This window comes from Roseobacter litoralis Och 149 (assembly GCF_000154785.2).
GTDB classification, from domain to species: domain Bacteria; phylum Pseudomonadota; class Alphaproteobacteria; order Rhodobacterales; family Rhodobacteraceae; genus Roseobacter; species Roseobacter litoralis.
This window is the reverse complement of the sequence record NC_015730.1, coordinates 4,439,184-4,496,854: the sequence shown is the minus strand read 5'-3', so window position 1 is coordinate 4,496,854 and position 57,671 is coordinate 4,439,184. Positions and strand designations below refer to the sequence as shown.

Annotated in this window: 52 protein-coding genes and 7 pseudogenes (2 of these 59 cut by a window edge); 25 read left to right on the top strand and 34 right to left on the bottom strand. The window is 55.4% G+C overall.

Going from position 1 to position 57,671, the window contains the following annotated elements; genetic code table 11:
- Positions 1–290 carry the end of a glycine C-acetyltransferase gene (locus RLO149_RS21585; protein WP_013964204.1) on the top strand. The gene continues 898 nt to the left of window position 1, outside the view, so 290 of the gene's 1,188 nt are visible here — the last part of the coding sequence; its start codon lies beyond the left edge, outside the window; the stop codon is at positions 288–290.
- Positions 287–1,330: an L-threonine 3-dehydrogenase gene (gene tdh / locus RLO149_RS21580; protein WP_013964203.1), complete on the top strand. Its 1,044-nt coding sequence runs from the start codon at positions 287–289 to the stop codon at positions 1,328–1,330. Before RLO149_RS21585 ends, tdh begins: the two co-directional genes overlap by 4 nt.
- Positions 1,331–1,401: 71 nt before the next feature.
- Here the strand turns inward: tdh and serA are convergent, their stop codons facing one another.
- Positions 1,402–2,997 (bottom strand): phosphoglycerate dehydrogenase, encoded by a 1,596-nt coding sequence (serA, locus tag RLO149_RS21575; protein ID WP_013964202.1) that lies wholly within the window; start codon positions 2,995–2,997, stop codon positions 1,402–1,404.
- Between the two features lie 40 nt (positions 2,998–3,037).
- Complete coding sequence (locus RLO149_RS21570; RefSeq protein ID WP_013964201.1) at positions 3,038–4,201, bottom strand: phosphoserine transaminase; 1,164 nt, start codon at positions 4,199–4,201, stop codon at positions 3,038–3,040.
- Positions 4,202–4,466: 265 nt separating this feature from the next.
- Here RLO149_RS21570 and RLO149_RS24275 point away from each other — a divergent pair, with 265 nt between their 5' ends.
- From RLO149_RS24275 to RLO149_RS24265, 4 genes are read left to right on the top strand one after another with little or no spacing between them, the layout of a single operon-like run.
- Complete coding sequence (locus RLO149_RS24275) at positions 4,467–5,288, top strand: helix-turn-helix domain-containing protein (RefSeq protein ID WP_013964200.1); 822 nt, start codon at positions 4,467–4,469, stop codon at positions 5,286–5,288.
- Positions 5,285–5,536 carry a hypothetical protein gene (locus tag RLO149_RS23930; protein WP_162470490.1) on the top strand — a complete coding sequence of 84 codons (252 nt, stop codon included), beginning with the start codon at positions 5,285–5,287 and terminating at the stop codon, positions 5,534–5,536. The genes RLO149_RS24275 and RLO149_RS23930 overlap by 4 nt, the downstream gene beginning before the upstream one ends.
- Positions 5,537–5,589: 53 nt before the next feature.
- Entirely contained in the window at positions 5,590–5,757 is a 168-nt protein-coding gene (locus RLO149_RS24270; protein WP_245538097.1) for a plasmid mobilization relaxosome protein MobC, read from the top strand.
- Positions 5,751–6,083, top strand: coding sequence for a hypothetical protein (locus RLO149_RS24265; protein WP_245538096.1), 333 nt, complete (start codon positions 5,751–5,753; stop codon positions 6,081–6,083). The genes RLO149_RS24270 and RLO149_RS24265 overlap by 7 nt, the downstream gene beginning before the upstream one ends.
- A gap of 66 nt (positions 6,084–6,149) precedes the next feature.
- Here the strand turns inward: RLO149_RS24265 and RLO149_RS24585 are convergent, their stop codons facing one another.
- Positions 6,150–6,503 carry a hypothetical protein gene (locus RLO149_RS24585; protein WP_245538095.1) on the bottom strand — a complete coding sequence of 118 codons (354 nt, stop codon included), beginning with the start codon at positions 6,501–6,503 and terminating at the stop codon, positions 6,150–6,152.
- On the opposite strand from RLO149_RS24585, the gene RLO149_RS24255 reads away from it, so the two are divergent.
- Together RLO149_RS24255 and RLO149_RS24250 are read left to right on the top strand one after the other, a co-directional pair.
- A complete protein-coding gene (locus RLO149_RS24255; RefSeq protein ID WP_245538094.1) occupies positions 6,502–6,930 on the top strand; it encodes a hypothetical protein in 429 nt (142 codons plus the stop codon). The two genes, RLO149_RS24585 and RLO149_RS24255, sit on opposite strands and share 2 nt — an antisense overlap.
- Complete coding sequence (locus RLO149_RS24250) at positions 6,931–7,107, top strand: hypothetical protein (protein ID WP_245538093.1); 177 nt, start codon at positions 6,931–6,933, stop codon at positions 7,105–7,107.
- A gap of 593 nt (positions 7,108–7,700) precedes the next feature.
- Here RLO149_RS24250 and istB read toward each other — a convergent pair.
- The 15 genes and pseudogenes from istB to RLO149_RS21470 all read right to left on the bottom strand — a co-directional run bounded on the left by istB (position 7,701) and on the right by RLO149_RS21470 (position 25,050).
- Positions 7,701–8,586: pseudogene (istB, locus tag RLO149_RS21545) on the bottom strand (IS21-like element helper ATPase IstB).
- Positions 8,576–9,813 (bottom strand): annotated as a pseudogene (gene istA / locus RLO149_RS21540) (IS21 family transposase); the annotation flags it as partial. The pseudogenes istB and istA, both read right to left, overlap by 11 nt.
- Before the next feature lie 576 nt (positions 9,814–10,389).
- Positions 10,390–12,177, bottom strand: a complete 1,788-nt coding sequence (locus RLO149_RS21535; protein ID WP_013964197.1) for a glycosyltransferase — start codon at positions 12,175–12,177, stop codon at positions 10,390–10,392.
- Positions 12,178–12,214: 37 nt separating this feature from the next.
- Entirely contained in the window at positions 12,215–13,453 is a 1,239-nt protein-coding gene (gene wecC, locus RLO149_RS21530; protein ID WP_013964196.1) for a UDP-N-acetyl-D-mannosamine dehydrogenase, read from the bottom strand.
- Positions 13,446–14,567 (bottom strand): non-hydrolyzing UDP-N-acetylglucosamine 2-epimerase, encoded by a 1,122-nt coding sequence (gene wecB, locus RLO149_RS21525; protein WP_013964195.1) that lies wholly within the window; start codon positions 14,565–14,567, stop codon positions 13,446–13,448. The genes wecC and wecB overlap by 8 nt, the downstream gene beginning before the upstream one ends.
- A 159-nt stretch (positions 14,568–14,726) precedes the next feature.
- A complete protein-coding gene (locus tag RLO149_RS21520; protein WP_148264419.1) occupies positions 14,727–15,185 on the bottom strand; it encodes a class I SAM-dependent methyltransferase in 459 nt (152 codons plus the stop codon).
- A 307-nt stretch (positions 15,186–15,492) separates the two neighbouring features.
- Positions 15,493–15,743 (bottom strand): annotated as a pseudogene (locus tag RLO149_RS21510) (transposase); the annotation flags it as partial.
- Between the two features lie 178 nt (positions 15,744–15,921).
- A complete protein-coding gene (locus tag RLO149_RS21505) occupies positions 15,922–16,719 on the bottom strand; it encodes a class I SAM-dependent methyltransferase (protein WP_013964191.1) in 798 nt (265 codons plus the stop codon).
- Between the two features lie 4 nt (positions 16,720–16,723).
- On the bottom strand, positions 16,724–17,851 hold the full coding sequence (locus tag RLO149_RS21500; RefSeq protein WP_013964190.1) for a DegT/DnrJ/EryC1/StrS family aminotransferase: 1,128 nt from the start codon (positions 17,849–17,851) through the stop codon (positions 16,724–16,726).
- A gap of 12 nt (positions 17,852–17,863) precedes the next feature.
- Positions 17,864–18,646, bottom strand: coding sequence for a formyl transferase (locus tag RLO149_RS21495; RefSeq protein WP_013964189.1), 783 nt, complete (start codon positions 18,644–18,646; stop codon positions 17,864–17,866).
- Positions 18,646–19,890, bottom strand: coding sequence for a class I SAM-dependent methyltransferase (locus tag RLO149_RS21490; RefSeq protein WP_044025482.1), 1,245 nt, complete (start codon positions 19,888–19,890; stop codon positions 18,646–18,648). Before RLO149_RS21490 ends, RLO149_RS21495 begins: the two co-directional genes overlap by 1 nt.
- Positions 19,884–20,651: a glycosyltransferase gene (locus RLO149_RS21485; RefSeq protein ID WP_013964187.1), complete on the bottom strand. Its 768-nt coding sequence runs from the start codon at positions 20,649–20,651 to the stop codon at positions 19,884–19,886. Before RLO149_RS21485 ends, RLO149_RS21490 begins: the two co-directional genes overlap by 7 nt.
- A 34-nt stretch (positions 20,652–20,685) precedes the next feature.
- Positions 20,686–22,680, bottom strand: coding sequence for a hypothetical protein (locus RLO149_RS21480; RefSeq protein ID WP_013964186.1), 1,995 nt, complete (start codon positions 22,678–22,680; stop codon positions 20,686–20,688).
- A gap of 171 nt (positions 22,681–22,851) precedes the next feature.
- A complete protein-coding gene (gmd, locus tag RLO149_RS21475; RefSeq protein ID WP_013964185.1) occupies positions 22,852–23,922 on the bottom strand; it encodes a GDP-mannose 4,6-dehydratase in 1,071 nt (356 codons plus the stop codon).
- Between the two features lie 195 nt (positions 23,923–24,117).
- Positions 24,118–25,050 carry a lysylphosphatidylglycerol synthase transmembrane domain-containing protein gene (locus RLO149_RS21470; protein ID WP_044025481.1) on the bottom strand — a complete coding sequence of 311 codons (933 nt, stop codon included), beginning with the start codon at positions 25,048–25,050 and terminating at the stop codon, positions 24,118–24,120.
- Between the two features lie 396 nt (positions 25,051–25,446).
- On the opposite strand from RLO149_RS21470, the gene RLO149_RS21465 reads away from it, so the two are divergent.
- Positions 25,447–26,403: an NAD(P)-binding domain-containing protein gene (locus RLO149_RS21465; RefSeq protein ID WP_044025480.1), complete on the top strand. Its 957-nt coding sequence runs from the start codon at positions 25,447–25,449 to the stop codon at positions 26,401–26,403.
- A gap of 165 nt (positions 26,404–26,568) precedes the next feature.
- Here the strand turns inward: RLO149_RS21465 and RLO149_RS21460 are convergent, their stop codons facing one another.
- Both RLO149_RS21460 and RLO149_RS21455 read right to left on the bottom strand, forming a co-directional pair.
- A complete protein-coding gene (locus tag RLO149_RS21460; RefSeq protein WP_013964182.1) occupies positions 26,569–27,726 on the bottom strand; it encodes an aminotransferase class I/II-fold pyridoxal phosphate-dependent enzyme in 1,158 nt (385 codons plus the stop codon).
- Between the two features lie 2 nt (positions 27,727–27,728).
- On the bottom strand, positions 27,729–28,961 hold the full coding sequence (locus RLO149_RS21455) for a polysaccharide biosynthesis protein (RefSeq protein ID WP_013964181.1): 1,233 nt from the start codon (positions 28,959–28,961) through the stop codon (positions 27,729–27,731).
- Between the two features lie 143 nt (positions 28,962–29,104).
- On the opposite strand from RLO149_RS21455, the gene neuC reads away from it, so the two are divergent.
- The 5 genes from neuC to RLO149_RS21430 are packed head-to-tail and all read left to right on the top strand — an operon-like array spanning position 29,105 to position 34,176.
- The gene (gene neuC / locus RLO149_RS21450) at positions 29,105–30,271 is read left to right on the top strand and encodes a UDP-N-acetylglucosamine 2-epimerase (protein WP_083825495.1); all 1,167 of its coding nucleotides are present in this window, start codon (positions 29,105–29,107) and stop codon (positions 30,269–30,271) included.
- Between the two features lie 12 nt (positions 30,272–30,283).
- Positions 30,284–31,369: an N-acetylneuraminate synthase family protein gene (locus RLO149_RS21445; RefSeq protein ID WP_013964179.1), complete on the top strand. Its 1,086-nt coding sequence runs from the start codon at positions 30,284–30,286 to the stop codon at positions 31,367–31,369.
- Entirely contained in the window at positions 31,362–32,102 is a 741-nt protein-coding gene (locus RLO149_RS21440; protein WP_013964178.1) for an acylneuraminate cytidylyltransferase family protein, read from the top strand. The genes RLO149_RS21445 and RLO149_RS21440 overlap by 8 nt, the downstream gene beginning before the upstream one ends.
- A gap of 1 nt (position 32,103) precedes the next feature.
- Positions 32,104–33,147: a nucleotidyltransferase family protein gene (locus RLO149_RS23995; protein ID WP_013964177.1), complete on the top strand. Its 1,044-nt coding sequence runs from the start codon at positions 32,104–32,106 to the stop codon at positions 33,145–33,147.
- Between the two features lie 9 nt (positions 33,148–33,156).
- Positions 33,157–34,176, top strand: a complete 1,020-nt coding sequence (locus RLO149_RS21430; protein ID WP_013964176.1) for a Gfo/Idh/MocA family protein — start codon at positions 33,157–33,159, stop codon at positions 34,174–34,176.
- A 302-nt stretch (positions 34,177–34,478) separates the two neighbouring features.
- Here RLO149_RS21430 and RLO149_RS24580 read toward each other — a convergent pair.
- The 3 genes and pseudogenes from RLO149_RS24580 to RLO149_RS24040 all read right to left on the bottom strand — a co-directional run.
- A pseudogene (locus RLO149_RS24580) lies at positions 34,479–34,921 on the bottom strand (transposase); the annotation flags it as partial.
- Between the two features lie 411 nt (positions 34,922–35,332).
- The gene (locus RLO149_RS24575) at positions 35,333–35,545 is read right to left on the bottom strand and encodes a hypothetical protein (protein ID WP_425357854.1); all 213 of its coding nucleotides are present in this window, start codon (positions 35,543–35,545) and stop codon (positions 35,333–35,335) included.
- A 733-nt stretch (positions 35,546–36,278) separates the two neighbouring features.
- Positions 36,279–37,361: a hypothetical protein gene (locus RLO149_RS24040; RefSeq protein ID WP_148264417.1), complete on the bottom strand. Its 1,083-nt coding sequence runs from the start codon at positions 37,359–37,361 to the stop codon at positions 36,279–36,281.
- Between the two features lie 1,159 nt (positions 37,362–38,520).
- On the opposite strand from RLO149_RS24040, the gene RLO149_RS21415 reads away from it, so the two are divergent.
- Positions 38,521–39,159, top strand: a complete 639-nt coding sequence (locus tag RLO149_RS21415; protein WP_013964174.1) for an acetyltransferase — start codon at positions 38,521–38,523, stop codon at positions 39,157–39,159.
- A 14-nt stretch (positions 39,160–39,173) separates the two neighbouring features.
- Here the strand turns inward: RLO149_RS21415 and RLO149_RS21410 are convergent, their stop codons facing one another.
- Both RLO149_RS21410 and RLO149_RS21405 read right to left on the bottom strand, forming a co-directional pair.
- Complete coding sequence (locus RLO149_RS21410) at positions 39,174–40,613, bottom strand: hypothetical protein (protein ID WP_013964173.1); 1,440 nt, start codon at positions 40,611–40,613, stop codon at positions 39,174–39,176.
- A gap of 867 nt (positions 40,614–41,480) precedes the next feature.
- Positions 41,481–41,825, bottom strand: coding sequence for a UDP binding domain-containing protein (locus RLO149_RS21405; RefSeq protein ID WP_013964171.1), 345 nt, complete (start codon positions 41,823–41,825; stop codon positions 41,481–41,483).
- Positions 41,826–41,860: 35 nt separating this feature from the next.
- Between RLO149_RS21405 and RLO149_RS21400 the strand changes: the two genes are divergently transcribed.
- Positions 41,861–42,571 (top strand): IS6 family transposase, encoded by a 711-nt coding sequence (locus RLO149_RS21400; protein WP_013964162.1) that lies wholly within the window; start codon positions 41,861–41,863, stop codon positions 42,569–42,571.
- Positions 42,572–43,004: 433 nt separating this feature from the next.
- Here RLO149_RS21400 and RLO149_RS21395 read toward each other — a convergent pair.
- A pseudogene (locus RLO149_RS21395) lies at positions 43,005–44,178 on the bottom strand (IS3 family transposase).
- Positions 44,179–44,420: 242 nt separating this feature from the next.
- Here RLO149_RS21395 and RLO149_RS21385 point away from each other — a divergent pair.
- From RLO149_RS21385 to RLO149_RS24570, 3 genes and pseudogenes are all read left to right on the top strand, one after another.
- Positions 44,421–44,705, top strand: a complete 285-nt coding sequence (locus tag RLO149_RS21385) for a hypothetical protein (protein ID WP_013964169.1) — start codon at positions 44,421–44,423, stop codon at positions 44,703–44,705.
- A gap of 100 nt (positions 44,706–44,805) precedes the next feature.
- Positions 44,806–44,985, top strand: a pseudogene (locus RLO149_RS23480) (IS110 family transposase); the annotation flags it as partial.
- 110 nt (positions 44,986–45,095) lie between these two features.
- Positions 45,096–45,291, top strand: a pseudogene (locus RLO149_RS24570) (IS66 family transposase); the annotation flags it as partial.
- 47 nt (positions 45,292–45,338) lie between these two features.
- On the opposite strand, the gene RLO149_RS21375 reads toward RLO149_RS24570, so the two are convergent.
- Genes RLO149_RS21375 through RLO149_RS21355 form a run of 5 tightly spaced genes read right to left on the bottom strand, consistent with a single transcriptional unit; the run spans position 45,339 to position 49,794 of the window.
- On the bottom strand, positions 45,339–46,067 hold the full coding sequence (locus RLO149_RS21375) for an MBL fold metallo-hydrolase (protein WP_013964168.1): 729 nt from the start codon (positions 46,065–46,067) through the stop codon (positions 45,339–45,341).
- Between the two features lie 2 nt (positions 46,068–46,069).
- Positions 46,070–47,110 carry an ABC transporter ATP-binding protein gene (locus RLO149_RS24565; RefSeq protein ID WP_044025478.1) on the bottom strand — a complete coding sequence of 347 codons (1,041 nt, stop codon included), beginning with the start codon at positions 47,108–47,110 and terminating at the stop codon, positions 46,070–46,072.
- Positions 47,107–47,880 carry an ABC transporter permease gene (locus RLO149_RS21365; RefSeq protein WP_013964166.1) on the bottom strand — a complete coding sequence of 258 codons (774 nt, stop codon included), beginning with the start codon at positions 47,878–47,880 and terminating at the stop codon, positions 47,107–47,109. Before RLO149_RS21365 ends, RLO149_RS24565 begins: the two co-directional genes overlap by 4 nt.
- Complete coding sequence (locus tag RLO149_RS21360) at positions 47,877–48,728, bottom strand: ABC transporter permease (protein WP_013964165.1); 852 nt, start codon at positions 48,726–48,728, stop codon at positions 47,877–47,879. The genes RLO149_RS21365 and RLO149_RS21360 overlap by 4 nt, the downstream gene beginning before the upstream one ends.
- A gap of 10 nt (positions 48,729–48,738) precedes the next feature.
- The gene (locus RLO149_RS21355) at positions 48,739–49,794 is read right to left on the bottom strand and encodes an extracellular solute-binding protein (protein WP_013964164.1); all 1,056 of its coding nucleotides are present in this window, start codon (positions 49,792–49,794) and stop codon (positions 48,739–48,741) included.
- 129 nt (positions 49,795–49,923) lie between these two features.
- On the opposite strand from RLO149_RS21355, the gene RLO149_RS21350 reads away from it, so the two are divergent.
- On the top strand, positions 49,924–50,562 hold the full coding sequence (locus RLO149_RS21350; protein ID WP_013964163.1) for a TetR/AcrR family transcriptional regulator: 639 nt from the start codon (positions 49,924–49,926) through the stop codon (positions 50,560–50,562).
- A gap of 499 nt (positions 50,563–51,061) precedes the next feature.
- On the opposite strand, the gene RLO149_RS21345 is transcribed toward RLO149_RS21350, so the two are convergent.
- Positions 51,062–51,772, bottom strand: coding sequence for an IS6 family transposase (locus RLO149_RS21345; protein WP_013964162.1), 711 nt, complete (start codon positions 51,770–51,772; stop codon positions 51,062–51,064).
- Between the two features lie 35 nt (positions 51,773–51,807).
- Here RLO149_RS21345 and RLO149_RS21340 point away from each other — a divergent pair, with 35 nt between their 5' ends.
- Together RLO149_RS21340 and serB are read left to right on the top strand one after the other, a co-directional pair.
- A complete protein-coding gene (locus RLO149_RS21340; protein ID WP_052304820.1) occupies positions 51,808–52,206 on the top strand; it encodes a tyrosine-type recombinase/integrase in 399 nt (132 codons plus the stop codon).
- 390 nt (positions 52,207–52,596) lie between these two features.
- Positions 52,597–53,472: a phosphoserine phosphatase SerB gene (gene serB / locus RLO149_RS21335; protein ID WP_013964161.1), complete on the top strand. Its 876-nt coding sequence runs from the start codon at positions 52,597–52,599 to the stop codon at positions 53,470–53,472.
- A 7-nt stretch (positions 53,473–53,479) separates the two neighbouring features.
- Here the strand turns inward: serB and RLO149_RS21330 are convergent, their stop codons facing one another.
- Positions 53,480–54,460 (bottom strand): asparaginase, encoded by a 981-nt coding sequence (locus RLO149_RS21330; protein WP_013964160.1) that lies wholly within the window; start codon positions 54,458–54,460, stop codon positions 53,480–53,482.
- A gap of 174 nt (positions 54,461–54,634) precedes the next feature.
- On the opposite strand from RLO149_RS21330, the gene RLO149_RS21325 reads away from it, so the two are divergent.
- The 3 genes from RLO149_RS21325 (at position 54,635) to RLO149_RS21315 (ending at position 57,204) form a co-directional block, all read left to right on the top strand.
- On the top strand, positions 54,635–55,165 hold the full coding sequence (locus tag RLO149_RS21325; RefSeq protein ID WP_013964159.1) for an invasion associated locus B family protein: 531 nt from the start codon (positions 54,635–54,637) through the stop codon (positions 55,163–55,165).
- A gap of 108 nt (positions 55,166–55,273) precedes the next feature.
- Positions 55,274–56,458 (top strand): dual-specificity RNA methyltransferase RlmN, encoded by a 1,185-nt coding sequence (gene rlmN / locus RLO149_RS21320; RefSeq protein WP_013964158.1) that lies wholly within the window; start codon positions 55,274–55,276, stop codon positions 56,456–56,458.
- Positions 56,458–57,204: a DsbA family protein gene (locus RLO149_RS21315; protein ID WP_013964157.1), complete on the top strand. Its 747-nt coding sequence runs from the start codon at positions 56,458–56,460 to the stop codon at positions 57,202–57,204. Before rlmN ends, RLO149_RS21315 begins: the two co-directional genes overlap by 1 nt.
- Positions 57,205–57,304: 100 nt before the next feature.
- Here the strand turns inward: RLO149_RS21315 and RLO149_RS21310 are convergent, their stop codons facing one another.
- Positions 57,305–57,671 carry the 3' portion of an LOG family protein gene (locus RLO149_RS21310; protein ID WP_013964156.1) on the bottom strand. The gene runs 470 nt beyond the window's last position, so only the last 367 of its 837 coding nucleotides appear in the window; the start codon falls outside the window, past its right edge; it ends in the stop codon at positions 57,305–57,307.

Here is a 57,671-nt window from a genome sequence, read left to right as displayed (position 1 = left end):
TTGAAAACACGGCATATTGGCGAAACGGTCTTGAGGCGCTGAATTTCGACCTGCTGCCGGGCGCGCATCCGATTGTTCCGATCATGTTGGGCGAAGCGCAAGTGGCGCAAGACATGGCGGCGCAGCTTTTTGATCAGGGCGTGTTCGTTTCGGGCTTTTTCTATCCTGTAGTTCCGCGCGGGCAGGCCCGGATCAGAACGCAGATGAACGCGGCGTTGACGCGGGATGATCTGGACAAGGCGCTGGAAGCCTTTGCCATGGTCGGGCGCAGGCTTGGAGTGATAAAATGAGCAACGGAATGAAAGCACTGTCAAAACTGCATGCCCGTGAAGGGATCTGGATGACCCACGCACCGGTTCCGGAAATCGGACCCGATGATGTGCTGATCAAGATCAACAAAACCGGGATTTGTGGCACCGATATTCACATCTGGAACTGGGACGAATGGGCCGCGGGCACCGTACCTGTTCCCATGATCACAGGGCATGAGTTTGCCGGTGAAATCGTTGAAGTCGGTCGCAATGTGACTGACCTGTCCATCGGTCAGCGATGCTCCGGTGAGGGGCATCTGATTGGTAAAACGTCACGCCAAAGCCGGGCGGGAAAATTCCATCTTGACCCGGCCACACGCGGCATCGGGGTGAACGAACAAGGGGCTTTTGCCCAATTCCTCAAACTGCCCGTCTTTAACGTAGTGCCCCTGCCCGATGATATCTCTGATGACATCGGTGCGATCCTCGACCCGTTGGGCAATGCCGTGCATACCGCGCTGAGCTTTGATCTGATTGGTGAGGACGTGCTGGTCACGGGCGCAGGCCCCATCGGGATCATGGCGGCGGCGGTCGCGCGCCATGCCGGTGCGCGCCACGTGGTGATTACGGATGTGAATGCCGACCGGCTTGCGCTGGCCTCTCAGGTGGCAGACGTGGTGCCGGTCAATGTGGCGCAGGACGATCTGAAACAGACCATTGCGGACCTTGGCATGAAACAGGGGTTTGATGTTGGTCTGGAAATGTCGGGCAACCAGCAAGCGCTGGATCAGATGGTCGATGCAATGACCATGGGGGGCAGGATTGCCATGCTCGGTATTCCGCCCGGTAAATCCCCGGTCGACTGGAGCCGGATCGTGTTCAACGCTATCACCATCAAAGGTGTCTATGGGCGCGAGATCTTTGAGACATGGTATAAGATGATTGCCATGCTTCAAAACGGGCTGGATGTGACGAAAGTCATCACGCACCGCTTTTCCGCAAATGATTACGAGGCCGGGTTTGCGGCCATGAAGTCTGGAAAATCGGGCAAGGTCGTTCTGGATTGGGCCAGCCTGTAAAACAGACCGTCAATCGCTGGAAAAGGCAAAAGCGCGAAACTGCGCTTTTGCCGTGCTTTTCTTCGTCAGCGTTATGCCACGTCAAACATCAGAGGCTTGACCTGCGTGAACATACCCGTCGCCTCCAGCTTTTTGATAACGGGTGCAGGCACCTGATCGTCCACATATAAGAGCGCGATAGCCTCCCCTTGGGCCACAGCGCGACCCAGCGTAAAGTTCGCAATGTTGACGCCGTTTTCGCCCATGGTTTGTCCAAGCGCCCCGATAATGCCTGGCACGTCTTCGTTCGTGGTATACAGCATATGCGCACCGACCTCTGCGTCGATCTGAATGCCCTTGATCTGGATAAACCGAGGTTTTCCATCCGAAAACACTGTGCCCGCGACGGAGCGTTCCCGCTTGTCCGTGACAACCGTCACTTTGATATATCCGTCAAAAACCCCGGATTTGCTTTGGTTTGTCGTGGAAATCGAGATGCCACGTTCCTGTGCGATCACAGGGGCCGACACCATGTTCACGTCCGGGTTGGCCTTTTTCATGATGCCCGCAACCACGCCACAATTCAGCGCAGAGAGGTTCATTTCGGCCACGGAGCCATCATAGAGGATATTGATCGCCTTGATCGGTTCATCCGTCATCTGACCGATGAAGGCCCCCAGATGCCCCGATAGCTTGAGCCACGGACCCATCACGATTGCCTCTTCGGCCGTCACGGATGGCATGTTGAGCGCATTGCTCACCGCACCAGTCAGCAGATAGTCAGACATCTGCTCGGCCACCTGCAAGGCCACGTTTTCCTGCGCCTCGCTTGTGGCAGCCCCCAGATGCGGAGTGCACACAACGTTGGGCAGGTTGAAAAGCGGGTTCTGCGTCGCAGGCTCTTGCGAGAACACGTCGAAAGCAGCCCCTGCCACATGGCCGGATTTCAGCGCATCGGCGAGCGCCTCTTCATCCACCAGACCGCCGCGCGCGCAATTGATAATCCGCACACCGGGTTTCATTTTCGCAATCGCTTCGGCGCTCAGGATATTGGCCGTCTGGTCGGTGAACGGAACATGCAGGGTGATGAAATCAGCGCGGGTCAAAAGGGCGTCCAGTTCAACCTTTTCCACGCCCATCTTCTTGGCTTTTTCCTCGCCCAGAAACGGATCATAGGCGACGACCTTCATCTTGAGACCGCGCGCACGATCACAGACGATGCCACCGATGTTACCGGCCCCGATCACGCCAAGCGTCTTGCCCGTAAGCTCAACACCCATGAACTTCGATTTTTCCCATTTGCCCGCATGGGTAGAGGCCGACGCTTCGGGGATCTGGCGCGCCACCGCGAACATCATCGCGATAGCATGTTCTGCCGTCGTGATCATGTTGCCGAAGGGCGTGTTCATCACGATGATGCCCTTTTTAGAGGCTGCATCCTTGTCGATGTTGTCGGTGCCGATCCCGGCGCGGCCGATCACCTTGAGCTTCGTTGCCGCCGCGATAATTTTCTCGGTCGCCCTGGTCGCAGAGCGAATGGCGAGGCCGTCGTAATTGCCGATGATCTCGGCCAGTTTGTCTTTGTCTTTTCCAACATCCGGTTGGAAATCTACATCAATGCCACGGTCTTTGAAAATTTGAACGGCGGCGGGCGACAGTTTGTCAGAAATAAGTACTTTGGGAGCCATCTTGCTGGTCCTTTTTTGAAGTCTGGAATAGTGGTGCGAATTATGCGTCGATTTCGGTCTCGAAAGCCCATGCGAGCCAAGGCAGCATCGCTTCGATGTCCGAGGTCTCAACCGTGCCGCCACACCAGATACGCAAACCGGCAGGCGCGTCGCGATATGCCCCGATATCGAGGGCCACGTTTTCATCCGCCAGACGCTTTGCCACGGCTTTCGCGAATGCTGTGCCATCCGAGATACGCGCGTCAGTGAACCTCAGGCACACGGAAGTATTCGACCGTGTCGCCGGGTCTTTGGCCAGAAAATCGATCCAGTCATGAGCCGCGACGAATTCAGCGATTGCGCCTGCATTGGCATCCGCGCGCGCGATCAGACCTTGCAGGCCGCCGACCGATTTGGCCCAATCCAAAGCCTGCAGATAATCCTCAACGCACAGCATCGAAGGGGTGTTGATCGTGGCACCGGTAAAGATACCCTCGATCAGTTTACCGCCTTTGGTGAGTCGGAAAATCTTGGGCAAGGGCCATGGCGGTGTATAGCTTTCCAACCGTTCAACCGCGCGCGGGCTCAGGATCAGCATGCCATGCGCCGCCTCCCCGCCCAGCACTTTTTGCCAGCTAAACGTCGTCACATCCAGCTTGTCCCATGGCAGGTCCATCGCGAATGCGGCTGAGGTGGCATCGCATAACGTCAGCCCTGCGCGGTCTGCCGGAATCGCATCACCCGACGGCATCCGCACGCCAGAGGTCGTTCCATTCCACGTAAAGCAAACGTCGTGATCATAATTCAACGCGGCCATATCCACGATGTCGCCATAGTCTGCCGTGTGAACCGTGTGGGCGATCTTGAGCTGCTTGACGACGTCCGTGACCCAGCCCGCGCCAAAGCTTTCCCAAGCAACCATTTCGGCATGCCGTTCGCCCAGAAGCGACCACATGGCCATTTCGTACGCGCCGGTGTCGGACGCCGGAACAATGCCGATGCGATAATCCGCCGGCACGCCGAGAATCTCGCGTGTCGTCTCAATTGCCTGAAGGAGCTTTGCCTTGCCCTCAGACGCACGATGCGACCTGCCGAGCGGTGCGTCCGCCAGCTTGTTCAGATCAAATGTGGGGGGTTTGGCGCAAGGCCCTGAAGAAAAACGCGGATTCGCCGGAACGGCGGCAGGTTTCATATCCGGCCGCGTTGCCGGTTGTTGTATAGCCATTGATGCTATCCTTCCAGATAAGCGCCCTTCGTTGGGGAAGGGTGTCCCACCGCCGGACATACGGAACCCCAGTACAAACAGCAACAGGCAAACGGACTTGCTATATAGGTAAATGTAGCCTTTTGAAGAACGATGCAGGAACGCATGTTTCCTAGTGGCACAAATCTGACACAAGGAAATCAGGTTTTGTGCCACAACACCGAGCCGCAGAATCAGGCGGCAGGCTTTATGCAATCTCCCCATTCCTGTCGGGTCAGGTGATGCCATGAGCGGCATGGCACTAATCTGGGCCGCGAATGTCAAAGGGTTGAAGCCAGCCGCCAAGATTGTGCTGATTCAGCTGGCGGATTTTCACAATAAGGAAACCGGCCATTGCAACCCAAGCGCACAGCGGTTGGCGGACGAATGCGAGATGGGCCGCGCAACGCTGTTCCGACACATGACGACGCTGGAAGAATGCGGCCTTGTCACGCGCCATGCCCGCGGTGACGGCGACGGTGGGCGCGGGTCCAATCAGTATGAACTGCACGTCGACATCACTCTTGGCCCAAGTGCCCGCCCGAAAGGTGGCGATGGTCCCAACGGGGTTGAGTCTCAAAATGAGACGGGGGTAGTCTCAAATCGGGACAGGAGCCTTACCATTGAACCTAGAAAGGAACCTCCTTCGCGCGAGCGCGAGGCGGCGGAGGCTGAGAAGATTCTGGCAGCATATCAGCCCGACCGATTGCGGGGCAAAGCGGTCTGGCTTGCCCAGATCGAAGAGGCCATGAAGGAAGGGATTGAACCGGAAGACTTGCTGCAAGCGGTCAAAGCCTACGCAACCAACAGCGCGGGCTTCACCTGCTCCAAGGTCTGCTTTTCCGACAACTGGTTCCAGTCGCGGCGCTGGCGAGGTTACATCGAGGATATCCGCGCCAAGCGGGAGGAAGCCCAAGCTGCAAGCACCGAACACCATGCGCGGCTGGCCTGTTGGATCAGTGACCGAAGCCCGATGTGCGAACACATCACCGGCACACAAGTCACGTCGCTGCTTGCCTCAAAGCTGGTGACGCAAGCGCAAATCCAAGCCGCAGGCCTCAGATCATGACCGCAACCGACCCCACCGAAGAGCAAACAGCAAGGCGACCCATGTCATACGCTGGCGCTGCTGACACGGGACCTTGCGAGGGGAGGCAAGCCTCCCCTTCGAACCCCACCGGCGCGGGAAAAGCCCGCACCAAAGAGCCGCTGACCGAGACCTTCGTCTTCCGGTGCACAGCCGCAGAGATGGCCCAATTGGGTGCCAAGGCCGAGGCCACTGCCTGCCTGCCGCGACCCTACTGCGCGAGGCTTTAGGCCTGACTGAAACCCGCCGCCGCAAGCCCATCCCTAGCGTCGATCCGGCGCTGGTGCTGGCCGTCGGGCGCATCGGCGGCAACCTCAACCAGATCGCCCAATGGCTGAACCGCGCGATGCTGGCGGGCCGAACCGACCTTGACGCGCTGACCGTGGCCCGCCGCATGCTGACCATCGAACGCCAGCTTGCCCAGATCGTCGAGGCCGCGCGCCGGTGCTGATCAAGTTCTTCCGCAACGGCAAGGGCGCGGGTGCTGGTCCGGTCGGCTACCTCGTCGCGGATAAGGTGCTGGCCTATAACGACAACCGCGACCTGATCCGCGATGCAGACGGCCAGCCCATGACCGTCACGCGGGAGCCTTTGCCCGAGGTCCTGCGCGGCAATCCCGACCGCACCGAAGCGCTCATCGACGCCAGCCGCCACCAGTGGACCTACCGTGCTGGCGTGATTAGCTTTGCCGCCACCGACGCCCCGACCGAGGAACAGCAGGCCGAAGTCATGGACGGGTTTGAGCATCTGGCCTTCGCGGGGCTGGACCCGACATAATATGAGGTGCTTTGGGTCCGACATACCCACGAAGACCGCGTCGAGCTTCACTTCTGCACACCGCGCTTAGAGCTGACCTCGGGCCGCAGCTTGAAAATCGCGCCGCCGGGCTGTGAGAAAGCCTTCGACAGCCTGCGCGATGTGATGAACCAACGCCACGGCTGGGCCGATCCGATGGAGTTGGAGCGCACCCAAGAGGTCCGCGACACCATCGAGACCCCAACCCGCGCTCAGGGGCGCGACGAACTGCATGCGTGGATTCTGGATCAGGTCAGCGTCGGCCTCGTCACTGACCGTGCAAGCATGCTCGACGCCCTCGTCGATGCGGGCTTCGACGTCCCGCGCGCGGGCAAAGCCTATCTGACCGCGCAAGACCCCGACACCGGCGAACGTTGGCGTTTGAAAGGAGAGATTTTCCATGAAGACTGGCAAGCCAACCCGGCTGAGCGAGAAGTTGAACGCGGAACTGGACACGATCCGGCAGGACTACGCCGCCTCGATGGCATCCCAATTGGAGAGCTTCAGGACCGATTTGAACAGCATTGCGACCAACGCGCAGCGTACAATCGAGATCGATACCCGAACCTTTCTGCGACAGAACAAGAGCTGGCTGACGATCTCGCCCTGGCTGATCACGGGGACGTTCTTGGTGGGGATCATCTCGATGATGGCCGCGAGCTTGCTTTGGACGCTGATGCTGGCCAGCTCCGAGATGACGGACTTGGGCCTGACGCGGATCGACAGGGAGGACGGGACATGGCTGGTGCTGGACCCAACGAAAACGCGCCTGAGGACCTGCACACTGGGCGGCAAATCATTGACCTGCATCAAGATCGAGGAGGATTAGATGACGACACCCCTGACAGCCTTGGAACGCGATTTGCTCGCCTGCGTCGAGCGGTTGGTGACGGCCTGCGAGGTCTCAGCACAGGAATTGAGCGGGTTAGAGGAACGCTCGACGACGAGGATGCAGAACCAGATGGATGGATTGGCCGCCTGCGTGTCGGCGCTCATTCAATCTTAAACGGCATCCGTCGCTGTGTTGCACGGCTTGCTGAACGAGGGCTCGAACTACGGGAAGCTGCGCACGCAACTAGAGACCAGCTTGAAATTAGTGAACGCCGCCGAAGAGAGGTTGAGACAGAGCTAGAAGAGCGGGAGGTCGAGATGGATCGGGGGATGACGCATTAGGTTTTGCCATCATACTTGTTGCGCAGGCCTTCTACGGGCTGTGGCTGCAGAACTAAGATCAAGAGAAGATCAAGAAATAGGCCTTCAATATATTGTGCTTTTTTGTGGAATCCAACGGTATCTGGTGTATGGCTCTTCATTCCTAACACCTTACGATTGTATAGTCGAACTTGGGTCACGAGCTGATCAAGAATCTTAAACGCTCACTTAACTTGCCGCTTAGTTGCGAATCTGCTATTTGATTCCTTATGGGGACCGTATTACTTATTGACACTGCGGGACCGGTGGAGTGACTTGGCGATGGGGATTTTAACTCGACCAAAGCTGATCGCATTTTCCAAACGCGTTCCTGGCTGTTAATTGTCACTGAGAACTGACCCGGTATTTTCACCGAGATTTGACCCCCCCTTGTTTATGCGTCTTTGTCTATGACGCAGTCAATGTTGCTTTCTCCTTTCCTGTTTTCTTTGCGGCCTCAGCGCTGGCTTTGAAGCGGTAGCTGTCGTTGCCAGTCTCGAGGATGTGGCAGCGATGCGTTAAGCGATCTAGCAGCGCCGTTGTCATCTTGGCGTCTTCGAACACCTGTGCCCATTCTGAGAAGCTGAGGTTGGTGGTTATGATGACACTAGTGCGTTCATAGAGCTTACTCAGTAGATGGAAGAGCAGCGCACCGCCTGACGAACTGAATGGCAGATAACCGAGTTCGTCAAGGATGACCAAGTCGATCTTTGTGAGCATCTCAGCCAATTTCCCTGCCTTTCCAAGGGCCTTTTCCTGCTCCAACGCGTTGACCAATTCGACGGTGGAGTAGAAGCGCACCTTGCGTCGATGATGCTCGATCGCCTGCACGCCGGTAGCTGTGGCGACATGGCTTTTGCCGGTGCTTTTGCCGGTGCCAGGTCCACCAATGAGAACGACGTTTTCCGCATTCTCCCCTCTCGGCAGATTGCTTCGCAATCGCCTGCCGGGCAATGTATGAACTCACCGCGATGGAGCTGTCGGACCGTGGCCTCATTGATGTCGCTCGACGTAAAGTCAAAGCCCGTCAGGTCCTTGTATGATGGGAAGCGCGCCACCTTCGTGTGATAGGCAATCGAACGCACTTCCCGTTCGGCCATTTCCGCCTTGAGCAGTTGGGACAACATCGGAGTGGCCGCCTCAAATGCTGGAACACCTTGTGTAACCAGATCGTCAACCGCGTGCGCCATGTCGCACCAAAGGTGCGCGACTATGGATGCTCGCCTTTGGCGAGACGCAGCTTGAGACTGCGCAGCATGATGACGATTGAGGCTCCTGCAGGATCATGACGCATGGCGCTTTCCTCCTGCTTGTCTCAGATCGTCGTACCGATCTACGTTTGCCATTGGGGCTGTTTCCAAAGCCAAGGCATCTGGTGGATCGATCTCTGGTTGATCTGTCCGCTTTGGATCAATCAGCCTGTGCAGGAGGTTGAGGATATGCGTCTTCGTCGGCACCCCGGCTTCCAGCGCCAGTTCCACTGCTCGCAGAACAGCGCTTTCATCATGGTGTAGAACCAAGGACAGGATATCAACCATCCACTGCCCGTCAGGGTATTGCGGAGCATTGTCCCGAGAGGGTCGCGATCTCCGCCTTCTTTGCGCAACATGTGATCCTGTAGTCGACGGAAGATGTCGGGCATCTCTGTAAACGGTGCACCATTGCGTAATGCCCCCGGTTTGCGTTGGAGCGAGCCATCGTCCGCCATGGGTCCGAGGACAATGGCGAGCGCCAGATAATGGCGCCAATCATAGATGACTTTGCCTGGCTTGCGGTGGGATCGATCAATGATGCGGTCATGCCTGCTGACGGTTTGCCCCTCTGCGACGATCACAAGTCGTTCCGGGTAAACACGAAGGCTGACAGGGCGGTTCGCAAAACTGGCGGGCACGCTGTACCGGTTGCGTTCAAAGGTGATCAAGCATGTTGGCGACACACGCTTGCTGTGTTCAACAAACCCGTCAAAGGCTGGTGGCAGAACCATCAACATAGGCTTCTCAGCGTCCCAAGAATCGGCGATTGAACCAGGCAATTCCCGGTGCGGCGTCTCCGCCCACAGAGCGATACAGCGTTCTTCCAGCCACTGGTTCAGCTCTCCCAGATCTTGGAAGACCGGCATGACCTGCCACAGCCGGTTCCGTGCATCCCGTACGTTCTTCTCAACCTGACCCTTCTCCCAGCCCGCTGCCGGATTACAAAACTCAGGTTCAAAGACGTAATGGCTCGCCATCGATTTGAAGCGTGCGTTGACATCGCGCTGCCTACCACGCCCAACACGATCCACGGCCGTCTTCATATTGTCATAGATGCCACGCCCCGGAACGCCGCCAAACGCGCGGAAGGCATGCCAGTGTGCATCGAATAGCATCTCATGTGTCTGCAAAGGATAGACCCGCACAATAAAGGCGCGGCTGTGCGACAGCTTGGTGTGTGCAACTTGCAGTTTGACGCGTTCGCCCCCAATCGTGGCACAGTCTTCGCTCCAGTCGAACTGGAATGCTTCACCGGGCTGGAACACCAGTGCGCCGTGCAATCTCACGAATTGGCATTTTGTCACGCAACGCCCAGCGTCGAATAACACTCAAAAATCCCATGCCTATCACTCCATGTCTCCCCGACAAAAACCGTCAGGGCAATGTGTCCACATGGGTCAGTTCTCAGTGACATTCAATAGTCCGGGAGCGGCCGAAGAACCGCTGCTCGGTGTTTCGCAAGACGCTCGTTTACCACGCACCCCCCCTCGCCCAATAGTCTGGCATTTTATCCACAGCTCCAACCGTACTTCAATTAAGGGTACAATATGAAAATTAAGGGTACAGGCGGCCATTGATAATACGGGATAATTTCAGACCTAATTCTGATTAATTAGGGCACAGTGACAGCGGCCGACCATTTGGTCACTCCAGCGCTCGGGTGGGGACCGCCCTGGCAGCTCCAACTGATATGAGAAACAGAGCCCACAGATTCTCATCTTATAGTGCTAAAATCTTTCGAAACGACCGCATTCTCACTTTTAAGCGCTAAGTGACATCACCCTCGCAAACCGATGCAATCGGAATGGAGCTCACATGCGTTTGGGGTTTTTACAATTGCAAGGTCATGAAGCAAGTCCGATATGCTTTGCCGCGCGCGCGCAGATGCTGGACCATTGCAGATCCGTTTCGACAAAATGGCGCCCTTTGTGACCAAAACTTTCACGCAGGTCCTTATCCTGAACAAAACGCGCCAGTTGCTCGGCCAGATGATCCACATCACCCTTGCGAAATAAAAGAGCGGTCGTCTCGTTCTGGCTAAAGAATTTCAGGGCTTCTACATCCGATAATACAACCGCCTTGCACTGTGCCATGGCTTCGACGGGTTTGATCGGTGAGACCAGCTCAGTGACATCATAGCTCCGCCGTGTGACCGGACAAATGTCCATCACAGAATAATAGCGCGGCATGTCCTCAAAAGGCACGCGCCCGGTTATGAGCAACCGCTGACGCTGGCCGGTTTGATCGAAAGCCTCCCGAATTTCATCTGTGATCGGTGTAGCACCAAGAAAATCCGGTTTTTCAGCGCCAAGGATCAGCAACATGACGTCGAGCCCCTGCTGCGCCAGTTGGGCTGTGGCAGCGGCGAGATCTTGCAGCCCCTCGTATTCCTTGAACGCCCCCGCATAGCCAATGACAACAGTGTCCTGCGAAAGGCCAAGGGAACTGGCGAGCGCTTCATCTCGTGGCAGGATCTCGAGCATCTCAGGACTGACCCCGTTTGGCATCAAAGCAATCTTTCCAGCGTCAACTCCGCGGCTAACAAGGTTGTCCTTCATGCCTTGGGTAAGGGTTAGAACAGTGTCAGCATGACGACAAACGAAAGTTTCTAGTTCCTGTGCCACATGGAACTGTCGCGTGTTTTGATACCCAGAATTTTCAGATGCCCAGGTAATCTCCCACATACCACGCAATTCATAGGTGAAAGGCAATCCCAAACGACGCGCGGCAATAAGAGCAGGCAAGCTGTTTCTGTAGTCAGACGCGGCAATTACGTGTCCAGCCTGTAATTTTTGTATTTTTTGCAATAGAGCTTCCGCTGCCTTTTCAGCATATGCACAGAATTCCCGACTGGTCATTAAAGGCGATAATATACGGTGATACGTAACGCCGTTATATGTCTCTGCCTCCGAAGGATAAGTCAGCTTTTTATTCCCCGCTACATTTAGCGGAAAACCGGGCTTGCTGATAACTTCAACAGAAAAACCATTAGCTTGATACGCCAACGCAACCCCTTCAGTACGGCTGCAATACCCGTTGGTTTGGTATGGCAAAGTCATCGCCGCCACATATGCAATAGTACGGCCACGCACTGCTTTGGTCGGCAGTTCACTGTGCGCCAACAGGTTGCGCACTTCCAAACCATCCATGCCCAGCATGATACGGTGAGCGTCCGAAAGGACCCCGCGGATACTTGGCCTGTCATAAGTCTCAATCAGCTGAGCGGGATCGCACCCACAGATTTGAAGAAGGGCGCCAACAGACCCTGTTTCGGGGTTTTTCCGGTTTAAGGTGATGTCTTTTCCGATGTGGAGAATTGTCTCTGCCAGTCGCGGATAATCAGGTCGCAGCAGTACAGGAGAGCGCAGAACACGGTGTTCCAGAAACGTGTCTTCAATCAGCGCTGCAAGATCATCTGCGGATGCTATCTTTTTGGCCAGGTGATGCGCGCGACGGACCAGCTTGCGCAGCTTTCTTGTCGCAATCAGAATGAAAGCGCGCCGCAGCAGGCGCTTATGCAGCGGACCATCCGGGCGCCATTTTGCGGCGATATAAGCCTCGTAGATGGCAGATAAAAACGCCAAAAGCTCAGCGCTGACCTGCATGGTATCTGAAGGGGTGGTTGACTGCATCAAGGGCTCGCAGGCTCGGTCATTTCTGTACCGCTGATTAAAGTGAGGTAAAATAGAGGGTAGGCGGGGCGAAATCCCACGTCTTGAAGGGCTCGTGCGCCACCAGCACCACGTGCAGGTCCGCCCCTTCGCGAGCCTTGTCCAAAGTCACCAGGTCAGCAGAACTCAGGCTTTCGGGCAACGCCTTGATGTTCGGCTCGACGATCAGGATAGGGCCGTTATGGCGATCCAACAGTTCTTTGACGATATGCAGCGACGGGCTTTCGCGCATATCGTCGATATTCGGCTTGAACGCGATCCCGTAGCAAGCCACCGTCATCGGGCTTGGTCCTTCGTGCGCCGCCACTGCCGCCATGATCTTGCGCAACACCCATTCGGGCTTGCCATCATTCACCTGACGCGCCGTGCGGATAATCTGTGCCTCCTGTGGGGCGCTGGCAACGATGAACCATGGATCAACCGCAATGCAGTGACCGCCGACACCAGGCCCCGGCTGCAGGATATTCACCCGCGGATGCAAATTCGCCAAAGCGATCAGCTCACTCACATCCACATCCAACCGGTCGCAGATCAGGGACAGTTCATTCGCAAAGGCGATGTTCACATCCCGAAAACTGTTCTCTGTCAGCTTGGCCAGTTCCGCTGTGCGCGGCGTGGTCCTGACGCATTGGCCTTGTACGAAAATCCGGTAGAGATCGATAGCCATCTGCGTACAGGTATCAGTGAAGCCTGCAACGATGCGATCATTGGAAACCAGTTCACGCAAAACCTGCCCGGGCAGAACCCGTTCCGGGCAATGCGCAAGATGAAGCGTGCAATTTTCGGGATCCGTATGCGGCAAAATCAGATCGGGGCGTTCTTCGGCAATCCAGTTGCCCACTTTTTCCGTGGCCCCCACGGGGCAAGTACTTTCCAGAATAACCAGATTTCCCGCCGCCAGCACGGGTGCGATTGACCGGCAGGCTGCCTCCACCCAGGCAAGATCGGGTTCTTTGCTTTCCCCGACGAAAGGCGTGGGGACAGCGATCAGAAAAGCATCTGCAGGCTCAGGGGTAAGCGTCGCCCGCAAGTAGCCCTCCGACACGACGCTGCGCACCACGATATCCAGATCCGGCTCGTAGATCTGGACCTCCCCGCGGTTAACCGTTTCCACAACTGACGGTTTGACGTCTACACCAATAACCTCAACCTTGCGCGACGCCAGGATCGCGGCCGTGGGAAGGCCAATATACCCAAGCCCGACAACGGAGATCCGAGAAAACTGCGTCTCATTCATTGTTCATGAACCCTACTATTCGTTCAGACGCCTTGCCATCCCCATAGGGGTTGTGGGCGGTACTCATCGTCTCATAGGCAGTCGCATTCTGCAAAAGCTCTGATGTGGTACTGACAATCATTTCCGGGTCTGTTCCAACAAGCCGCGCGGTCCCTGCCTCTATCGCCTCGGGCCGCTCGGTTGTGTCGCGCATCACAAGAACCGGTTTGCCGAGCGAGGGCGCCTCTTCCTGAATCCCGCCTGAGTCCGTCAGAATTATTTTGGAGCGCGCCATCAAACGAACAAAGGGCAGATAGTCCAGCGGTTCCATCAGGCGGATGTTGCTGCGCGCGCCCAACAGATCGAACACCGGTTGCCGCACATTCGGGTTGAGGTGCACAGGGTAGACAATTTGCAAATCGGGAAAATCAGAGGCGATCTGACCCAATGCTGCGCAAATCCGCTCGAACCCTCCGCCAAAGCTTTCGCGCCTGTGCCCTGTCACAAGCAGAATTTCTTTACCCGGGTCAATGCCGCTGAGCTTTTGTTCTGTGCTTTGGCGGATGGTCTCGTCCGTCTCCAGAATCTCCTGCGCCATAAGCAGCGCATCGATGACTGTATTACCGGTCACAAGGATGTTGGTATCCGGTACATTCTCGCGCAGCAGGTTTTGTCGCGCGCTTTCGGTCGAGGCAAAATGCCAGCGCGCGAGCGCCCCTGCGACGCGCCTGTTTCCTTCTTCGGGCCAGGGAGAGCGCAGATTGCCGGTCCGCAATCCCGCCTCGACATGACCAAGGGGGATGTCGCTGTAATAGGCCACCACTGAGGCTGCAAGGGTCGTCGTCGTATCCCCATGCACCAGGATGACGTCGGGTTTTTCCTCCGCCACGACAGCCTGAAGACCTGTCAGAATGCCCGCGGAAATATCAAAAAGCGTTTGCCCTGATTTCATGATGCGCAGGTTGTGATCCGGCACGATGGAAAAGACATCCAGCACCTGATCGAGCATTTCACGATGTTGGCCCGTGACACAAACGCAGGTCTGCGTGCCGGGATCCTCCTGCAAGGCCTTTACCACAGGGGCCATCTTGATTGCTTCTGGCCGGGTGCCAAACACCAACATTACTTTTCTCAAGGCGTCATTTTCCTTAGTGTCTGGAACCAACCATGCAAAAGCTTGGATATGGCCGCTGGATCAGGCAGAAACGTTACACCATTGACCTAGCGGGTTGTCCAAACCCGTGCAACCCTAGCACAGTTGCGCACCGCACAGAGCGTATCACGGCGGGATGGGTCACATCGCTTTTCGTGTGAAAATGGTAATCTGGCTGCCTATGTTCGCGGCAAACGGGGTAGGCGACAGAAAATCCTGACGTTCAAACGTTTGCTGGTATTCGGCCCAGATACGCTCCAGTTCTGCCTGATACCTTGCGTAGTCCGAGTTGTCGAGCAAGACCACCCCGCCAGGAGCGACACGTTCGACGCTCTTACGCAGGCAGGCCATGCGGGCGCGGCCATCCACAACCACCAGATCAAAGTAAGCCGTTGGAAAATCGTCAATGGCCTTGACGTAAGTTTCGAGGGACTGGGCGGAATATTCTTGTCGGCCCGAGGCATAGGCCGGGGCCTCTGCGGGGTCAGGCACGCAAAGTTTCAAAGTAGGCTGTGTCTGCCCCTCACCCAGCGCGGTAATGGCTTTGGAGGCCAGGCCAAACCATTCTGTATCGTGTTCTACAGAAATGATCTCGCGCACACGCGTGCTCCAGAAAACCGTTGCCCCCCCATGCCCCATTCAAAAACCTTGAAATCAGGCCGGACCTTCTCATTCAGATAGGAAATGGCATCATAGGCAATCTTGGGTAGCCCGTGAGACAAGGGCGTGACGCCAACCACTCTGCGCGGAGCGGCTCAAACTGCGGATAGCGTTCCAGAAAGGCATTCCCGAGGTGTTCGTTCTGCTCCGGCATATTACTCCGGACAGGCGTATAAAGATCCCGGTGCAGGCCACTTGTGTAGGCGATGTCCATTTTGCTGCGCGCGGCGAACGGATCTTTGGGGGCAATGAACCTAAACCTCATTGCTTTAGGCCCGCGAAGAACTGGGTGGCCTTTTTTAAGATTTCCCTCTCCTTCTTGAGGGGCAGGACTTCACGTCGAAGTCGATCATTCTCTTTGGCGAGCTCTAAATCCTCTTTCGAAACCAAGTCTGTGTCTCGGTGCGCCGTGATCCACTTTTTCAGCGTCGACATTCCGACACCAAGATCATTAGCCACCTGCTTACGCGTAAGCCCACTCGTCAGCGCAATACGCACCGCATCCTAGCGGAATTCGTCCGTCCGTTTCAGTCCCATAGTCAATCTCCTTTGTTGCAGTAAATGCTATCAAAGGAGCGGCATCAAACCGCGACAGGTCCATGTGATAAAACCGGTTTAAGTGGCCTGAGAGCGTAGAGAAATCTTCGGGTTAAGCGAAACTTGTTCAGCAACCTCGTTATGAGCGGGTCAGTGTATAAAAAACGAGTGAACTGCCTTCACCAGTTTTGAGCCGGGAATAAAACCCGCCAACCAGTACGAATATCAAGCCCGCATAGAGTTTGCGAAGCCTGGGGAAAAACAACCAACGGCCGACCGTTTTTTTTGCCACAAGCGACGGCCCGGCAAAAACGATCAACATATCGTAAAATGTCGAGAAATTTGGTGATGCATAGGGCCGTTCTTCGATGACTTCCAGTCCCGCTTCGGTGAACATTGACCGCCACCCGTCCAATGAATGGGCATGGTGGTGACGCCAGAATGAATTGTGAAATTTAGCATAACGTTCCTCCAAACCGTTCAGCCCAAGGGCGCGCAGGAGTCGGGCGGGCGCTGTATTGTGTTCCAAACGGTCCGTAGGGATTGTGATGTAAAAACGACCACCCGGCGCCAAAAGCCGATGGGCCTCTTTCAAAACTGGCACAAGGTCCGGGATGTGTTCCAGAACAGAATTCGACAGTATCGTCTTGTAGGCTCCATCTGGTTTGGGGATATTGTCTCCAGGACAGGCCAGAAGTTCCGCGTATGCGTTCATCTGCTCTGCGCGGGCGATTTCTTCTGGATCCAGATCAATGCCGGTTTCGATTTTTTCATGAAAAAGAATATGCGCGAAAATGCCATCTCCACAACCAAGATCAAGCATTGGCTGCTCAAATTCATGTTCGCTCAGAATATCGCACTCCATTGCACGCTCAAAAGCCAGCGCTGTCGGCACCAGTTCAATGTAGCGGCGCAGAAAGTCATCTTTGAATATCACTGGTCTATCCTTGCTTCGTTGCGTTCAGACAGTGGATCAGCCTGTCGCAAACTCTGTCTATTTCAGCGTCCGTTAGTCCGGGAAAAGTCGGGGGAGAGATAATGCTGGCACTGACATGCATGGCATGCGGCGAGGGTAGGCACTCATACTGCGACATCATGCTGAGCGCATAAAATCCGGGCCGGGTCTCGATGCCTTGCTCGGCCATACCGGCCATGATGGTATCGCGGCGTGCGCGCACCGTCTCCAGATCACGCGTATCCGTCAACTGTACTGTCATTGCCCACAGAACTGGGTCGACTTCAGCATTGAAGCGCTGCAGGCGGATACCCTCGACACCCTTAAGGCGGGCACGATAGCTGGCATGGATACGCCTCCGATCGGCTAGTATCTCATCAAGTTTTTCAAGCTGGGCACAGCCAAGAGACGCCTGCAAGTTTGTCAGTCTGAAGTTGTGACCTGCAACATCATGCCAGTATCGTTTTGTCGGGTTCATCCCATGATCACGCAGCTTGCGCATATCCGCGGCAAGTGCGTCGTCATGCGTGACCACCAGCCCGCCTTCGCCGGTTGTGATCGTCTTGGTCGCATGCATGGAAAAGGTACCTACATCGCCCAACGTGCCGGCAAAGCGGTTTTTGTAGCGCGAAAAGGTAGCCTCTGCCGTGTCCTCTATGACGGCCAGACCAAGTGAACCCGCACTTTCGCAAATTGCATCCATGTCGGCCACGTTGCCGTATAGATGCACCGGCAAGACTGCTTTGGTGCGCGGACCGCACAGGGGTGCGATCTTGGAGGCGTCAAGAAGCCATGTTTCCGGATCAACATCGCAGGCGACAGGTGTCGCACCAACTGCCACAACCATATTTGCAGCGGCAACAAAGGTGAAACCAGGCACAATGACCTCGTCGCCCTGCCCTATGCCAAGGCCGCGCAGAGCCAGTTCAAGAGCCGTGGTGCCATTTGAGACTGCAAGCGCGTGATCGATATACATTGCTTCGGCCAGTTCGCGCTCCAACCGCTCGACATAAGGGCCGCCCGAAATCCATGAAGATTCCAACGCGTCGATCAGCATGGCTTTCTCGTTGCCAAGCAGATTGGGCTTTGCCCACGGAAGAAAGGAATGTGTCATATAAGATCAGCCCTAAAAGAACCTTCGACCCCGCCTGCGAAAGGCCCGCACAGCCGCGCGCGTGGGCATCGGATAATACGTGCCCAGCCCAGCCGGTTTGCGTGTTTTTACTGTTTCCCCGTCAATATCGGCAATAGCGCGCATAAACAACTCTGCTGCACTTTCTGTGATGGCATCATAAACATCGTGCATGCTGTCGTCGGCTGCTATGGGAACCCATTGTTCCTGAAGCACCAAACCGTCATCCACCCGCTCTGTCAGATAAAAGACACTTGATCCAATCCGTTCATCACCGTTGGCCATTGCCCAAAAGAAAACCTCGAGGCCCCGGTAGTCGGGCAGAATGGCAGGATGACTGTTGATTGCTGCGATCTTTGGGACGTCTAGTATCGGTTTTTTGTAGATGTGCATCGTATACAAAGAGACCAATAGGTCAGGTGCAAATTCACGCGCGAAGGCAACCGCATCATCTCCGTTGATGTCATCCGACTTGGTAAAGGGAATGGCCTCCGCTTCAAGTTGCGCCTCAAGGGTGTGGCCCTTCCAACGATAACTGTACATTTCCATGGCGCGTACAGCGCAAAATAGGATGCTGCTTTCGCGTAGTAACTTCCAAACGGAGGAAAGGAATGACTTGCGGTAATAAATACCCTCGTTGATGATTACAGCACAATCGACATCTGGATAAGCCTGACGAACACCGTTGAACAGATAGAGTGACCCGCGATTGTCATGCCCGCAAAAGAGAATACGGCGCACTCGCCTGAGTTTGTTCTCTTCAACTTGTTTATCCATCAAACGATCTCGAAGGTCGGCAATGGAAAAATCAGCGTACCGCCGTTTTCAAGGAACTCACTTTCGCGCGCAATGAATTCATCCCGGAAATGCCAGGGCAGAACGAGAAAGTAATCCGCCGCAGCGCGGGCTTCGGCTTCTGGGACAATGGGAATACCTGTGCCCGGTGTGCGGCGCCCAAATTTAATTGGATTTTTCTCAGCACATCCGCTGAGCAAATCGCATCCAAGGTCAAGGTACTGCAGCAGCACATTGCCTTTGGTCGATGCGCCGTAGACATAGACTTTCTTGCCATCGGCCACGACCTCTTCGATGAAGGCTTTCAGCTTGGCGTTGTTCTGTGCGACACGTTCGCGAAACGCTGCAAAGGGTGCATCGGTCGACAGGCCAAGTTGGCTCTCACGGTTGCGCAACGCCGACAGGGAGGCTTCGTTGTTTTTGTAGTTTGCGTCTTGATGGCAGACCCAGATCTGGAAGCTTCCGCCATTGATATCGTTCAGACTGACATCAAAGATACGGAGCGTTTTCTCCGAAACCAGCTGGTCGATCTGTGCCAGCGCATAATATTCCAGATGTTCATGGCAGATCGTATCGTAGGAATTTGCCTCCAGCATGGTCGGCAGGTAGCTTTGCTCCAATACCCAGATGCCGTCCTGTGCTAAAACCCCTGCAATATCACCGACAAAAGCGCCCGGGTCCTCCAAGTCGTAGAACATGGAAATCGACGTGATGGCGCGCGCTTTTTGTCCCAGAGATGCAGCATGAAAGGTGTCCGCATTAAAAAACGCCGTGTGCACTTCAATGTCATCGGAATAGAAGGCGCGGAAATTCTCGGCCACGGGGTCAATTCCCAATCGCTTTATGCCCTCGACAGGATAGCTTTTGAGAAGGGTGCCGTCATTGCAACCAATGTCCAATGCGATATCGCCCTGTCCCAGCCCCGCACGTTCCGAAATTTGCCCCGAAATGCCTGACAGATGATCTGTCATGGTTGCATTTATGCCCGAGCGATAGCCGTATGCGTCACTGAACATTTCACCGACATCAACAGAATGCAGCAACTGCACAAGCCCGCAGTCCTTGCACCGGACGAGTTCCAGTGGCGCTGATGCAGGGTCAGGCTCACCTACTGCCGGAAAGCGACCTGTCAGCGCCTGAAGCCCAAGATCGATCACGGGTGCCAGATCGCCACAGCGACAAATCCTGCACTGTGAAGTTTCGTGGTAAGGAGCCAGTGTCACCATTTTCCCATCGCCTTTTTATATGCCAGCGAAATTACTTCACGCGTGTATTTGACAAAGATTCGGGTAAAGCGCGTCTTACTCTCGCCGCCCTTCCGTTCGCCATAATAAACGGGAACCTGAATGTGTCTCATTTTAGCACGCTGTGAGAGCAGTAAAAGCCGGAAAAAGTAGTCCCCATAGCCCCAGAAAATCTTGTCGAAATCCAGATCGGTCAGCTTTTCCCGACGAATGGCAAAAAACCCGCTCAGGTTGTCATCCATACGTGTTCCCAGCATCAATCGCATGAAAATATTGTATACATAGCTGAGATAGTACCGCGGTAAACTCGACATGCCGCCTCCGAAAATGAACCGTGACCCAACGCATAGGTCAACATAGCGTGTCACCTGAAACAACAGCACCGCGTCCTTTGGTTCGTGATTGAAATCGGTATCCATTACGAGAATTACGTCGCCGGTGGCTTGCTCTATTCCGTCGCGAATTGACATAGCCAGTCCGGGTTCCGCCTGTCGCGAAATCACTTTTACGCTGGCCTCCCTCGCGAAGGCCTGCTCCACCGCCTGCGCCGTTCCGTCGGGCGATCTGTCGTCTATCACAAGGATCTCACATGTCGCGTTGATTTCACCGAACCTGTGCAGAAGATCCTCTACCAGCAGAACTATGTTTTCACGTTCGTTAAAGGTTGGCAGAACGATGCTGATCTGCGCGCCTGTGATCTTTGGGCCGCGTAGAACAGTGGCTTGATTGTCTGATTGTGTCATCTTCTTACCCGGTGAGCCTGACCAAATTCAATACTCAGGGAGTACTTGTGGAATTTTGCCTGTAAATCCTACGTTCCTTCGATTGCCAGACCAGTTGCCAGTTTGCAAGGGCATTCTCGGCCATCAGTTTCTCCTCGAAAGATGACACAATAAGTGTTTGAATGCCCTGTTTTTCTAGGAAGTCGTCTACAGGTGTCTGGTCAAAGACAGCAAGCATTTTCTCCACGAATTCTTCGGTGACACTCCATTGATCCTCCCCCGTTCCAGCAATCAGCGCGCCATCGAATTGGCGCACATATGGAAAGTAGATCAGAGCCAGGGCGATACGGCTCGCATAATAATCATCCTCAGACAGCAAGGGTGTCGAACGTTGGGCGCGTATGGAAGAGCGGCGATCGCGCTCTGTCTCAAGCGACCGCCGCACCCAGCTTTCGAACGTCTCGCGGGGCAGGCCAAACGTCTTCCATGTCGCTACAAAGCGTGCCACTTCGGCCTCGGGGCGGCGGTTGGCCAAATCTGCCGAACTAAATACCGTGCGGACTTGGGCAAGATAGACTGCGATAAATTCAGCATCCGCCCAGTTCAACGCAACGACGGTCTCACGATCAGCATTTTCACGGAGCCAGTTATAGGCCGCCCATTGACCGGCGGGAACAAAGCGGCGTTCATCGGTCAGGTTGCGTTCCAGAAGCGATGAAAATCCAACGACAGGCAACAACAGCGCCCCTGCAATGAAAAGGGGCTGCTTCCAACGTGATACCTTTTGTCGAAACGCACTGGTGGGCGGCTGTTTGGTTTGCGCGACTGATCTCTTTTCCAGACGCAGGAAACAGACGGTGACAAGCACCATAAACCAGATGTGGTCGATGCCTCTGTACAGGAAACGGTCCGCATATAGCGGCGGAAGCAGGGACGACAAACTCACAAGCAAGGCTGCAAAGCCGGTGACCAAAATGAAGCGACGCAGAACAGCATTGCCCCATACGAGCCACAAAGCGATAAGAAATGAAAAAAGGTACTTATTCATCAAAGTACCGGGGACTGCCGAAAGTTTCACATTCGCCAGCAAGCTGCCGTTAGCACTGTAGACGGCAGAAATAAAAGTCGTTTCATCAAAGGCAGAGAGAAACGTTTGGGGGACGCCTGTTGCGAGCAAAAACGCCAGCGTCACAAGTCCAATATAAAGAAAATGCCGGAAACCGCGCCATTCGCGGGTCAGAAGGTGAATTGCAGAAAAGCCGACAAGCAGCAGATAGGCAAACAGCGCATGTGGCGGGTAGGTAAAGGCCATCAAACAGGCAGCAACCGTCGCCAGAGCACTGAGCGCTTTGCTTCGATGGCGATCAACCTGAATGAGCAGTGCTAAAAAAACCGTAAGAAAAGCAAAAGACATGGCCGGCATCAGGAACCGGAACATGTCGCTATAGGAGTAATAATCGTAGGGATCCTTGGCGTTGTCCAAGGCGCGGTCGAGGCGGCGATCCGCGAGCGATATCCAGTCATCGATGCCGGACAGCGACATGGATAATGTGCCGACCGGAATAGCCCGCCAGAACTGGAAGTAGAATGTCACAAGAATACCGACAAGCACTGCAGCCACAACCTTACCTCTCAGGCTACGGTAAATGACGAATGCAAAAAGGAAATTCAGTACGCAAGGCAGCCAAATCGCCCACAGCAGAGGAATTCGTGGATCAGAGAAAAACAACGCGGGGATGGCCGCGACCGCATAGCTCATCCATCGCAACTCTTCAGGACTTGATGTAACCCCATCAGGAAGCTGGTTGGCAGGCAAGGGCGGGATATTACCTTCTGCCACCTGCTGGATCATCGGCGCATAGAAATACATGTCACCCAGGCGGTAATTACTGGAATTGAACGGGGTCCAGATCTGACCGTCCCGCCCCAGATAGGCAGGCACCAATTCCGGCGCGAGAACGATGATCGATACAATCACAATCATGGCTACAGGCAGAAGAACATTTCCCGCCTGGGCAGGCTGTCTCATGGGGTTTGGCAATTTGTCCATTTCAGACGCGAAGTCCCCTTTGGTTCCGATTAAGCCATAGCGCGCAGTGAACTCGCCTGCGATTTGCGTCGGTCAACCCCGTCCTTACGTCCCGGTGAAAGGCTGGCGTAGAGGTTGTCCGGCGCTGCAGTACATTTTCATTCACGTGCTGCCCAACCAGTTCGCGACAGTCTAGCGCGGTAAATTAATTGCCCGTCGTTCATGACGCATCCGCTCGAAGTCAGATGACACCATTTCCGCGACCATTTGCTCAAACGACGTCGTAGGCTCCCAACCAAGACACTCTTTTGCTTTGCTTGCGTCCCCCAACAGAAAATCGACATCCGTGGGGCGGAAATACTCGGGATCCACACGGATCAGCGTGCTCCCGGTCTTTGCATCACGCCCGGTCTCATTCTTGCCGTTTCCTTCCCAGATGATCTTGCGGTCCACTTGTGCAAAGGCTGTCTCAACGAATTCCCGTACCGTATGGCTGATGCCCGTCGCGAGAACATAGTCATCCGGCTGCTCCTGCTGCAACATCCGCCACATACCTTCCACGTAGTCTCTGGCATGGCCCCAGTCGCGTGACGCATTGAGGTTTCCCAGCAAAATGCTCTCCTGCTGTCCCATTTCGATTGCGACGACTGCCCGGGTAATTTTACGCGTTACAAACGTTTCTCCGCGAACAGGGCTTTCATGATTGAACAAAATGCCATTGGACGCGTGAATACCATAAGCTTGGCGATAATTTCGGATGATCCAGAATGCGTATAATTTTGCGGCTGCATAGGGACTACGTGGTTCAAATGGCGTGGTTTCAGATTGCGGGCGTATCTTTGTGTTTCCGTATAGTTCGGACGTAGACGCCTGATACATTCTGACGGATTTTTCCATACCCAGAATGCGAAGAGCTTCCAGCAGACGGATCGTCCCCAGTGCATCTGAATCCGCAGTGTATTCGGGCGTCTCGAAACTGACGTGCACGTGGCTTTGAGCAGCCAGATTATAAATTTCCGTCGGTCGGGTGTTGTTTATGACACGGATCAGTGACGTGGCATCCGTCATATCGCCAAAATGCAGAAACATCTGCGCGTCCTGATCGTGCCGATCAACATAAAGGTGATCAATGCGTTCGGTATTGAACGAAGAGGATCTTCTTTTTATGCCATGAACGACGTAACCCTTGTTTAACAACAGTTCAGCCAGATATGCGCCGTCCTGCCCCGTCACACCTGTAATCAAGGCTACTTTCTTTGACATGATACTCTCTCATTTCCAAACCAACATGAGGTTTTCAACCTGTTGGCTTTGGTCCAAACCGCTGTTTCGGTAAAACAAACTGATATGGGTGTCCAGACGCTCATCCTTGCGGCGCAACAACTGATATTTTTCTCTCTGCTCTGAAACTTTTCAAGGTTGAAGTACCTTTCGAGCTGGGGCGCATGGATACTGCCCTCAACCACGGCTGCGCAAAACCCACAGGAGCGCGCCGGGGACCGCCCAGATCAGATTGATCAGGCCAACTATGATCGCAACGGTCACGGCAATGGAAGGCGGGTAGCCGAACACAACAAACCCGGCTGCCAACCCTGCTTCCCGCACGCCCCAGCCACCAATGGATATCGGCAGCGAGGATACCAGCAGGACAGTTGGCACAATCAACGCCATATCCAACAGGCTGATGTCGACCCCCAACGCGTTGGCGCAGATGGTTGTGACCAGCAGGGTCGAGCCATGCACACCAAATGAGATGCCAAGACAGGCAAGGGCTATGACGCGTGTCTCCACCAATTGCCATGCGGCCCGTGACAAGTCACCGCCAGCCTTGAGTATGCGTGAGCGTTCGAAAGGAAGAGGCAGGCGATGCAGTACAAAGAGGCAAACCAGCCCGGAGCCGCCAATTGCAATGATTGTAAATGCTGCTAGCCTCAGACCGGGTTCGTCGAAGCGCTCCAACAAAAACGGCTGCCCTATGATGATCAGCAAGAGCAATGCAGCCAACCCGACGATCCGGTCCAGCAAGACGCTGATGACGGCCTGGTCAAGCTTTAGCCCAGCCCGTTTCGCCTCCCAGCTCCGTACAACGTCGCCACCGACCGATGTCACCAGCAACTGATTGAAGAAATGACCGATCAGGGTAACGCCAGTAGTCACCTGCAAACTCAGTCTGCCGCCGGTTGTGGGGATCAGAAGATACCAGCGCAGTGCATTCAGTAGCAGCGAGACCAGGACCAGAGCCACGCTCATCGCAAAGACTGGCAGGAAATCCCACGTCAGCAGCCTTAAAGACGCGGGCACATCGAACATATAGAGCAGCCAGGCCAGAAGACTTACCGTAAGCACCGCACGGATCAGCAGCCCCAGAGACATGCGTGGTTTGGCGGTCACAATCTCTTCGGAAGCTTCAAAACCAGCGTTCTGCGACGGGCCTATAGAGTTTCGAGGCAAGGTTTTCGTTTCCACTCATTTTATGCAAGTGTTGCGATTTATATTGCGAACGCCCTCTGAGACCGTCGGCAGGCTTGGACGTGGAGGATAGATAAGTTCTCTGCCTTTAACCACTTTAAGGAGATTAAAACAAGAAAGCAGGGGATAATATTCCCACGCTTTTGCTGATAGTCTGGGAATGGTTTCAACTCCGGAGTGTAGAGCCTTGCTGTTTCGACAGGTATAAACAATCCCGTTAAACGGTTTGCTTGCCCGATACGCATATTACAGTTGACCCCGGTAGGTCGCTCTGGTGACAAGGTCAAAACAGTTCCAAATGCGAGAACGCAGATCACCATGGACATCATAATCATTGGCGCGGGCAGCATGGCGACTGCCTATGCAAAGACACTTCAGCACTTCGGCTTGCCTTTTCGTTGCTTTGGCAGGGGAGAAATGTCGGCCCGACGGTTCGAGGCGGAAATCGGGGTTCCGGCCGGGACTGGTCCGCTGCGTGATCAAATAAACGCAACGGATGTCACCGGCGCGCATGTAATCGTGGCCGTAAACCTCAACCAGCTCTCCGACGTTTGCGCAGCACTCCTTGAGGCACGGGCGCATGCAATCCTGGTCGAGAAACCCGGTGGCGTTGATTTGGCTGATATGCAGGGCCTGGCAGTACGTGATTTGCAAGACCGGATCCGCGTTGCCTACAACAGACGGTTTCTAAAATCCACGCAAAAGGCGGGTGAGATCATCGCCTTGGATGGCGGACCGCAGAGCATTCATTTCGAATTTACTGAATTGCCTGACCGAATTGAAGCCTTGGATGTTCATCCGCCCGAAGTACTGGCAAACCTGCCCTACGCAAATTCGTCCCATGTCTTCGACATGGCGTTTTATCTTGGGCAAGCTGCGGATGATCTGAGCGATGTGTCGATTTCCGGTGCGGTGCGGCAAGGCAGTATTCCGTGGCATCGTGACGGATCTCGTTTCGCAAGTTGCGGGACGATCGCTGAACGCTCTCTTTATACTTGCTTTGCAGACTGGCGGTCGGGCGGCAATTGGAGTGTCGAAGTCACCACGGCCAACAGACGGCTTCGGCTCAGGCCCTTGGAAACCCTGACCCAGCAGATGCGAGAGACATTCGCAGTAGGTTCGGTAGACTTTGATCAGGATCCGGACGGGTTGAAGCCCGGACTGCCCGACATGGTTACGGATTTCATCTACCATGGTGGCCGCCAGCTTCCCTCCATGCGCGCTCAACTCGCGCGGATGAAGATCTTTGCTCAGATGCTGTGCCGCGATCACTGATCCGTACCTGAATGTAGCAGGGCACTGAGGCTGGATCGCAATGGGATGAGACAGAATGCATGATTATGCGAGGCTCGGTTGGATTTTATTGGCGATCCCCGAAGTCCTGCGTCAGTCAAAGTGCAGCGGTGTTCGATCGCGCAAGGGCAGCAGCGCCAGTGCCGCTCAACTCATTTTCTCAATCGCGGATCGAACGACCTCAATCACATGAGTCTGCTCAGCGCAGGTGAGATGCGTGGAGCAGGGCAAGGGCTGCACGTTCCCCCAGATCATCTCTGCATGGCCGTTCACCATGCGAGGGCATTTCAAATAGGGCGCTTGCATGTGAAGTGGTTTCCAGAAACTGCGGGCTTCAATACCGCTCGCGACCAGCGTCTGGCGCAAATGATCCATCTGTTCTCTGGTTGCTTGCGGTAGATATACGCCAGAAAGCCAATGCGAGCCGCAGGTGTCGTCGACAGAAGGGAAATTGAGCGTTCCGGTCAAATCCTCAAAGCTTTGGGCATATCTTGCCGCGATCCTCGCCTTTGCATCGAGAAACTCTGCCAGTCGTTCCAGCTGTGCGACACCTACCGCCGCCTGCAAATTGGTCATGCGATAGTTAAAGCCTACGATATCATGGTCATAGGCTCCGCCGACACGTGCCGTGGACGTTAAATGCTTAATCTCGCGCCCGCCCTGCTCTGCGGCAGAAATAAGCGCCCCACCGCCGCCCGACGTGATGAGCTTATTGCCGTTGAATGACAATGCTGTCAGATCGGCTCCCATTTGTGCAAGTTGCCTGCCCTTGTAGGTTGCACCGATCGCGGCTGCCGCATCTGACACGGTTGGCACATTATAGCGCCGCGCGACCTCAATGATGGAATCCATATCAGCAGGCAGTCCCATGGCATAGACGGGCATGATCGCCTTGATCTGCCCGCCTGTTGGGGTGTAGCGCAAAGCCCCCTCTGAATCTCGGTGGCAATTGCGGCCGAGCAGTTCCGCCAAAAGACCCGCATCAAGGCCCCAACGCGCCACGTCCACATCAATGATAATTGGTGTTGCGTGACAGTGGGCAACCGCATTGGCTGTCGCGATAAAGCTCAGCGAGGGGATGATGACATGGTCACCGGGCCCCACGCCCAGAAAGTGCAGTGCTGCGTGCAGAGCGGTCGTGCCTGCAGATGTCGCCACGGCCCAGGCTGCCCCGGTCGCATGCCTCGTTTCCGCTTCGAAACGATCCACAAACGGGCCGACCGACGACACGAAAGTCGAAGAGACGCATTCCGCAAGGTATTTGCCTTCGTTTCCGGAAATGTTGGGAACGCACAAAGGAAGCATATCTATACCCTCTGATCCAGGTTGAGCCCGGTTTCCTTGTGGCTTTGGAGAAAAGCCGGCTCTGCGCGAGCAATCAGAGCCTTGAGGGTTTCCTTTGAAACTGGCGCATGTTCGGCGTTCTCAAAGACTTTTTGCATGCTGTCCATCACCTCTGTCATGATCCTGGGGTCGGCCAGCGGCAGATAAGCTACGCCGGAAAGCGCATCATACCCAAGATCGATACAGCTTTCCCCTTGGGCCACGAATTCCTCATATGGTTTTTCGCCGGAGGTCGAAAGCTCGGTCAATAAGAGCGGCCAGTGTCCCGATGCCTTGTCCGCCAGAACAGCCGCACAGGCCTGCGCCTCGTCACGATACTGCCGCGGCGCATAGCCCTTGGCGACAAGGAAGCCTTCGGCGATCTGTTGCATATCGATCAAAGCGGTCTCAGGGTCGAGATTAGGGACAACGATATGACGGTGCGGCGCAGTCGTTGCCGCCAATAGACACAATTGCCCGCTCTCTTTGAGCGACACGAAATAGCGGCGCGTCTGCATTGGCGCGGCGAGGGGCTGGTCTTGTTTGAGGCGGTTCTCGAAACTCTGCAGCAGCGAGCCATTGGAAAAGGCCACATTGGCGAAGCGGGCAGAGGTGATCGTGCAACCAAGCCCGCTGGCCAGGCCGGCATCGAACATCACATGCTCCATCACCCGTTTGGAGGCGCCCATGAAAGAGGTCGGATTGGCGGCCTTGTCGGTGGACACACTGAAATAGCGCCCGCGAAACCCAGTCGCATCCAAAAGCGCCATCAATCGGGCCTGTTTAACGATGTTGGTGTCAAACATCTGAAGCGCTGAATAACTGTCCTTTTCTGATCGCACATGTTTGATCGCTGCAAAGTTAAGCACGAGGTCGTAGGGCCCCTCGTTCCGCACGAACGCCCTGAACTGCACCGATCCGTAGTCCAAAGGTAGGGAACGCAGATCCGGGATCTCCAGCAAAGTGTCAGAAGACCGCAGGCTGCGTATCATTTCCGCAAGATCGTTTTCGTTTTGATCGACAACGTGCAAAGCGGCGGGACGAAAGCCTAGAATTTCCCTGACAGTCGCACTGCCGATCGAGCCGGCTCCCCCGATGACCAGAACACGCGCGCCGTTCACAATACGTGCGATCTCGGGACGTTTGGCATTGATATCGCTTTGGAACAGGCTCAATTCGCGTCCTGTGGCAAGGCTTGACAGGTCCCTCTGCACCATCATTGGCTCCTTTGTTGGTGAAGCGCATCGTCTCGCGCAGGCATACCTCGTCAAACGGTGGAGAAAACGTCCCCTGGCCTGTAGCGCGGCGAAGTATTCCATACTATAACTGATCCAGAAACAAAACCAACACGGTCGACTTTGTGCCACGAATCAACCTGCATGTGACTTGCATAACAACCAGTCGTGCCGACTACTCGCTTCAGCGGTGGCCGATGCGGGGGATTTTGGATGCACAGGGCATGCGGCTCAGCATTGTCGCGGGTGGCGGACATCTCGCCGCGTCGCAAGGATCGACTCTTTCGGAAATTCGTGACGACGGCTTTGTGATTGATGAAAGCGTAGAGATGTATCTGGACAGCGGGTCGGCGAGTGGTCCGGCCATCGGAGCAGGGCTTGCCGCCATCGGTGTAGCGCAGGCCTTGGAGCGGCTGGCGCCGGACTGGGTGATGCTCCTCGGTGATAGGTTCGAGGTTCTGGGCGCGGCAACGGCAGCAGCGCTGTTGCGCATTCCCATCTGCCACCTTTGCGGCGGTGACATCACCGAAGGCGCCTATGACGATGGGTTCCGGCACGCGATCAGCAAACTCAGTCACCTCCATTGCGTCTCGACCGCGGAGGCTGCGCGAAACCTGATTCAAATGGGCGAAGAGCCGTGGCGGGTTGTGCAAACAGGTAGTCCCGGCCTTGATGCGATTGATAAGGTGCCCCAGATGACACGGACGGAGGTCTTCGCGGCGCTTGAGCTTTCCGCTGATGCGCCCACCGTGCTGGTGACCCTACACCCCACGACCCTGAAGGATGATTTCGGGCGGAGTGAACTGGACGCCCTACTCTCTGCGTTCAGCGCCCGCCCACCCCTTCAGATTGTCTTTTCGGGGGTCAATGCGGATGCAGGCGGTAGTGAATTCAATGCCATTATACAAGCCTATGCGCGCCAAAGGCAGGGTGCTGTTTTCAAGCAAAGTCTTGGCCAGACATTGTATCTGAACACTGTCCGTCAAATGCAAATGGTGATTGGCAATTCTTCCAGCGGACTTTACGAAGTGCCTAGCTTTTCAGTGCCGACAGTCAATATAGGGGACCGACAGAAAGGGCGGCTGCGCGCGAGTAGCGTTTTTGACTGCACCGGTACCCAGAAAGCGATTCTAGCTGCGATGGACGCGGCAGCGGCATTTTCAGAAACGGAGGTGGTCAATCCCTACGGTTCGGGCAACAGCGCGCAGCAGATCGTCGCGGCCTTGCAATCTGTATCAGGGGATCATTCATCCAAACAATTGCTGACCAAACGCTTTGTCAGCCTGCGATAGAAAGTCCGCACGGTGCAGAACACAAAGATTACCCTCATTGCCGAGGCAGGTGTGAACCACAACGGCGATCTTCAAAAAGCCCTTGCTTTGGTCGATGCTGCGGCGGACGGCGGTGCCGATCTGATCAAATTTCAAACCTTTTCGGCCAAATCGATGGTCACCAAATCAGCCGCCTTGGCTGACTATCAGGCACAACAGATCGGGCCCGGTAAATCACAACTCGACATGCTGCTCGATCTGGAGCTTGACGAAGCAGCGCATCATAAACTGATCGTAAAATGCCAATCCCGCGGCATCGGATTTCTGTCGACGCCGTTTGATCTTGTCAGCCTCGATCTTCTGACGAACAGACTTCAGCAACGCCTTTTGAAAATTGGCTCTGGTGATCTCAATAATGGACCGCTGCTTTATGCGGCAGCGCAAACCGGATGCGATATCATCTTATCCACCGGCATGTCCGATCTGGGCGAGATCGAACGCGCGCTTGGTCTGCTGGCACTGGGATACAGCTCCACGCCGCCCACCGCGCCGCGCCGTCAGGACATGAATATGGCTTGGTCCGATGCCAGCTTGCGCGCCGCGCTGCATGAAAAGGTCACGATTTTGCATTGTGTGTCGAACTATCCGTCCAGTGCAGGTGCCACCAACCTCAGGGCGCTTGGCACCATTCATTCTGCTTTCGGCCTGCCGGTTGGGTACTCTGATCACACGCTTGGCGGAACCGCAGCGATTGCGGCAGCTGCTCTCGGCGCATGCTGCATAGAAAAACACCTGACGCTGGACAAGACGCTGCAAGGGCCTGATCACGCAGCCTCGAGCGAACCTGACGAACTGGCGCTGATTTTTGCCGCGATCCGGGACGTGGAGACGATGCTTGGCTCAGGGGTCAAATGCTGCATGCCAGAGGAACGCGGCACCGCAAAGGCCGCACGCAAGCGACTGGTTGCGGGCCAAGACATCGCCAAGGGCGCGCCTTTTACGCTGGACAACCTCACGACCAAGCGCGCCATATCGGGGGCCGATCCCTTGGCCTATTGGGAGCAGCTGGGCAAAGTAGCGGCACGCGAATATTCCGAAGGCGACCCGATAGATGACTGAGAGACTGTGTGTCATTCCCGTACGCGCCGGATCGAAGGGCCTGCCCGATAAAAACATCCGTGAGTTCCGTGGTAAACCGCTGGTCGCTCATAGTGTTCAACAGGCCATCGCCGCCAACATCTTTGCGGAGGTTGCGGTGTCCAGCGACAGCGATGCCTACCTTGAAATTGCACGACAGGCCGGCGCGACCCGCTGCCTCAAGCGGCCGGCGGAACTGGCGAGTGATACAGCAGGCTCAATAGAGGTGGTCGCACATGCTCTCGTGGCCTGCGAAGAGGCAGCGCAGAGGCGCTATGGCTCAATCACGCTGCTGCAAGCGACATCCCCGCTGCGCGAAGGCAGGCACATACGGGAGTCCGTCGCCCAGCTTGAGGAATACGGGTTCGACAGCGTGCTCAGTGTTACGCCTGCAAAAAATTCCCCCTATTTCAATATGCTCGAATTCGATCATCACAGCGCCACGTATGTCCTGTCCAAACCGCTCGACGCTGGTGTGCTGCGACGCCAGGATGCACCTGAGGTTTTTCAGTTGAACGGCTCGATCTACGTCTGGTCGCGGTCAGCATTTCTGTCTCAGGGAAAGTCGATCTGCGACAGAACGGGTATTTACGTGATGCCTCCGCTGAATTCGGTCGATATAGATACTCAAGACGACTGGGCATTCGCCGAGCTGGCAGCTAAGCTGCTGGACGAACGCAAGGCGGACAAACAAACGGCGGATCGAGGGCAGTAGTTTGAAAGATTTTCTATCCATTCTCGCCGCACCAGAGGATGAACTCCAACGTATCCTGAAGATTATCGACAGTTCCGCTTTGGGATTCGTTCTGGTGGTTGGTGACGGTAACCGCTTGCTGGGAACGATCACCGATGGTGACATGCGACGCGCCTTGCTTCGGGGTGAAGCGATGAGCACACATGCAATTGATCTGATGAACCCCTCGCCGCGAAGGCTTCAGGCTGGCGCGACCCGTATAGAGCAGCAGAATTTTCTGGTGCGCCACAGGATCAACTTTGCCCCGATCGTGGATGACGCAGGTTCGGTCACTGGCGTCGCGGTGTCTGCCCACTTGCCCGGCAACACCCTCGACAATGTCGCTGTGGTTGTTATGGCCGGCGGGCTCGGCTCACGTTTGGGGGACCTGACGAAGCACAAACCAAAACCGCTGCTCGACGTCGATGGGGAACCTATTCTCGAAAAGATTATCAAAAGATACCGCGACGATGGGCTGAAGGACTTTATTTTCTGTGTCAACTACAAAGCCGAAATGATCCGGGAGCATTTCGGATCAGGCGACAGGCTCGGGGTGAAAATTGACTATGTCGAGGAAAAGAAACGGCTGGGTACGGGGGGGGCGCTATCGCTGATAGACGTGGCGGAATACGACCACTTCTTTGTGACCAACGCTGATATCATGTGTACGACAAATTTTCGGGACATGCTTGAATTTCACCTCGACCAGGACTCTGACGCGACCATGGCTGTCCGGGAATACGAAATGCAAATCCCCTTCGGCGTAGTCGAAACCGAAGGATTCGAGATAAAGTCGCTCAGGGAAAAACCGACGTATAAGCATTTCATCAACGCAGGTTATTACGTGTTAGACAAAAGCGCTCTTGCACATGTGCCGCGCGCAGAATTTTTTGATATGCCGTCGCTTTTCGATGTCTTGCGAGAGAAGAAAATACGGACACGGATCTATCCGACGACCGGTGATTGGATCGATATTGGTCGGCCAGAGGACTTGGAACATCTGCGCCGCAAGACCAAAGAGAAATAGGGTAGTATCATGGCAAAAACCTTTGGAGTCGTAGGCCTGGGGCGCATGGGCTATCGTACCGTGCTTGCCGGACGCGCGGCGGGGCTGGATCTGGCTGCGGTTCTGGATACTGCGGAAAATCCTTGGGGAGTGACGCAAGACCCGTCACTTGCACATACGCTCGTTGATACGCTGGATACCTTTCTGGCGCGTACGCCCGACGTGGTCGCGATCTCTACGACTGCGGACAGCCATGCGCCCTTGTTCCAAGCCATCGCAAAGGCCGGGATAAAGACGGTTCTGATGGAAAAGCCGGTCGCCTGCTCTGTGTCCCAAGGTCTGGAGATGACATGTATCGCGCAGGAACAGGATATCCACGTCATGGTCAATCACAATCATCGTTGCTGGAGCGTTCTGAAATCGATCCGGGCACTTGACGGCGATACACGGTTCGGACGGCTGAAGTCATTCGTCATTGTGCAGGGCGCGGGAGGACTCGGCAATCTCGGTACGCATTACTTCGATCTGTCCAACTGGATGTTCCGCTGCACTCCAGACTCCGTGGCGGCCATAGGCACGGAGCCCGAAGCGATTAACCCGCGCGGTGAACGCTTCGAGGACAAGGGCGGTGCGGTGCTGGTCAGCTATCCGGACCAACGGCGCTTGTTGTTGGAAATCGGAGACGACATCGGCGTCATCGGTGGCTACGAGTTTCGGTTCGAGCGCGGACGCGTTTTGATGCCCTTTACGTCGGATCCTCCGAAAGCCTACGTACGCAAAGCTGAGACGCAAGCGCTACCCAAGCATTTTTACGGCGCTGCTTTGGAAGAGGTGCCCCTGGCGGACTTCGTACCTGGAGACGTTGTGAAGCATACGAGTGACGTCTTCAAAGACCTCTCGGCGGGAGAGCATGGCAACGGTGCAACCCTCTCCGAGGCGACCGCTGCCTTGGAAGTCATGATCGCCGCCCGTTTGGCCATCGAGAGATGCGCCGTCGTGCACCTGCCTCTAACCTCTGCAGATCGCGAGACGACCTACACGCTCGCGTGATAGATTATCACCCTTCTTCGCGGTGCTCGTCTCCAATTCACATCTGTGGATGCCCCCGTTAATGCAAGTTATTTTTGAGTACTTTGGGAATGTGAACGGATGCAGTCACTTGTCAGGCCTGTTGATGCGGCGCTTCAGATGCCACTGGCCGGTATGGAGATACGCGGTTAAGTTCCAAATCAGAGTGGCGGGTTGATTATCCCACTGTGAATTCCTGATTTTACTGAACCCGATCTTTCCGATCATTTACCCTTACACTCAAAGACCTCCTCACATTCCCGACGTACCGCCCACCGCGCCTCTTACGCGGCGGCGATGGGCGGGTCTCTGTAATCTTCGTATTTCACCAACATAGCCCATAACCGGCGCGCTATCCACTGACCGGCAAAACATGCACAGCATGTGTGACAGGGATGTTTGCGAGCGCAACAGCGACGACCATACGTGATTTCCTTGCAAGCATCCTTTGGAGCCACGATCCTTCAGGGGCACCTTTGTGGACCGCCACCTTCACGACAGACATGGCACCGATGACCAAGAGCCTGCGGATATCTCTCTGCCCCATCTTCGATGTTCGGCCTAACCTTTGCTTTCCGCCCGTCGAATGCTGTTTCGGTACCAGCCCAACCCAGGCTGCAAAATCCCGACCCCTACGAAAGATCTCCATGGGCGGGGCGAAAGCAAAGACAGCCATGGCCGTGATTGGGCCGATGCCTGGCATGGTTTGGAGACGGCGTGCGGCATCGTCTTTTGTCGCTTCGGTACGCACCTGTTTCTAAAGCTTGCTGATCTGATCAGTATGCGTAGCAATTCGGTCAATGTAGATCGACCCAATGTCTGTGACTATCTGTGGCAAACCATTCTTAGGATCTTCCAGAACGTCCTTCAGGCGTTTGATATTAGTCGCAGCCTTAGGTGCGACCTTACCAAACTCGGAGAAATGAGCCCGCAGGGCATTGATTATTTGCGTGCGTTGTCTCAGGAGCAGGTCACGTGTCCGGAACAAAACCGCCCGACTTTGCTGGTCATGGGTTTTCACAGCGACTGTTCGCATCGTCGGACGTGAGGCAGCTTCGGGAATCGCTTCTGCATCAGCAGCATCGTTCTTATGCCGTTAGACGAAAGGCTCCACATAGATAGGCGGTATTAGCTTCACCTAATGGCCGAGCGCCCCGATCTCGCGCGCCCAGTCATGCGTGGTTGCGCAAGCCTCCATAGCAACGATGCAAACTGGCTGTTGTGCAAAAAATGGCACAACTTGCGCACGGGATAGTTTCTTACGGAATAGAACACTGCCATCAGCTGATGACCCATGCACCTGAAAACTGCGCTTTGCCAAGTCCACTCCGATGATTGTAACCTTGTCCATTGTCGCCTCCTCAGTTTCTGGTCTGTTAAAACAGTACCAGCATGGCAAATCTCGATGCCGTCGGGAGGGGCATCCACTCCATCAGAACAGCGACTTGCTAAGCTGCACACAATCTATTGATCTCTTACAAAGGCAGGTCAGCGTCCACTCCTATCTCGGGCCGTCGTCGTTCGTTATTGTACTGTTGGCATTTTGAAGAAAATTTAGGCAACCATTGATACCACAGAAGCCGCCCTGTCGATCATCTTGGGGCAATTTGCGATAACAACGAAACGATCAACATTTCATCCGGAAAAGGGCCTAAGCGCTAAAGCAGCTGCCACTGCTATCTTGGCGCATGGGTAGAACTTGTATCAAGGTCAACGTAAAGTGAACCCACTATCCTTGCGCAATCGAGAAAGACAGGAAAATTCCTTAATTTCACGCTCTTCAAATATCACGACAAGGTTGCGGCGCGGCGACTTGTCAGCGGCTGATTGCCACTAATGGTGTGCAGGATCGGGTTGTCATAGATAATGAGCCGATCACGCGTCCCATATTTGGCTTCAAGACCTTTCACTCTGTCGATACAACACTAGCTGGGGTTGAGGTTGCACATGTGGTCCGTAAGCCGCAATCTGATGCCACTGGACTTCCTGCGTTCCAGCAGTTTACAGGGTTCCCAGCTTAGTTGCGTCCACACAACGGCCGCCTTCAGGCGTCAAAAAATGTAGCGGAACAGCTGAGACCCGAACTATTCGCGCGCGTCATTCTCGGAGAATTGCTCGGGCGTTTGCATCTGTCTAATTTCGCACCATTCGTCGAGAGGATCGCGAAACACAAACGGCTCATTGACCGTCGAAGCCAGAGCCAGATAATGGGAAAGATTATCAGTTGTTTCGGCAATGTGAATCCGGTCGGATGCATCAGCGAAGTTCAATCCAAGCTGGTCTGACAGGGGCAGACACACGGCAATCTTGCCAACCTGTGCGGCTTGCAGCACTACATTGGAAAAACCGCTGACAACGAGCGATGTATCGCGAATGAAATGCAAAAGGCTGCCGTTGTCTATCTTGCCGTATTTTCCGAATCGGGATTCAATCCAGCGGCGGTCATGGTCCGGATGAGGCCGAATGAGGAGTTCAAACCCGGCGTCGCGAATAATCTGGCAAGCCGCCTCGAAGACGTCTTCCTTTATGGGCTGCAAGGCCAGACCGATTAATCCAGACTCTGCTACCGAGGGCTCTTCTGAAATCGTTTTCGCATAGTCAGTCAGAAACTCTGACATATAGAAGGAAGGCCCCAGAACCAAACCGGTTTTATAGCCCGTTGCGTTGTATTTCCTTTCAACACTTTTCATGGTCGCTGCATCCGAGCAGACGAAGAGGTCCATGTCGCGCACTTCGTATCGAAAGTGATCCGTCCAGAACAGCGCCTGGTATTCGATCGTCGCAACACCCTTTTTTTTCAGACCAAGGATGATGGGCACAAACAACTCAGAACGACTAGGAGAGCAGATCAGGCTCTCAACATCCGCAAAATGCGGATGGTGCATCACGCTGTCGTAGAAACTGACGATCGCGCCCAGCCTGCTGTTTGTGGCTTCGATTGTCTCGTTGAGCAGGGCACCGAACCATATTTCCGGGTTCAGCCCAAAGCTTGGCTCATATTGTGACGCTGATCTGTCGAGGGTAGCATGTACGACCTTGCCGCGAGTCCTTCCCGGCAAAGTAAATCCAAGCGACGCTGACCTGAGTTTGAAATACTTTGAATTAACGTAGAAACCCAGCGTCATATAAAGAGTACTGTCTTCCCGCTTAAAAAGCTTGGGTTTCACGGGGTATCGAGCGTCAACGAGAACGCCGAACCGCTTTCCGAGTCGTTCTTCGGCCTGACCGATTGCTTCTGCGGCAGTCAGGTAGGCCGATCGTGTCGAACGCCCCAGAAACAGAGTTTGCGGACCCTTATCCGAAAGCCGTTCGAAGCCCGGTGGGTCAACTCTGCGCAGGCGCGACAGGAACTCGGGCGCCTTTGCGGTCAGGTTGAAATAGTCAGGCGACCGCGATTGCGCCATGCACCACCATCGTCTACCCCATCGCAGATTTGGAAAGGCCCAATTGCCGAAATCGAGCCACAGATCGCCCCGGTCTATGCGACATGCCTCCAACACCGCCGTGAGCGTTCGCACTTTTTCATATAACCGGTCGGCGAGGTTAAGCTCCATTCCTTGAGACATGTTGAACACATCCGACGAAGAAAAATCGTATCCGGACTTGGCCAGCATGGAAGGCAGATAAAGCTGTACAAGCGCCCGAGCAACACTCCGCGTTCGTTCGGCAATCACGAAATCATCCTCGGAGTATCGGTCAACGGCAGAATCAATATGCACCACTTCAATGAGTCCGCGGCGCTTGTAGCGCGCAATCTGTCGTGCATGTTTCTGCGGAATGTCGGTCTGCAGAAAAACCAGTATCCTGCGCTTTGCACGATAATCGAAAGCGAAGCGCGCCAATCTGACCTGGCTGATTTTCTTCCGCTTAGACGTATGGAGCCAGATGAGGGGTAGCGTTTTCAACACAGGCTCACAGTCTTCATCGTCCACGCCTTTTCGCCTCCCCGGCTTGTAAATTGCTGACGTCAGTACGCCGGTTGTAACCGCGATATCCCCATGTGCTGCGCCAATAATGAGGTGTCTTGGTATCCTCGATCATCCATTCCGTTTAGCCGTGGAAGTCCGTGGCGTCTAGCGTTGGCAGCCCTTGCTGTGCCTGCGTTTGCTGTTTGGACAAAACTAGTGGACCGGCGCACGGATATGGCATAGCCCTTGATCGCAAGACGTTGCGCCTTTAATGAGCGGGATAACAGCCGATGAAGATGCGAGGAAATAAACGCGAAGCGACTGGTTGGGAGCTGGTTTCTTACGCATCAAACGTTGCCGTCTTGGGTCGGTCGCCTGATCAGGACAGCGCGCAAGAGATATGTGGTAGCTGAACGTCATGTCAGACGCGCGCGACCTTTACATTTTTGGAACGGGTGGCCACGCGCGTGAGCTGGCGTGGATCGCTCAAGAGGCGGGCTGGTGTGTCGCCGGGTTCCTCTCGCCTGCTCCCACCGCAGGGGAGCGGCTCGGCGCGGTCGAAATATTTCCCGAGGACAATATTTCAGATTTGCCCGACCATAGCTGCGCGGTGATCGGCATCGGGGAGCCCGCGATCCGTCGAAAAGTGGCGGAGCGTTGGGGGGCTTGTGTCACTTGGGTGACGCTTTGCCATCCGACAGCGACGGTTGCGCGGGACGCCGTACTCGGTTCAGGCACGGTGCTCTTCCCACAGACCGTTGTAGGGCCTTGCGTACGGATCGGACAGCATGCTGTTGTGAACACCGGCGCCAGCGTGAGCCATGACGGTGAGGTGGGCGACTACGCGCTTCTTGGTCCGGGCGTGCGGCTGGCCGGGCATGTTTCGGTTGGCGCTGGTGCCTATATCGGCTGTGGTGCCGTGACACGCGGCGGACACCCCCATGCGCCGCTGCAGATCGGGTGCGATGCTGTCGTCGGAGCGGGCGCGGCAGTGGTCAAGGATGTGTCGCCCCGCAGCCGGGTCGTTGGCGTTCCGGCGCGACCGATGCGCACATAACACTTTTTCCACCTTTATGTCCTTTTGTCGCCTCGCCCTGCGTTCAGAGCGGCAACGATATCTTGTGGCTGCATGGACGGTGCAAAGTACGTTTCAGCATTTCGTGGTTCAGGCGGCGCATCCACGAATGCGGCAGCTTCCTCGACAGTCGAAATCATCGGTATGTCACCCCGGGCGATGACCGCCTCCATAAGTTCAGCCCCTGGTGCGTCCAGCACAACCGATGGACAGCCGAACGCTAGTCCTTCGACGAGCGTGAAGGAATAGACCCCAATCTGCAAGCGGGCCGAGGCCATCAATGCATAGCTGCCCGGCGCACCCCGGGAAAGCGCCAGATTTGCGGGGCGGTCCGGTTCCGCTGCGAGCAGGTTTTCATAACGACTTAAGGATTCACCTGGATGCGGACGATAAAGGATCGGTACCTCAGGGCGCGCCCGCGCCAATGCCACGGCAAAAGCCCAGAGCACCCGGCTCACCGTTGGCTGGCTCATAAAGACGACAGGTGCGCGCCGATCCGCTTTGGCACTGGCAGTGGCCGCTTCCTGTGATGCAAGCCGGGTGATTTGGTCTGATCCTGACACGATAGGCCGCAGCTGGGCCGGATGGGTGACGTTTTCGACCCAGTGAGATCCAAAGAACAACATGTCGGTAGGCGATGCCTCCCGCGGTGGAGATCCCGGCCAAGAATAATTGACCTGGCAACGTGCAACCAATCCATGCTGTACTTCAACGGATTGGATGCCCGCCATCCGCGCACCCGCAAAGGCCGCTTGGCGAAAGTAGGCACCGATCGCAATTAAGCGCTGTGCTTTACAGGCATCGAAATATCGCGCCCATGCCGAGCGCATGCGCAGATGGTCCGTACCAATTCTTTCCGCATTCGCAAAAAGATCGGTCAAATCAGCCCCAAGCGCTGCGCCGAACCGTTCAGTGAATTCTTTCGCGCGACGCTTGTCCGCCTCAGTAGCTTCGAGGCATTCGCGGTTTTTCTTTCTGGCAGTCTTGCTGAAAGCATCGAGATCGTAGACACCTTTCAGCCGCTGCCCCAAACGGTCACTGTCGAAAACAGAGTAAGGTGCGCCGCCAAGCCCTTGAAACAGCGGTCCCAAAAACGGATCCATACCGTCCACCTTGCGCGCGTTGGCAATGAACACCGTTTCGGCCTTTGGTGGTCGCATGCCAGGGGTCATTGTGTACCGATCGATACGCTGGCGCAGCTTTGATGAAAATCTGGAACGCGACACCTCGTCAGGGTTGGCCTGATGCGCTTCTAGGATGCCAGCACGGCGCAGCGCGCCCATAAACAAGGAAAACCGCAGGACCTGCCAAAGGTCCAGTCCATCCCGCCCCCCATAGCGCCATGAAACCAGTTCCATCTCGTCTTCGAGAAGCCAAAGTGCCTCGCAGGCCTCGCGCAGCCGGCCAGATCGGGGAGTGATCAGGGGTTCAGTCACAAAAAAGATATCCTGCTCCGTGACGAAACCTCGCTACAGCCTTTCGCTGAGCCGCACCGCAACATGGGTAGGTGCACCAGGATTCAAACCCAAGATGAGTTCTAGAAACCACGGCCGATATGACACACCCCCCATAAGCCAAAGGCCAACTAAGTGTCGGCATCAGGTTTAGACCAATCAAGTGTTTCTACTTACTAATGAACTTGCTGGTTCGGGACCAAACATTTCAGTTTTGCAATCTGTGAGTTGGAGTGAGAATTAGCCTAAACATCATGAGATGCGATTTCGATAATTCACGCTTATACTTGGTTTGAAGCGTCAAGAAATCTGTCTGGGGTAGACATTCAGACGAAAAGCATTTTTTGTTTGCAGCTACCTCAATCATTCTGAAACTGTTGCGTTTTGATGGCGCTTGAAGTGCGTGTTTAAGCCGCTTTTCGCTCAACCCCACGGGGTTTTTCCATGCTAAGGCTGAATGTACTCGAGGCATATGATAGCAGCCGTGACCTTATCTTAAGAGAGTTCTTTAACGATCTTTTGTTTGTTGCCCCATTTTGCGACATTATACTCAAACAAGCAAGCAACAGCCTGTTGGCGGTATCGGTTGATTTCAAAGCAAGCCATTGCCCTAGAAGGGTTACTTTGTACGCGGCATTTTTCTATGTGCGATATCCGACATGTTCTGATCAAAGTGCTGACCAATACGAATGATAACTTCTTTTGCCGTATCGTTCCGTTGGAAACCGCGAGTGATTAGTGTGCTCTTGATGAACTGTGGGCGCGTGCCAACAGTCGTAGAGATTTTCATGACGGTCCCGTGTAAAATTGATTGGTTTGCTTGTGAAGAACGTGGTGATCGGAACCCCTTTATGCCGTGGGTAAGGTAATGCCCAGTCGTCGATAAACGCCACGTGTGTCGATCAATAATGATGCGTGCTCGGCGATCATCTCATAGTCGAAATGCGTGTGGTCCGTCAGGAGCAAAACGGCATCCTGCTGCGCGAGGGTTTCCGGCGACAGCGGCACGGAGCTCAAATCAAATGAATGTTCGCGCATTACAGGAAAAGTCTGCACATGCGGATCACTGTAGGATATGTCCGCACCCCAGTTGCGCAACAGTTCCATGACGAGAACGGACGGGCTCTCCCGCACATCATCGATGTCACGTTTGTACGCTATCCCCAAGACCAGAGGGACTGTTGCATTAATCAACTTGCTTGGCCACGGTTAAGCTTTTGAGGTTAGCCATGCCACGCGAATCGCCCTTCAAGTACCACCGCTTTCCACGCGAAATCATTCTTTGTGCGGTGCGCTGGTACCTGCGCTATGCTCTGCCTTATCAAGATGTCGTCGATTTGCTCGCAGAGCGCGGGATCCACGCTGATCGTTCGACCGTCTATCGCTGGGTTCATAAGTTTGCTCCGGAGATCACCAAAAGAACCGAAAAACACTTGCGCCGGGCCAGTGTCGAATGGCATGTCGATGAAACCTATATCCGCGTTGGTGGCAAATGGCGCTACCTATGGCATGCCATCGACGCAAACGGGCAGATGATCGACTTCCGTTTGACCGCGCGGAGGGATGCCAAGGCAGCTAAGGCCTTTCTTAACAAAGCGATTGAGCGTGTACGGCTCCATCGTCCGGTCATCATCGTGACAGACAAAGCCCCGACCTATCGCCGCGTCATCCGAGAGATCAACCACCGCTACGATCCGCATTTTGACAGTACCCGACACATCGACCGAAAGTGGCGCAATAACCTCATTGAGAGCGATCATGCGGCGATGAAGCGGATCCTTGGATATCGTCAGAGCTTTCGATCTTTACGATCGGCAAAGGCAACCTTGAGCGGTATAGAAACTATCCGAACGATCAAACGCGGCCACATCCAGCACAGACAACCCGGCGTCCTGGGCGAGATCGCGTTTATCGATGCCCTCTTCTATGGCTCCGCATGAATTCTGGTCATATGAGGGCCCATGCATGTCGTCATCGGATTAATGCAACAGTCCCCTTTTGACCAAAGAGGCTGCGTTCACGTTCTCATCAAAGCACCCCATTCTGCCGCTACACATCTGTCCCGCTCCCCTAGCAGGCGTGGCATTCATCGACCACGCAGGGCCGCCGATGCTGAAAATGTTGCAAGGGCACACGATGGGAGACAACAAAAACCGATTTGTCATGACGACCGACCATTTGGTAACCCCGGCGATCGGGTGGGGACCACCCCAACAGGAAGAGTTGATCTGAGACCCGGGATCGATGAGTCTCAGATTAAAGTGCCAAAAATCTTCGAAACGACCACATTCTGACATTTAAGTGCAAAGAGAAACACAACTCGATGAATACGCAATGGAGCTGTCCCGTTTTAGTGCCGCCCCTAGTGCTCGTTTAAGCCACCTTCCGTTCGAATGCGACAGGGCTTTTCCATCCCAGTGCTGAGTGACGGCGGCGTGGACTGTAGAAGCCGTTGATGTATTCAAAGATTGCCATCTCAGCGTGCCGCCTGGTTTCCCATGACCGCCGCCAGATCAGCTCGGCCTTGATGGTTTTGAAGAACGTCTCGACAGCCGCATTGTCGTAGCAATTGCCCTTCCCAGACATCGACACCTTGAACCCATGTTGGCGCAGAATCTTTTGATAGTCGTGAGAACAATATTGGCTACCGCGATCCGTGTGATGGATGCAGCCCTTTGGTGGCGCACGGAATACGATGGCCATGTTCAACGCCCGTATCGCTAGATCACGCTTCATGCGGTTACTGACGGCCCAGCCGATGACACGGCGAGAATGCAGGTCCAAGATCACAGCCAGATACACCCAGCCTTCACGGGTCCAGACATAGCTGATGTCGCCCGCCCATTTCTGGTTTGGCGCATCTGCCGCGCAGTCACGATCCAGTAGGTTCGGTGCTATATTGAACTTATGATCTCTATCCGTCGTGACCTTGTGTTTGCGTGTTCTGACCACTGATATGCCGTTCTGGCGCATCCACTGCCCGACAGGCGATTTGGCAAAGCCAAATCTGCCGAGAGGGGGCGGCCAACACGGCGGTGACCGATATCCAGGCCAATCTCTTTCAACTCCTCAGTCATGCGCGGCCTGCCATAGCTGCCAAGGCTCAGACGAGATTGTTCTTTGATGTGCGCCAGCGTGACCAAATCAGACCGCTGTCTGCGACTGGCTGGCCGGCTTCGAAATGCGCGTAGCCCGCGTGTGCTGACGCCAACGACATCACACAGCCGATTGGTGGGGAAGCTCTCGCTGTGTTCTTCAATGAACCTAAATCTCATTGCTTTAGGCCCGCGAAGAACTGGGTGGCCTTTTTTAAGATCTCCCTCTCCTCCTTGAGAATACGGTTCTCGCGGCGCAGCCGGTCATTCTCTTGAACGAGGCTCATATCCTCTTTTGACACCACATCCGTGTCTCGATGCGCTGTGATCCACTTGTTCAGTGTGGACATACCTACACCCAGATCGTCAGCCACCTGTTTGCGTGTCAGCCCACTGGTCAGCGCGATACGCACCGCATCTTGGCGAAATTCGTCCGTCCGTTTCAGTCCCATAGTCAGTCTCCTTTGTTGCAGTAAATGCTATCAAAGGGGCGGCATCAAACCGCGACAGGTCCATCCTCGCCAATGCACAAAAAAGGGGCCTCATCGAAGCCTAGCCTCTTGCAGTAAATGGTGTAAAAGCAGCGTACAGAAGCAGGCGGCAAGCAGAACTTCTCTTTAAAAAATTACCTTAACCGGTCTCAAGAATGAACAATTCCATCTCGCAGCAGTTAGGGATGCAAAGGAGAATTAACATGGCCGACAAAACCACCGACAGCACGCAGCCTGAATCGACAGCCGAAACAGAAGATCTGAGTGTTTTCATTCCGGGTGAAGATCGCGGGATCAGCAAGGAACCCATCGATCGCGACGACCCACCGGTCGCAGACCTTGCTCGCGAACTGCCGCCCGAAGTGAAAGACGCGGTGCGTCGCGAAGGAACGTGGGAAGGTGACGCAGGCCGTCACGACGGGGATGATGCGCAGGATTCATCGGGTGAGCTCAGTGGTGCCGAGAATGACAGAGATGCAGGTACCTAAACGATAGCAGGTGGCGACATGAAACGGCAGAGTTTCCACGCGACGATGCGCCTGCTGCAGTCGTCCAGGCCTGCGCACCCGACGCAGCGAGATATCGTGATCCCGCATTGCCAAACGGCACACGCACCGTGACGCACAACCGGGAACTTGGCTCGGTGATTTGCTTTTGCGTAAGCAGCCAACGCTTGTACGCGTGGCACTCGCAAACAAAATGGCACGCATCGTCTGGGCCTTGATGGCGCCCGGCGGTGTCTATCAGTCTCCGACCGCGGCAGCGTAACGCTACCAAAGTCATGAGAACATCGAGTGGCAACTGTCAGAGCAGCGGTACTGGATGGAAGGCTTGACAAAGGACAGCTGCGCGCGGCTTGATCCCCACATTCTTTCCACTCCCCCATGACAGCCGCATTTGGGGAATGGCTTCAGGCGCAACGCTTGGCAATCTCCGCCAGGTCACGCCTCGGCGAGAGACTGACCGACGGCCGCGTCGAGATCGACAGCAACAGTCCCGGAAAATCTAATCCGACTGCTTACCCTCAATTGCAAGAACGCACTATTTGCCTGTCGTGACGAAGATGGTCGCACCTGAGGTCACCGGGGAGTAGAAAAGCTCAGGCAAATTCTCTCACGCCTCTATACATCGTGCGCAGCAAGCCAAGCGCTGATGATCGCTTTGTGCCGCGCGCCGTCATAACTGGGAAAATGCCCTCCATGCACCACACGCACCGGCAAATCGTAAAGCCTCGCCATTGAGCGGTGATAGTCTATGAGATCGGCGTGATAGGTGTCTTCGATCAGAGGGCCGTCATAAACGATGTCACCTGAAAACAGAGTCTCCGTTGCAGCTTCCCATAGTGCTATTCCACCCGGCGAATGCCCGGGCGTGTGGATCACTTCGAATTGCCGGTCGCCCAGATCGATCACATCGCCATCGTCCACCAGGCGCGTAGCTGGGGCAGACTTCACCTTATAGGTCGCAGATTGATAGGGTGCAGGCGGTAAGCGGTCAAAAATATCGTCAGTAACATAGGGGTCAGCCAAGGTTGCTGCACGTGTAGGATTTGCCAGCAAATTCGCCTCTGTCCGGTGGACGCACCGATTGTCAAATTCATGGTGGCATCCGATATGATCGAAATGGGTATGGCTGGCGACGGCCGTTAGCGCACGTTCGGTGACCAGCGGCACCCAATCACGCAAGGACACCACCCCCATGCCGCTATCCACGAGTAAATCCTGGTCACGCCCGCGGATGTGCCACATGTTGCAGCGATAAAATGGTTGGATGAAAGGCTCGTCTATCAAGGTAACGCCGTCGGCCTTGGTTTGGAGGCGATACCAGTCCTCAGGGCGTGCATGGTCCATCTTTATAGCTCCTTTGGGAAGACACTGATTGTGTCGGCGCTTACCGACAAGGTTAGCATCGCACCGGCTGCCGGCATCTCACCGGGTGGCAGATGCGCGATCAATACTAAATTTGGCGCGACATCCGGTACCAGATGCGCGCGAATATGCGTTCCGAAGAAAGCGGCATCGCGCACACGGGCGCTCCCCAGCGTGATTTCAGCTTTGTGTGTGCTTATCGCCTCTGGACGCAGGCATAATGTCGCAGAGCCCAGGAATGGCGCGTTTACGGGTAAGGGGCCAAGGGGCGTCTCAACCCGCTGCCCTGTGACCTGTGCCGGAACATGGTTCATCTCACCCATGAAGTCGGCGGCAAACAAGCTGGCGGGCTGGCGGTAGACGCGCGCGGGCGGGCCCTGATCCTCGATCTTTCCGGCATTCATCACGACGATGCGGTCTGCAATCGCCATCGCTTCTTCCTGATCATGCGTTACATGGACAAAGGTGGTGCCGACTTGCCTTTGGATAACCTTCAATTCGTCCTGCATTGCGCGGCGGAGCTTTAGGTCAAGCGCGCCAAGCGGTTCATCCAGCAACAATACGTCCGGGCCCACTGCCAGAGCGCGGGCAAGTGCCACCCTTTGACGCTGGCCACCGGATAATTCATGTGGGCGCTTTGATGCGGCATCAGCAAGCCCGACCAGCGCAAGCTGCGCCTCCGCCTTTCGGTGGCGTTCTGCACGGCCCATACCGCCCATGCGCAACCCAAATCCGACGTTGTCGCGCAAGCTCATATGCGGGAACAACGCGTAGTCCTGAAACATCGTGGTTGTCGGGCGCTTGGCCGGAGCGACCCGTGTCATATCACGCTCCCCGATCATAACGCTGCCTTGGCTGGGCGCGATGAAACCGCCCAACACTGAAAGAAGCGTGGTTTTCCCGCAGCCAGACGGCCCCAGAAGAGCAACATATTCGCCGGCCTCAATCATCAGGTCGATGTCCTTGAGCGCTTGGAATGTGCCGAACCAATGGTTCAATTCCTTGAGTGTGACAGGTGCGGTCATGACTGGCGCTTTCGAAAAACAAGAAGTTCAAGGATGAGAACAACGGCAATAGAAACAAGAAACACAATGCTGCCGATCGCATTCAACCGCGGTGACAGGCCGGACCGGAGCATCGACCAGATTTCCACTGGCAAAGTCACGTCAAAACGCGTCAGCAGGAACGCGATGATGAACTCGTCCCAACTGAACGTCATCGACAGGAAAAACGCCGCACCAATGGCAGGCGCCAGCATTGGAACAGTCACCAGCACGATAACCTGCGCTTCGTTTGCGCCCAAATCACGGGCGGCACGTTCAGCATTTTGTTGCTGCGCGCCCATCGCCGCGTAGATAATTGCAAACGCGAGCGGCAAGTTGATGACGACGTGGCCGATTCCGGCAGTCATCAGAGACAGGCCCAAACCTGCCTGCGTCAGGACAATCAGCAGCCCCAAACCTACAATCAGGTAGCTGACCGTCAGCGGCGCGATCAATAGTCCCCTGACAAGGGCAGATCCCGGTACGACATGTCTTGCCAGCCCGTAGGCCGCCAAGAACCCGAGGCTGACCGCAATCAAAGACGAGATGAACGCCACCAGCACTGAATTGCCCAAAGCAGCCGTGAGCCGGGTGTCACCCAGAACATCAGCATACCAGCGCAAAGATGGACCGTTGAACGGCGGTACAGGCAATTGTCCGTCCTGAAAGGAGAACAAGACCAGCGTACCAACGGGCAGGTAGATAAAAACAAAAGCGGCCGCCAGATATATCCATGGCAATATGCGCGTCATAGCCGGTCCAATCGCAACCAGCGCACAGCTGCAATATACACCAGCGTCACGATGCCCATCAGAACGATCGCCAATGCAGCGGCCAGCGGGAAATCAGCGCGTCGGCCCAGTTGCACCATAATGACTTGCGGCACTGTTAATTCTGTATTGCCACCCAAGATCTGCGGGGTGACGTAGTCACCAATGCAAAGCACGAAGGTTAGGAAAGCCCCCGTCACGATCCCGGGCAGGGTCAACGGCAGGATCACATGTCGAAAGGTTTGAATTGCGCTTGCGCCCAGATCTTGCGCAGCACGCCGGTAATTGGGCGAGAGTTGTACCAGATTGGCATAGATCGTGAGCGTCAGGAGCATCACAAAGAAATGTACAAAACCTGTAACCGTCGCAAAGCGGGTATTGGCCAGCGTCAAAGGTTCTGCGATCAGGCCAATATTCATCATGGTTTGATTGACCACCCCATCACGCGCCAGCACCAACAGCCACGCATATGATCGCACAACATAAGATGTCCAGAACGGCAAGATCGCCAACAATAGCACCAGTCGCTGCCAGCGCTTGGGGACATTAAACGCAATGATCCATGCCAGCGGATAGGCCAGCAAGACCGAAACCACGGTCACGGTGATCGTAATTTCGAGCGACACAACAATCGCACGCCACAAGAAACGCTTTTCGGCAAGTTCTGCATAGTTCTGTAAAGACAGCCCCCAGATCAGCGTGCGTCCATCGAGCGTTGCAAGGCTCATTGCGCCCATGACGATGAAGGGCACGATGAAAAATGCAAGCGTCCACATCAAAGCCGGGGCTACAAAACCCCAGCCCTGCCCGCGCCGACCGGTAGCGCTCATTCGCCATGCCCTACTGTGATAATGTATTCAGCCACAGGTCCTGCATATCAGAATCCAGCGCATCGTCGGGTGCTGGGTAAAGCTGAGTGCGGGCCAGATAATCGGGTTGCTGGTCCCACCGCAGCACAGCTTTCTGATCGTCAGTCAGAACATCACCAGCGCTCTCATTTGCTGGCATTCCCCAAAAACACGACGACGTCGCCAACCGTGCCTGCCCTTCGGGGCTGACAATATATTTAATGAACTCAAGCGCCAGATCGGGCTGTTGTGTGCCTTCAACGACACCGATCGACTGGGTCCACCGCACCGCACCTTCGGACGGGATCGTCCACGTCAGTTCAGGTTGTTCTTCGGCCAGCACAGCAGTCAGCCATTCACCCCCGCCGACGACAATATCGACTTCACCTGTTGCCAGCGCTGTTTGCGCGGCGACTACGCCGGCAACAGATGCAGCACGCGACCGCATCGTTGTCATGACGCTACCAATTGCATCTAGATTATCACCACCAATGTCCGCTGTAGCGATCCCTTGCGACATCGCAGCAAGTCCCATCACAGGGAGGTAGTAGTCATAGATCGAAATCCGGTCCTGATACTTTTCGGACCAGACAGTTGCTAGCGATTCCATGTCCGCTGGGTCAACCTTACTCGTATTATACGAAATGGTGTTGTAGCCGAACTTTTCGGTCACGGCATAGGTCACGCCATCAACTGTGTTGACGTCTTCCATGACGACCTCAGGGAAAAAATCATCGATAGGAAGTTGATCCGCATCCAGAGGTGCCAAGATGCCCGCCTCCACCGCGCGGAAAACGTCGATGCCGTCGATGACGAGGACATCCCAATCTCCGGGGCGCGATTGGTCCAGCAGTGCGAGTGCCGCGCCAGTCCCTTCGTATTCGCGCAAATTGACGGTGACGTTATGCATCGCCTCAAACGGGGCAATCAATTCGGGATCCATATGATCGCACCAAACCAGAGCATTCATCTGCTCTTGTGCGGCCACAGCACCTGCCGCGCAGGTCAAAACAGTTGTGGCCAACAATGCAGAAGTCAGATTTTTCATGTCCAAGATTCCTTTTCGATGTGGAGTTTGACCGCTTATCGCGGAACTCTTGATAAAAAAGTTGAAGTCATTCATCTTTATAGTCAACACTAAATATTTTTGACGCGACAAGAGGACGAGTAAAAACAGATGGCCGGATTGCGTGAGAAACAGAAAGCAGACCGCGAAAGGCGCATTTTGCAGGCAGCGGTGACTAAGTTTCGGGCAGATGGTTATCGCGCCGTAAGAATCGAGGACTTAGCCGAGATGGCGGAAGTCTCTGTCGGCACCGTTTACAATTATTACCAGACCAAGGGCGATATACTGATGGCCACCGTCACAATGGAGGTCGAAGAGGTCCTTGAAGCTGGCCTCGCGATATTAGCCGATCCACCCGAGGCTGTTGGTGACGCATTGCTCGCTTTGATATTTTCATACTACGATCACTCCCTAAAATATCTGTCTAAAGAAATGTGGCGCAGCGCGATGGCACTGGCGATAGAGGCCCCCGGCACACCCAACGGGCGACGCTACTTTGAGATGGACCAGCGCCTTGCCGCGCAAATGAGCGACCTTGTTGCTGAGTTGCAAAACCGCGGCTCAGTACGGCGCGATATTGATCCCGGACTGGTTGGCATTTTACTTTTCAACAACCTTAACCAAATGTTTTTGGAATTTGTCACACAGGACGATATGCAATTGGACGTCCTACGGACGCGGGTCGCAGCACAAACACTGGCGTTCGGTCAACTGATTGCTTCTGATTTGTGTAACCGGGTCGATCCATGAACGAACGTTTTAGGCTGTGCATGATCTCCAAAAGCTGCCGAAGGAGCAGCCACGATGAAACAGCGCTTTACCCGCAGCGCTGACTGCGATTCAGACTATAACGAAAGTCCGGTTTCCGCCAAAAGGTCCCAAAATACTATGCAGATGTGGCCTCCAACTTGAGCATATAGCGTGAGTAGCGCCGCTCACCCGTACGCGTAACCGCTCCGGTATTAACCAGATCCTATAGGTCACTTGTCGCAGTTGCGCGCGATGTGCGTATGATCGAGAGATAGTTCTCAGCGCTCAGACCTACCGTCACTGTACCCTACCATTGGGTGCAGAAATTCGGGCTGGAGATCCGCAAGCACGCATACGGCCAGCACCGCGCATGGCGGGGGATTCAATGGCATGTGCCCTCTCGGTAGATCACTTCGTGATCGACTGCCGGGTAAAAGATGAGACGGGACTGTTGCATTAATCCGATGACGACATGCATGGGCCCTCATATGACCAGAATTCATGCGGAGCCATAGAAGAGGGCATCGATAAACGCGATCTCGCCCAGGACGCCGGGTTGTCTGTGCTGGATGTGGCCGCGTTTGATCGTTCGGATAGTTTCTATACCGCTCAAGGTTGCCTTTGCCGATCGTAAAGATCGAAAGCTCTGACGATATCCAAGGATCCGCTTCATCGCCGCATGATCGCTCTCAATGAGGTTATTGCGCCACTTTCGGTCGATGTGTCGGGTACTGTCAAAATGCGGATCGTAGCGGTGGTTGATCTCTCGGATGACGCGGCGATAGGTCGGGGCTTTGTCTGTCACGATGATGACCGGACGATGGAGCCGTACACGCTCAATCGCTTTGTTAAGAAAGGCCTTAGCTGCCTTGGCATCCCTCCGCGCGGTCAAACGGAAGTCGATCATCTGCCCGTTTGCGTCGATGGCATGCCATAGGTAGCGCCATTTGCCACCAACGCGGATATAGGTTTCATCGACATGCCATTCGACACTGGCCCGGCGCAAGTGTTTTTCGGTTCTTTTGGTGATCTCCGGAGCAAACTTATGAACCCAGCGATAGACGGTCGAACGATCAGCGTGGATCCCGCGCTCTGCGAGCAAATCGACGACATCTTGATAAGGCAGAGCATAGCGCAGGTACCAGCGCACCGCACAAAGAATGATTTCGCGTGGAAAGCGGTGGTACTTGAAGGGCGATTCGCGTGGCATGGCTAACCTCAAAAGCTTAACCGTGGCCAAGCAAGTTGATTAATGCAACAGTCCCCGTTGAGCTCTTTCAAAAGAAGGCAGTGATCAATCAAACCAAAATCGATGACCAACGCGTCGCGCACCTGTCGCCGCCAGTCATCGCGGCATTGGCGAACATTCCTTCAAACCGCAAACTTGACAGTCTGGTGTTCCAGTATGCCTCTGGCGAAAGCGTGGGGCAGGTCTGGAATAACGTCATTGAGCGAGCGGGTATCGAAAAGCTATCGCCCCACTGTTGCCGCCACGGATTTACAACTTCGATGCTGCAGGCAGGGATAGACCCAAAGACTGTTGCGGTACGCGGTGGCTGGAAAGACGTAGGAACAGTTATGAAATTTTATGCTCATGCGATGGATGATCCGACCGTCATAGATGTGCTTTTTGGCACAAAATAGACACAAGCCCAAGCAATAAATCAAACAAGTAACTGTAATTAAAAGGAAATATAAAAATGACTTGGACCCTTCGTTGGGGAAGGGTGTCCCACGGATGCGGATAATTCACGCGGCCGGCTGGCACAACCCGCTTCTGGAAAGATATCGCGTGAATCTGCGGTTTTGGCGGCCCGCCTGTTCACAATCGGAAACACGCCGAAACCGTGCAACACTCAGGCCCTGCGCTTACGCCGTCAGTCTGGCTGTGCCACTCTGCGAGTAGCCAAGAGCGCCCATCCAAGATGGTCGACCATGATACATCCTGCGAAAAATCAGGCGTTCCGAGGTTGCAGAGCAGGGGCGCAGCTGTGTACTTCGTCCCATACTTCTATCCGATGGGATGCCACGCATATGTTTTCAATCACCCTCATTGCAAAGCCTGAGATGCTTGACCTCGCTTTGGTTGATGCCTTGCGAAATGCGTGGGGCGGTGGGGATATTACGTGGTTGTCACCGCGCGGTGCCGCCGAATTTGAGGTTGCACAAAAGCCGGTAAACCTCTGGGAGGTCTGGGCTGAAGTGCAGGCGCTGGGGGTTGACCTGGTCGCACAATCTGCGACAGGGCGGCGCAAGAAAATGCTGTTGGCTGACATGGACAGCACAATGATCCAGCAGGAATGCATCGACGAACTTGCTGACGAGGCTGGCGTCGGGGAGCATGTCAAAGGGATCACGGCACGGGCCATGAATGGCGAGCTGGATTTCGATGCCGCCCTGCGGGAACGCGTCGGCCTTCTCAAGGGGTTGCCGCTTGCAACCATTGATCATGTGCTGTCATCGCGCATCACTCTGATGCCGGGCGGTCCAGTGCTTTTGTCGACGATGAAGGCCAATGGCGCGCATGCCGCGCTGGTGTCCGGTGGCTTCACGGCCTTCACTCAGTCGGTCGCCAGCAAGCTCGGCTTTGACGAAAACCGTGCCAATACGTTGCTTACCAAAAACGACACCCTCACCGGAGAGGTCGGCACGCCCATTCTGGGCCAGCAAGCCAAAGTCGATGCGTTGAATGAAATCACGCAGCGTCTGGGCATCTCAACAAGCGACGTACTTGCGGTTGGGGACGGTGCGAATGATCTGGGCATGCTGAAAGCTGCGGGCACCGGTGTCGCCCTGCATGCCAAGCCAAGCGTTGCCGCCCAATGTGATATCCGCATCAATCACGGTGATCTGACCGCATTATTGTATCTGCAAGGCTATGGCGAAGGCGACTTCGTGCACCCGGCATAATGGCCTGCTACAGCAGCGCGGGTGCGGCGCGCATATAGCCTGTGGTGAGCCCCCTGCGGTTCAGAATGGGGGCATTCACATATTTCATCGTCGCGGGGTGATCTGCCGCCAGAACGCCCAGTTTGACCAAAATCGCCGCAATCGCACATTCGGACGCGCGCGTCGTCCCATCGGTGATCTTCAGCGCGATGCCGACCTTCTGTTCCGGTATAATCACGTTGAAGAATCCTTCGGCCCCGGTTTTGACAACTGCTTTGCCGTCGGTCGCCCGCATTAAATCCGTACAGGCGCAATTTTCACCCGCCACCAGTTCAGGATGCAGCCGCATGGCCCGGTGCAGGCGCGCCTCGGCACTGTCCTCTGGGCTGGCTGCAAAGCGTGACATCGCGCGGGCCATCCCGTGCAAAGTGCCCGCAAAATTCGGAGCCGAACACCCGTCGATGCCAAAGCCGGGCGATGTTTCGGATGTGACCCTTTCAAACGCCTCCAACACAGCCTTTTGCACCGGGTGATCTGTTTCGAGATACTCCGCATTGCCACCGAGGTGTTTGGACAGCGTCAAAAAGCCGGTATGCTTACCAGAGCAATTGTTGTGGAACTGGCACGGCTTCTCAGCCGCAATGAGCATCTGATCATGCGTCGTCTGATCGTAGGGCATATGCGACCCGCAGCGCAGTGCATCATCTGTCAGATCAAGCGTCGATAGCCATGCGCGGACGCGCTGCGTGTGCATGGGGGCGCCCTCATGCGACGAACAGGCCAGCGCCAGATGTTGCGATGTAAGGCCCATGGCATCTGCGGCACCAGACTCAACCAATGGTAGCGCTTGAATCATTTTCGATGAGCTGCGCGACAACATCACCTGATCCGGATCGCCCCAGGCATCGATGATTTCGCCTGCTCCGTCACAGATCACCGCATGGCCTGTGTGCATACTCTCCAGAAACGGACCGCGCCAGATTTCGACCATTGGAACCGGTTGTGACATTTTTTTCCTCACGTTTTAGCGAATTCTTGCCAATCAGGCTTTCGCCTACTGTCAAGATTGCGCTACTGTTACTTTTATCGAGAAACAAGGTCGTCTGTTGTAAAGAGTGGTGTAAAAAAGACCCGCCGTAACAGAAGGACAGATTGAGGTTAGCACAGCTGGAGGCTGTAAAACATGCGAATTACCAAGAGTTTTCTGGGGTTGGCCAGTGCAACGCTGCTCATCGGATCATACGCCGCTGCGCAAGACGTGAGCAGCAACCGGGTCGCCGCCGAGACCGACTGGAGCGTTTTTGTAGAAAACGATCCAAAAGAATGCTGGAGCGTTTCTGTCCCGACGGAGACGGTAAATACCCGCGAGGGGCGTGTTGTTGCGGCCACCCGGGGCGACATATTGCTGATGGTCTCTTTCCACCCCTCGGCCAATGCCAATGGTCAGGTGGCCTTTACCGGCGGTTATCCGTTCCGGGACGGCAGTCAGGTAACGATGGCGATCAGTGGCACTGAGTATTCCCTGTTTACCGATGGCGATTGGGCATGGCCGGCAAGTGCGGCGGATGATGCCAAGATCGTGGCGGCCATGAAACGTGGGGCAGACGCGGTTGTGACCGGGATTTCCAGCCGGGGGACAACCACCAAGGACACGTTCTCGCTGCTCGGGTTTACGGCGGCAACCGAAGACGCCGAAAAACGCTGCGCGGGCTGACACTGAGTGCATGTGAGGCATCGCCCTGCCCGCGGGTGGGGCTTTTTGTTTTGATCTGTTTGGAAAACCCTATATAGAGCGGCATTCAGCCATTTGAGAGTCGTTCTTATGTCCGCCAACGCGCCCATCACGCAAGATGTCCACACCATTCCGCGCAAATTGCCGGACGGTCCCGTCAATCTGGTTGGGTTGACCCGTGCAGCCATGCGCGACGTGTTGATTGCCGAGGGCACGCCCGAAAAGCAGGCAAAGATGCGTGTGGGGCAAATCTGGCAATGGATCTATCAATGGGGCGTGCGCGACTTTGATCTGATGACCAACCTGTCCAAGGCCTATCGCGCGGAACTCAAGGAAAAATTCGTCGTCGAAGTCCCGGAGGTCGTCACCCGTCAGGTCAGCGAGGACGGCACGCGCAAATACCTTGTGCGCATCGCCGGCGGTCACGAGGTTGAGGTCGTCTATATTCCCGAAGACGGGCGCGGCACCTTGTGTGTCTCCAGTCAGGTGGGGTGCACGCTGACCTGTTCGTTCTGCCATACAGGCACGCAAAAGCTGGTGCGCAACCTCACCGCCGCCGAAATCATCGGTCAGGTGATCATCGCGCGGGATGATCTGGGCGAGTGGCCGGAAATCGGTGCGCCCAAAGACGAAACGCGCCTGCTGAGCAACATCGTCCTGATGGGCATGGGCGAGCCGCTTTATAATTTTGAAAACGTCCGCGATGCGATGAAAATCGCGATGGACCCGGAGGGTATTCAACTTTCCCGGCGGCGCATTACCCTGTCCACATCCGGTGTCGTGCCGGAAATCGCGCGCACCGCTGTTGAAATCGGCTGCCAACTGGCCATCAGCTTTCATGCAACGACCGATGACGTGCGTGACAAGTTGGTCCCGATCAACAAACGCTGGAACATCGAGGTGCTTTTGGAGGCCTTACGGGTCTATCCAAAAGTGTCCAATTCGGAACGGATCACCTTTGAATATGTGATGCTGCACGGCGTCAATGACAGCGACGAAGACGCCCGCCGCCTCGTCAAACTGATTGAGGGCATTCCCGCCAAGATCAACCTGATCCCTTTCAACGAATGGCCCGGCGCGCCCTACAAACGCTCCTCCAACAATCGCATCCGGGCCTTTGCCGATATCATCTACAAGGCCGGGTATGCATCGCCGATCCGAACGCCGCGCGGTGAAGACATCATGGCGGCCTGCGGGCAGTTGAAGTCTGCAACCGAGCGCGCGCGCAAATCCCGCAAACAGATCGCGGCAGAGGCAGGTCTGGCGGGCGCATAGTGCGCCGTCGTGATGTGCTCGTCGTGGGCGGCATCGTCGCCGTTGCCGTTGCTATTCCACCGATACTGCGGCGTATCCCGGCCGATTTCGAATTCGAACCGCTGCCCGGGTTTGCCGGGTTTCGCCGGATCACTGGCGGCAGCATATCCGGGGGCATTGATCCGTTTTTCGGCCTTGATGCGCAGGGCTCAACGAACGTCGCGCCATCACCCGAACGGGCGGCATCGCCCTGTCTGGCTCTTTTCGGGCCAGAGGGCTGGCAGCCCGATGTCGTGCCAATCGCTATTTTCAGTGATTTCAACTGCCCCTATTGCAAAGTGCTTGAACAGCGCTTGATGGAGCGCCGGGACGCTGGCGCGCCTGTGCGACTGATCTGGCATGAAATGCCGCTGTTGGGGGCTGCGTCGCGGCGCAGTGCACAGGCGGTTCTGGCGGCGCGATTTCTCGATGCAGAGGAGGCCGGGCGCGCCTATCTTTCGCAGCGGTTCCTGCGCCCGGGTCCTGCAGCGTTGCAAACAATGGCGGATGCGCTTGACCTGCCCCCTGATGCATTCACCCAGGAGGTATCAGGACCGCGGGTGGCACGGGCCTTGGCCACCAGCATGGATCTGGGTCGACGGCTGGGCATACCGGGAACGCCCGGCACGATGGTGGGGCGGACCCTCGTGATCGGTGCCATCAATGACGCGGACCTCACCAAGCTGATCGAGATCGAAAGGTCGCAACCGCAGACGGTTTGCGCCTAAAGCGTCATGCGAAAAACCTGACTCACCCACCGCCGTCTGAAATCAAGAATTTCAACGGGTTACGTGACACTTGATGTTTCAGGTATTTCGTCAGACGCTCTTAACGACCCGGCATTGTGGCGCGGGTCGGCGTGTCCTGCCAGCGGTCAATTACTTCCATCGCCTCAGTTGCACTTTCCACGAAACTGAACAGCTCAAGGTCTTCCGCAGAAATCGTGCCCGCATCGGCCAGCGCATCCCAGTTGATGATACTGTCCCAGAACTTGCGCCCAAAAAGCAGAACCGGGACGGGCTGCATGCGTCCGGTCTGTATCAACGTCAGCGCCTCGAACAGCTCATCCAACGTGCCAAAGCCGCCGGGAAAGACGCAGATGGCGCTGGCCCGCATCAGGAAATGCATCTTGCGGATCGCGAAATAGTGGAAATTAAAGCATAATTCAGGCGTCACATAGGAATTCGGGGCCTGT

Coding starts and splice junctions, on each gene's coding strand:
- RLO149_RS23930 (WP_162470490.1), top strand. CDS start 5,285: ATGACCGCAACCGACCCCACCGAAGAGCAAACAGCAAGGCGACCCATG.
- RLO149_RS24255 (WP_245538094.1), top strand. CDS start 6,502: ATGAAGACTGGCAAGCCAACCCGGCTGAGCGAGAAGTTGAACGCGGAA.
- RLO149_RS21365 (WP_013964166.1), bottom strand. CDS start 47,880: ATGACGCGCATATTGCCATGGATATATCTGGCGGCCGCTTTTGTTTTT.
- RLO149_RS21355 (WP_013964164.1), bottom strand. CDS start 49,794: ATGAAAAATCTGACTTCTGCATTGTTGGCCACAACTGTTTTGACCTGC.
- RLO149_RS21430 (WP_013964176.1), top strand. CDS start 33,157: ATGGCAAAAACCTTTGGAGTCGTAGGCCTGGGGCGCATGGGCTATCGT.
- RLO149_RS21495 (WP_013964189.1), bottom strand. CDS start 18,646: ATGGATAAACAAGTTGAAGAGAACAAACTCAGGCGAGTGCGCCGTATT.
- RLO149_RS21350 (WP_013964163.1), top strand. CDS start 49,924: ATGGCCGGATTGCGTGAGAAACAGAAAGCAGACCGCGAAAGGCGCATT.
- rlmN (WP_013964158.1), top strand. CDS start 55,274: ATGTCCGCCAACGCGCCCATCACGCAAGATGTCCACACCATTCCGCGC.
- RLO149_RS21360 (WP_013964165.1), bottom strand. CDS start 48,728: ATGAGCGCTACCGGTCGGCGCGGGCAGGGCTGGGGTTTTGTAGCCCCG.
- RLO149_RS24585 (WP_245538095.1), bottom strand. CDS start 6,503: ATGGAAAATCTCTCCTTTCAAACGCCAACGTTCGCCGGTGTCGGGGTC.
- RLO149_RS21440 (WP_013964178.1), top strand. CDS start 31,362: ATGACTGAGAGACTGTGTGTCATTCCCGTACGCGCCGGATCGAAGGGC.
- tdh (WP_013964203.1), top strand. CDS start 287: ATGAGCAACGGAATGAAAGCACTGTCAAAACTGCATGCCCGTGAAGGG.
- RLO149_RS21465 (WP_044025480.1), top strand. CDS start 25,447: ATGGACATCATAATCATTGGCGCGGGCAGCATGGCGACTGCCTATGCA.
- RLO149_RS24575 (WP_425357854.1), bottom strand. CDS start 35,545: ATGGACAAGGTTACAATCATCGGAGTGGACTTGGCAAAGCGCAGTTTT.
- RLO149_RS21385 (WP_013964169.1), top strand. CDS start 44,421: ATGGCCGACAAAACCACCGACAGCACGCAGCCTGAATCGACAGCCGAA.
- gmd (WP_013964185.1), bottom strand. CDS start 23,922: ATGTCAAAGAAAGTAGCCTTGATTACAGGTGTGACGGGGCAGGACGGC.
- RLO149_RS21535 (WP_013964197.1), bottom strand. CDS start 12,177: ATGCAGTCAACCACCCCTTCAGATACCATGCAGGTCAGCGCTGAGCTT.
- RLO149_RS21330 (WP_013964160.1), bottom strand. CDS start 54,460: ATGTCACAACCGGTTCCAATGGTCGAAATCTGGCGCGGTCCGTTTCTG.
- RLO149_RS21485 (WP_013964187.1), bottom strand. CDS start 20,651: ATGACACAATCAGACAATCAAGCCACTGTTCTACGCGGCCCAAAGATC.
- RLO149_RS24565 (WP_044025478.1), bottom strand. CDS start 47,110: ATGACCGCACCTGTCACACTCAAGGAATTGAACCATTGGTTCGGCACA.
- RLO149_RS21325 (WP_013964159.1), top strand. CDS start 54,635: ATGCGAATTACCAAGAGTTTTCTGGGGTTGGCCAGTGCAACGCTGCTC.
- RLO149_RS21480 (WP_013964186.1), bottom strand. CDS start 22,680: ATGGACAAATTGCCAAACCCCATGAGACAGCCTGCCCAGGCGGGAAAT.
- RLO149_RS24250 (WP_245538093.1), top strand. CDS start 6,931: ATGACGACACCCCTGACAGCCTTGGAACGCGATTTGCTCGCCTGCGTC.
- RLO149_RS21345 (WP_013964162.1), bottom strand. CDS start 51,772: ATGCCACGCGAATCGCCCTTCAAGTACCACCGCTTTCCACGCGAAATC.
- RLO149_RS21375 (WP_013964168.1), bottom strand. CDS start 46,067: ATGGACCATGCACGCCCTGAGGACTGGTATCGCCTCCAAACCAAGGCC.
- RLO149_RS21415 (WP_013964174.1), top strand. CDS start 38,521: ATGTCAGACGCGCGCGACCTTTACATTTTTGGAACGGGTGGCCACGCG.
- RLO149_RS21500 (WP_013964190.1), bottom strand. CDS start 17,851: ATGACACATTCCTTTCTTCCGTGGGCAAAGCCCAATCTGCTTGGCAAC.
- RLO149_RS21455 (WP_013964181.1), bottom strand. CDS start 28,961: ATGGTGCAGAGGGACCTGTCAAGCCTTGCCACAGGACGCGAATTGAGC.
- serA (WP_013964202.1), bottom strand. CDS start 2,997: ATGGCTCCCAAAGTACTTATTTCTGACAAACTGTCGCCCGCCGCCGTT.
- RLO149_RS21400 (WP_013964162.1), top strand. CDS start 41,861: ATGCCACGCGAATCGCCCTTCAAGTACCACCGCTTTCCACGCGAAATC.
- serB (WP_013964161.1), top strand. CDS start 52,597: ATGTTTTCAATCACCCTCATTGCAAAGCCTGAGATGCTTGACCTCGCT.
- RLO149_RS24275 (WP_013964200.1), top strand. CDS start 4,467: ATGAGCGGCATGGCACTAATCTGGGCCGCGAATGTCAAAGGGTTGAAG.
- RLO149_RS21460 (WP_013964182.1), bottom strand. CDS start 27,726: ATGCTTCCTTTGTGCGTTCCCAACATTTCCGGAAACGAAGGCAAATAC.
- RLO149_RS21490 (WP_044025482.1), bottom strand. CDS start 19,890: ATGGTGACACTGGCTCCTTACCACGAAACTTCACAGTGCAGGATTTGT.
- RLO149_RS21570 (WP_013964201.1), bottom strand. CDS start 4,201: ATGGCTATACAACAACCGGCAACGCGGCCGGATATGAAACCTGCCGCC.
- wecC (WP_013964196.1), bottom strand. CDS start 13,453: ATGAATGAGACGCAGTTTTCTCGGATCTCCGTTGTCGGGCTTGGGTAT.